Below are 56,576 nucleotides of genomic sequence, written 5' to 3'. Positions count from 1 at the left end.
TTTCGCCGATGCCCTTGAGCAGCGTCGAGCCGATCGCGTCGTAGTCGACGAGATACTTGAAGGCCTCGCGTACCTCGGGCTTGGCGAGGTTCGCGTTCTTCTGGTTGAGGCTGATGTAATAGACCGTGCCCTTCGGCGAGCTGGTCGTCGCAAGATCGGCGTTCTTGGAGACCGCGTCGAGATCGCCCGGCTCCAGGTTGCGCGCGACATCGACGTCACCGGCTTCCAGCATCAGACGTTGCGTGGCGCTTTCCTTGACGTGGCGGTAGATGACGCGGGCGAGCGCGGGCTTTTCGCCGTAATAATTGTCGTTGCGCTCAAGCACGAGGATTTCATTGGCGCGCCAGTCGCGGATCTTGAACGGGCCGGAGCCCGCATAGTTGGTCTTCAGCCAGCCATAGCCAAAATCGGTGTCGTACTTGTATTCGTCGCTCGGCGTCTTGGCCTCGGCATGCTCCATCACCAACTTCTTGTCGAGCACGGCGCCGACGGTGGCGGTGAGGCAGTTCAGCACGAAGCTCGGCGCATAGGCCTTGTCGACGGTGAAGACGAAGGTGTTCTCGTCGGCGGCCTTGGCCTTTTCCGTGACGTTGTCGCCCGTCAGGCCGAACTGGGTGAGAATGAAGGCGGGGCTCTTGTCGAGCTTGACGACGCGCTCGAAGGACCAGGCGACATCCTCGGCGGTGACCGGGTTGCCGGAGGCGAACTTGATGCCCGGCTTCAGCTTGAACGTATAGGTCAGGCCGTCGTCGGACACGGTCCAGCTGTCGGCAATACCGCCCTTTACCTTGGTCGTGTCGTTGATGTCGAGGCGCACCAGCATGTCATAGGCATTGCCGATGAATTCGGCCGGCGACAGCTCGAAGGATTCTGCCGGATCGAGCGTGATCGTATCGTCGATCGCCCAGGCCTGAACGAGCGTATCGGCCGGCGTTTCGGCGAAGGCCGGCGCCATGCCGCCCGAGACGAGCAGCAGCGAGAAGGCAGCACCTGCGAGCAGCGGACGCATTCGGCTCGAAATCGTTTCCCTGTTCATTTCCGTTCCCCGTTGTTTGACGATAACCTCGGCATCCGATGACCGGATGTCATTTTCGTAAGTCAATCATACAATTGGCGGAAAAGACAACCCCTCTTTCTGGCCGTCCCCATCCATGGAAAACAGCCGCCCGAGAACCATGGATTTCGAGGCAAAACGTCTTTACTCCTTCCATGGACCGGAGCGCAGCCCGCGACGGGCATGGAATGAGGGGAAACGCATGATTGTCGGAATAACGATCCTGCTGGTCTTTCAATTGATCGGCGAAGTAGCAGCCTATTTTCTCGGCGGCTTCGTGCCCGGCCCGGTCATCGGCATGGCGATGATCGCCGTGGTGCTGACGCTGACCGGCGGCGTGAAGACGCTTCAGCCGGCGCATCAGCAGACCCTGGAGACGTCGCGGTCCATCCTCGCCAATCTCGGCATTCTCTTCGTACCCGCCGGCGTCGGCATCATCCAGCATCTCGATCTCATCCGCGACCGGGGTTTTGCGCTGCTCGCCATCGTGCTTTTGTCGACGGTGATCACGCTGACGGTGACCGTCTGGGTGTTCATTCTGGTGAAGCGTCTCACCGGAGGTTATGCCGATGAATAGTGCGCTCTGGGTCTATCTCGCCACCTCTCCCCTGCTCTGGCTGACCGGAACGCTGGCCGTCTGGCTTGCCGCCACCGGTATTGCGGGCCTGCGCCCCGGCAATCCCTTGCTCAACCCGATCATGCTGACGATCGCCGTCATTGCCGTGGTGCTTTGCCTCGCCGGCATCGACTACAAAACCTATTTCGCGGGCGCACAGTTCATCCATTTCCTACTCGGGCCGGCGACCGTCGCGCTCGGCATCCCGCTTTACGAAAAGCTATCGCTGGTGAAGAGCAACCTCGTGCCGATGCTCGCCGCCCTCATTGCCGGCAGCCTCACCGCCGTCGGCGCGACGGTCTTCTTCGCCCATCTCTTCGGCTTCTCCTCGTCCGTCGTCGCGTCGCTTGCGCCGAAATCCACCACAGCGGCCGTCGCCATGGCGATTTCCTCCGGCCTCAATGGCGATCCTGCGCTGACCGCCGCGGTCGTCGTGCTCACCGGCATCTGCGGCGCCATCATCGTCACGCCGATGATGAACGCCATGCGCATCAAGGACTACAGCGCCCGCGGCTTTGCCGTCGGCCTTGCCTCGCACGGCATCGGCACCGCGCGCGCCTATTCCGTGGATCCGGTCGCGGGTCTGTTCTCCGGCATTGCCATGGGCCTCAACGCCGTCCTGACCTCGCTGATCGTCCATCTCTTCCTCTAGCCGCGGCGCTGGCGGCGCCCATGGACGTCTCCAACGAAGAGCCCGCTTGATCTTCGACCGCTTTGCTGACAGGAGCCGGGAGGTGCGGACGATCGGGTCGGCACTATCAGGAGGCCGATGATGCAGTCCACTCCCCAGAACCGTGCCCATCCGCTCGGCTTCCTCATAGCCTTCGGCACCGGCGGCCTGCTGGCGCTGATGGTGCAATTCAACGGTGCGCTCGCCCATTACGGCAATTCGCTGTTCTCCTCCTGGACCGCCCATGCGACAGGAACGGTCGCGGCACTGCTTTTCCTCTTCGTTTTGCCCCGCAGGCGCCCATCTTCGCAACCAAGGCCGCCCGCGCCGTTCTGGGCCTATCTCGGCGGCCTCTCAGGCGCGGCAACCGTCGTGCTCTCCTCCATGGCGGTCAATTCGCCCGCCGGCCTGCCCGGCACGCTGGCGCTGGGGCTCGCAGGACAATTGCTCTTTGGTCTCGTCGCCGATGGCTGGGGCCTGTTCGGCCTGCCGAAGCGGCCCATCACCTTCCGGGATTTCGCAGCCCTCGCCCTCGTTCTCGCCGGCAGCCTGCTGATCCTCCTGGCCGGGAGGGGCGCAGCATGAGCCCGTTCATCGTGATTGCCGGTGCGGCCGGCCTGCTCGTCGGCCTCAGCCGCCAGCTCAATGGCCGGCTCAGCCTCTCGACCTCGCCGTTGACCGCCTCCTTCTGGAACCATTTCGTCGGCTTCATCGCGCTGACGCTGCTCGGGCTCGCTCTCGGCGGCCTCTGGCCTGCCGGTGCCACGGAGGCGCCCTGGTACGCCTATCTTGGCGGCCCGATCGGCGTCGTCTTCGTGGCGCTCAGCAGCTGGCTCGTCGCTCGTATCGGTGCCGTCAATACGGCACTTCTCATCATCGGCGGGCAGATGGTGTGCGGCCTTGCGATCGATCTGCTGCAATCCGGTCGGCTCTCGCTCTGGCTCTCAAGCCTCGGCGTCGTGCTCATCATGGCCGGCATGGTGGTCGCTCAACGCCGGCCGCGCGAATAAATCCCCAGACGCGATCCCGTCATCGATATTCGCGACACCCCGACACCGCGTCTCGAAATGGGGCGCGGCGGTATCCGCGCATTGCCTGCGGTCCGCCGATCGCTGGCATTCGATTCAAATTTTCCGACCGGCCTTGAGGATTTACCCACCGCGACAAGCCCCGCAATCATGAGTCGCTTGGTTCGATCGGCGAGCCGGCTAGGGTCCACGCGGCGCCATGACGGCACCGATTCGAGGAAATGAACATGCCCCAGCCACGCTTCCGCTCGCCCCTGCCCGAACTGCCGCCCGCCGAACGCCTGGCCCGCGCCATCCGCAATATCGACACGCGCTTGGAGCAGGCGCGCGGCAACGGTCAGCCCATTCCGTTTTGTGCCTATCGCGCCCGCCGCATCCTGCAGGACGCGCTCCACCGCTGTCGGGAAACGGGGACTGCAGGCCAGACGGCTGAACATCGCCTCTGCCGGAGTTCGCATGCTCCGGAAGACCCTAAAGATTTCAGGGGTTGCCGTGATGCCCCATTGCCGCCAGATTTGCCCGCTCGCGAATGCAATCGCGACACGCATGCCTATGAGGGGAAGAGTATGACGTATGATTGGACCGGCGAATCCACCCGAAAGCGCAACCGTCTGAAACTGGTTTCCGCCCTGCTTCTGAGCCTCATGATCGTCGTAGGCCTGCCACTCGCCATCACGCCCTTCCTCTGAGATTTCCGCAGGCCGTAGCCATCCGCCGTACCCCCACGAGTATGCGGCGGCGACTGCACTCGCATTCGCGTGCTACTGCGCGTGCCCCGATGATGTGCAGCTATTCGATTTCAAAAGAAGGCATTTACACGAATTCAAACCCTCTATAATTGTTCAATTGTATTTTCACAACTATAAGTTTGGATGACGTGGATGAGCATTCTCGGCGCCCTCCCGGAAGGTCTCGTTTGCCGGCCCATCGACGGAGCGGATTTCGATGGTGTGATGAGCTGTCTGGAGCGGGGGTTTCCCGAGCGCCCGAGACAGCATTGGCAGGAGGCTCTTGCGCGCATGGGACGGCGGCCGGTTGTGGATGACCTGCCGCAATACGGCTATGTTCTGGACAATGCCGGGCAGATCGTCGGCGTCATGCTGACCCTGTTCTTTCGCCATGGCGCGGATGAAGGCATACGCTGCAATCTCTCCAGCTGGGCCGTCGACGAAGCGTTTCGGGCCTATGCCGGCAAGCTGATCATGACGGCGATGCGTCGCCGCGATGTGACCTATCTCAGCATCACCCCGGCGCCGGTAACCTTGAAGGTGACGGAGGCGCTGCGTTTCAAGCGTTTCGCCGAGGGGCAGCACGCATTCATGCCCTTGCTGCGCTTTTCAGGAGGCGGCCGAACGGTCGCCGCGCGGCCGGATACGCCGGAGCTCGATGCGTTGACGCAAAACGAGCGCCATATCCTGCTCGAACACGCCGCGCTTGGCTGCGACGCATTCGTCTGCGTCAGGAACGGCGTCACCTATCCCTTCGTTTTCAAGGCGCGGCGGGTGCTGCGCGGGCTCGTGCCGTGCAGTCAGGTCATCTACTGCCGCTCGCACGCCGATCTCAGCCTCTGTGCCGGTGCACTGGGCCGACACCTTCTGCGCAAGGGGAAGATCTTCGGCATCGTCGACGCCTGCGGGCCGGTGCAGGGATTGTTCGGCCGTTATTTCGCCGGCGTCGGGCCGAAATATGCCAAGGGGCCGAACCCACCCTGGCCCGGCGATCTCGCCTTTACGGAATTCGTCGTCTTCGGCTCGTGATGGCGCACACCCTGGCCATAGACATCATCGTGCCACGGGAAGAACCGCGCCGCTGGCAGCATGTGCTGATCGAGCGGCTGGTCGCGGAAGGGCATGACGTCGCCGTGCTGCACGACGGGACGGCAAAGCCCTGGCCGGCTGCGGTGCACATGCTTCTTTCACTGGAACGAACCCTGTTGCGCAAACCGGGAAAGGCACTCTCCGCTCGCCTTGACGCCATCGCGCAAATGCCCCGGCAACGCCCGCCCGCCCTGCGCCTCGATCTGACCGGCGATGCGGTCTCCGTTGATGTACCGACGCTGACGCTTCGTTTCGATGGCGCCGTCTTCGACCTCGCCGCCGCCGTCAGCATCGCCATGGGACGACTACCCGTCCTGGAAGCTATCCTCGATGGAAAAACCATGGTCGGACAGGCCTTACCCATGATCGACCGGCGCGAAACACCAGCACTCGGCCTCGACGACGTGCTCGCGCGAGCGGTGACGCTGCTCGTATCAATGGTGCGTGCCTTCGCCGAAGGGCGCCTCTTCTCTCTCGGCACACCCGTACCAGCGCACGCGGCGGCGGGTTTCACACGCGCCTATGTCCTGCGGTCCCTGCCGCGCCTTGGCCGGGAGGCATGGCGCCGCCTGCGCTTCCGGCATACCCATTGGCGGATCGGCTACCGGTTTCGCGACGGGGAAGGCGTCGCTGAAACCGAACAGCTTGGCACGGGCTGGCAGATACTGCCGGACGACGGCGATCGCTTCTATGCCGATCCCTTCCCCTTCCATTGGCATGGCCGTGCCTACCTCTTCGTCGAGGACTATGTCCATGCCATCGGCAAAGCCGTCATTTCCGTCGTGCCCTTCGACGGCACGGGAAAGCCACAGGCTCCACGAGTCGTTCTGGAAGAGCCGCACCACCTTTCCTATCCGCAGGTCTTCGCACGGGACGGCGCAGTCTGGATGCTGCCGGAGGCGAGCGCGAGCGGGCGGCTCGTCCTCTACCGCGCCGTGGACTTTCCGGATCGGTGGGCGGCAGAAGCCGTGCTGCTGGAAGGCGATATCTCCGACGCGACCCTGCTCGAACATGGCGGGAAACTCTGGCTGTTCGCCACGCATCGCGACGGCCACGGCAGCACGTCCGATACGCTCGTGGTGTTTTCCGCCCCTGTTCTCACCGGCCCCTGGAAGCCGCACGCGTTGAACCCTATCCTCATCGACCGGCGGCGGGCGCGACCGGGTGGCGCCTTCGTTCGGGACGGATCGGCACGCCTGTTCCTACCGGTGCAGGACGGAACGCTCGGCTATGGCGGCGGGCTTGGTCTTGCGGAACTGCTGGCGCTCGACGACACCATGGTCCGTTTTTCCGAACCGCGCACCATCCGGACGGATGGCGACTGGCCCTATCCGCGCATTCACACGCTCAACCGCTCCGGACCGCTCGAGGTGATCGACGGCATTGCCGTGGTGCGCAAACGGCCGGGCAGCAGCAGAGCCTCATAAGCCGCGCACATCCCGTCGGGCGCATATTGCTGACTGAGCCGGCGGCCGGCGGCGGAGAGACTGGCAGCCAGTTTCGGATCCGAGAAAAGAGCGGCCAGCCCAGCGGCGAGACCGTCCGCATCCGCCGGCACGAAAAGTGCGGCCGGCGCCCCTTCGGCTGTCGTCAGTACCTCCTTCAGCACATCCAGATCGGCCGCAACGACCGGCAGGCCGGCAACCGCGGCCTCGACGGCGGCAAGGCCAAACGTTTCCGTCATCGACGCGAAAGCATAGACGTCCCCCGCGGCGAGAAATTCGAAAATCCGGGCCGGCGGCACCTCGCCCACGAGATGCAGGCGACTGCGCACATGAAGGGTCTCGGCAAGGGCCACAAGGTTTGTTTCCTCCGGTCCCGCCCCCGCGATGGCGAGGTGCACGTCAGGGATCAGCGCCAGCGCGCGAACGAGGGCCGCCTGGTTCTTGGAGGGTGCGAGGCGGCCGGAGGACAGCACAATCGTGGACCTGTGCGGCAGGCCGAAGACTTTACGCGCAGCCGTGGGGTCGAAAGCCCGGGCGGGGGCGGCAACGCCGTGATCGATGCGATGCAGGCGTTTGCGATAGGCCGCCGGAAAGGCGTCGAACTGCGCCCGCGTCCACGCGGAATTGACGATATTGCGATGATAGAGGCCCATCATCCCCATCAGCCGATCGATCCGCGTCAGCAGCCCGCGCATGCCGTGCGCCTGCGGCGCGCCGCTCTGGTTGGCGACAATGGTGGTAACGCCGCAAAGCCGGGCGGCGAGCGTACCGGCAATGTTGCCGTAATGCTGGAACGAGAGGACCGCATCCGGCCGCGCCTTGCGTATATAGCCGACAAGACCAAGCACCGCGCGCATCTGGCCGGCCGGCCCCAGCGGCGGCCCGGCCAGTATGAAATCGGCGTAGGGATCGCCGTCGTAGACATCGGTCTTGCGGTAGAGGAAGACCGTTCGCACGTCGTGCCCACGCGCCCTCAGCCCCTCGCCCAGCATATCGGAAATGCGTTGCGCTCCGCCGGCTTCCGCCTGCGTCTGAACCTGGATGATCTTCATGAGCGGCCTTTCAGGAGAAGGCGGACAGCGGTTGCGTCCTGCCCGGTGAAGAAACCAAGGACGGACGGATCGATACCGATCTGCCGACGGGTGATCGTCGCGCCGAGCACACACCAGACCGCCATCGTGCCGGCCATGCCGAGTGCCGCGCCGACCGGACCGAGCGAAAGGGTCAGGCCGGCCGTGACGGCGAGGCCGAGCGTGTTGACGACGACCAGCGTGCGAAACAGCTCCCGCTGCAGGCCCGTCAGTTGCATGGTGAGCTCCGTCGGCCCGCAGGCCGTGCCGATGACGGCGCCGAGGCCGAGAAGGAGCAGCGCAGCGTGCAGCGTGCCGGTCGCATAGGCAGGGTCGAAGATGGCGAGGATGGGCCGGCCGAACAGCACGAACACGACAAGCAGGGCAAGCGCCAGCGCAAAGCCGCCGATCGCCGCAAGGCCGGTCAGGCGCTGCACATGCTCCCGCTCACCCCGGTGAAAGGCACCTGATATCTGTGGCGCAACCGCCTGGTTGATGCCGTTCAACGCCAGCACCGCAAGGCGCATGACGCGGTCGGCGACAAAAATCCCGCCCGCCGCCTCCGGCCCGAGGATCGCCGCCACCAGGAGCGTGCTTGCCTGCCCCAGCGCCGGCGGCAGCGCCGTGACACCCCAGAGACCGAGCGTCACCGTCTTGAATTCCGCCCTCTGTGCCGGCGTCAGCGGTCCGCGTGGCGTTTGATACGTGTCGCGCAGGAGAACGACCGTCTGCGGCAGGACACAGAGAAGGAGCAGGCCCGCCAGCAGCGTCGTCGCGGTGACCGCGCTCAGGCCAAGCGCAAAAAAGCCGGAGAGGGCGAAGGCCAGGATGGCCACCACGCGCCAGACGATGTCACGCGGCAACAGGCCGCCAAAAAGGTCGCTCCTGGCGCGCAGGGCGCAGGCGGTGAATTCGGACCAGCCGAGCGCAAGCGTCAATCCCGCGGTTGCCAGAATGAGCGACCGCCATTCCGGCACGCCGCCGACGGGCAGAAGGGCAGCCACCGCGACGAGCAGCGTGGACAGGGCAAGGCCGATCAGGGTCAGGCGGATCGCCCGGACCATCAGGCCGTTGGCCGATGCGATATCCCCGATGCCGGCATATTGCGGCCAGAAGCGCAGGACGGCGGCGTGCTGGCCGACGATCGAGAAAAAGGAAACGAGGCTCGCCCCCGCATAGGCCGTGCTGAACAGGCCGAATTGCCGCTGATCCGTCACCATGGCCGCGGCCATGAAGAGCAGGAACGTGAGGCCGGCGCTCGCAAGCTTGATGATGCCGGCGGCGGCACCGTGCCGGACGAGCGTGCGGATCGGAAGACGTTCGCCTTTGGACACGAAATACCCTATAAATGGAATTCTCTGCCACGATACGCTCAATGCGCGCATTTCCGAGATAGACTCAATCCCGCCGCCGCGCCACTGAAAACGCGCGCAATGGTTACTTTCGAAATCTTTAACCATACCTGTGGTAGCAATTCCTTTGACAACCTGACCGTTCGGGCAGGTGTAAAAGGCAGAGACGGCAGCATGGCAGCGCTGGATTCGACCGGGAATATGTTTCCGCCCCTGTTCGACGTGGGAGCCGTGGGCGCGCGGATGTGGCGTCACCGCGTGAGGATTCTTGCGCTGACCGCTGGTGCGCTGGCCCTCGCGCTTGTCTACCTCGCCGTGACCAAGCCGACCTATACGGCCACCGCCTCCCTGCTGATCGACCCCCGCGATGCGCGTTCCACCAATTTCGAAACCGTGCTGCCCGGCATCGGCGCCGACAGCGCGGCCGTGGCGAGCCAGGTCTTCGTCATCCAGTCGCGCGACCTTCTGATGGCCGTCTTCGAGAGCGAGCGGATCGCCGAGGATCCGGAGTTTGCCGGTCGCGGCCTGTTCTCCTTTCTGGGCGGCACGGACAAGCCGGAGAAGGATGCGGTCTTCCGGCGCTTCGAACGGCGTGTCACGGTGGAGCGGGCGGGGCTGACCTATGTCATCGACGTCAGCTTCAAGTCTTCCTCCGCGCAGAAGGCGGCCCGCATCGCCAATGCCATCGTCGAGCGCTACAGGGCTGGCCTTTCGGGCGAGCGCGAAAGCGCCAATGCGGATGTCAACACCAGGCTCGCCGAGCGAACGGCCGCCCTGCAGCAGAACGTCACGGAGGCGGACCGTGCGGTGGGTGCCTTCCGCGTCGCGCATGAAATCCTCGATCCTGCTGCCGGCGGCACGCTGAAGGACCAGATCGACCAGCTCACCACACAGCTGCTCGACGCCCGCACGGGCGCCAATCAGGCGACCGGGCGCTACGAACAGGCCGTTGCGGCAGGCGCATCTCCCGAGGCGCTCGAGAAACTGTCGGACATCGTCTCCTCCGCAGCAATCGACCGCCTGCGCGCCGACTACAACCAGCGCGCGGCCGAACTTGCCAATGCCGAAGCCATCTATCAGGCACGCCACCCGACGATCCGCCGCCTGCGCTCGGAGCTTTCCCGCACGCAGACGCTGATGGGGAAGGAAGCAGAACGCATCTCCCGCGAGTTGAAGGCCAAGCGCGACCTCGCCGACGAGGCGGTTGCGACGATCGAGGCAAAGCTTGCGACCTTGCGCAGCCAGACGCAGGCGGCCGATGCCGCGCAGGTGGAATTGCGGCGGCTGGAGGCGAAGGCCGAAGCTGCCCGCAGCGTGCTCGACGATGTGCTCAAACGGGCGGAGGAAACCGCACAGATGCGGGGTCTTCAGCGCTCGGAAGCGCGGGTGATCGGCATTGCCGCGCCACCCGTGCAGCCGACGTGGCCGACGCCGATGCTGCTCCTGCCCGTCAGCGCCGCCCTCGGCCTGCTCGCCGGCTGCGGCCTTGCCGTGGCGGGCGGGCCCGCTGACAGGCGCGCAACGACCGGCCCCTCCGCGTTGCAGCCTGACGCTTCCCCGACCCGTGAACACACTGATCAAGAGAGCGGAAAGAAACGGCAAGAGGCGCTTTCCTTGCCCTTGGCAGCGAACGAGGATGATGCCTCTCCCGCGGCCTACCTCGAAGATCTGGGCCGTTATGACCTACCGGGCATCCCCGGCATGGCGGTGCCCGCCCGCATCCGCGCCCTGCGGCGACGTTTTCTCCGGCAGGGCGGCGAGGCCTTTTCGAGAAGTCTGCTGGCGCTCGTCCGGCGCATTGCCGCGCGTCTGACAGACGATGCTGCGCCGCACATGCTGCTGGTCTCCTCCTTGCACGATCCGGCCGAGGCGCGGCTGGCAAGCGCGATGATCGGCATCGGCCTTCAGCAGGCAGGCCAGAACGTGCTCGTCGTGGAATTCGCCAGCCACCGACTTCAGGAGGGCGGCAGGAACGGCGGCGTTTTCATCAACGGCGCCAGCGGCCTGCCGACGATCGTATGCCCTCTCGGCGGCAACCAGCCTTTCGCACTCGATGAAACGCTCGCCGCGGATTTCGACTTCGTGCTGTTGCTCGCTCCATCGCTCGCCAACCGGGATTGGAATGCGGCCTTCTTCGCCACGGCCGATCTGATGCTCTTCGCCCTTCCCCCTGCCGAAACACTTGAAAAGGCGCAGAATCAGCTTCGCCGGCACCTCGGTGCACAGGATATCGGACGCAGCGCCACGCTGGTCATCGCCACCGGCGAGACAGCCGGCATGACTTTCGCTCTGCCCGGAGCGGCCCAATGACACTGGTACGCGGCGGCATCGGGCGCGGTGTCCTGACACGCCGCGGCCTGTTGTCTCTGGCAGGGGCCGGTGCGCTTGCCGTGGCCGACCCACACCTCCCCCACGCCAAAGCCGCAGTACCCTCGCGCGGCATCAACATAGCCGGCTGGTTCGACAGGAAGGACGGCATCGCCCCCACGGTTGCGGTGCTGGAAAAGCTTCGCCACTGCGGCTTCGAAACCGTGCGCCTTCCCATCGACGGCGATGTCGTCCTTGCCGGTGCACCCACCCTGCGGGCCATTCGGGAGGGTATCGAGACGCTTCTTGCCACCGGCTTTGCCGTCCTGGCGGACCTGCATCCCGCCGACCCGCTTTACACCGCGCTCCGCACCGATCCCCTCGCTGGCGGAGAGCAGGTGGTGCAAGCCTGGATGGTGCTCCGCGCCGTCATCGCCGATCTGCCCGCAAACCGGGTCTATCCGGAACTTCTTAACGAGCCGCCGATGGCGCCCGCCGACTGGCTTCCTCTCCGCAACCGGCTGGCCGCCATCCTGCACGCCGCCTGTCCGGAGCACACGATCGTCTGGGGGCCGGCACCGGACCAGGGTATCTGGCAGCTCACCGACACGCCGCCGCTCGACGACGCCAGACAGATCGCTGCGGTGCATTTCTATGCGCCGACCGCCTTCACCCATCAGGGCCAGACCTGGGGCACCTCGCCTCTCGCCCGCATGCATCGCCTGCCCTTCCCCGCGACACGCGACATGCTTGCCATCAGGGAGAGCATCGCGGCCCTGCGTGCCAAAGGCGACGCGGAAGCAGCCCAGCTGCTCGAAACACAGCTGGCAACGGACTGGACGGAAGCGGCCATCCGCGCGCAATTCCGCCAAGCCGCCTCTTGGTCTGCCGCCACCGGCTGTCCGGTCATGCTCAACGAATTCGGCGTGCTCGATTTTTGCGTCGATGCCGCCAGCCGTCAGGCCTGGACACGCGCGGTGCGGCGCGCGGCGGAGGCGCACGGCATCGGCTGGGCCTGGTGGGAGCTCGACCAGGGTTTTGGCCTGATCGCGGACCGCATGCGCATCGAAGGGTTTGACGAGGCGATGCTCGCAGCGCTTTTCGAGGATGGGACGTAAATGACAGCCCGTTCTCCCTCGTTCGAAAGCCGCCCCTCGACCTCCTTCCAGCGCGCTGGAGACAGCGCAACGCAAAGCGAAGCCGTGCTCGCGGCCGGTCAGGCGGCGGCAAGCATCGGCCAGCACTCCGCCGCCTTCCACCTTTTCATCGCCTTTTCGACCATCATCGCGGCGGTCGCGGCCTTTGCCGTCTGGACGCCCTTCGGCTTTGTCGCGACCGTCCTCATCACCGCCGTGCTTGCCGTCAGCCTGCCGGCCGGCATGCCCACCGTGATCGCCTGCGCCTTCCTGTTCCAGAACCTCGTCGTCGCGTGGTTCACGCCGTTCGTGCCCGACGACGCCACGTTCGATGCCCTGCGCGGCGCCAATTTCGTCATCCTGATGACGATCTTCGGCCTGTTCCTGCCCGCAGCATTTCAGGCACGTGTGCGCGCCCTGCCCGCGCTCCGGCCCTGGCTCCATCTCATCTTCGCGCTCTGCGCCGTCATCACGCTCTATCTGGCGCTCGGCGCGGTGCGCGGCGGACCGAAGGATGCGGTCATCTATTTCCGCAACACGATCACGCCGCTCGCCTGCTTCCACATCGCGCTTCTCGCCGCGAGCCTCTACCGGGTCGACATGCGTCTGCCCGTCGCCTGCCTCTGTGCCATCGCGGTCGGCTACGGTTATCTGGAGCAGATCTTCCGCATGGATTTCCTGGCGCTTTTCCACGGCGATCTCTATGTCCAGCGCGGCCTGAAAGAGCAGATCGAAGCGGGCGTCTGGGAAAAAGCACTGCGCGAAACCGGCTTCGTGCTGCGCGGGCTGGAAGACACGATGACCGCCACCTTCTTCAACACCGCCTTCTTCGGCGATGCGCTGCCGCGCATCTTCCGCAATGGCGGGCCGAATTTTCATCCGATCAGCTATGCCTATGTGCTGAGCCTGTCTTCCGCCTGGCTGCTGTTTCGCGGCCGCTGGCTTCTGCCGCTCGCCGCCTTCCCGCTGCTGCTGGTCATCGGCTCCAAGGGCGCGGCCTTCCTGCTCGCCGTCGCGCTCGCCGCCCGCATGACCTACCGTCCCACGCGACCCCGGCGGACGTTGATCGCCGTCGTGTTTCTCGCGGCCGTCTGGACGGCGGCGGCGACGGCCTACGGTGCGCGGCACGGCGACTACCACGTGCTCGGCCTCATTGCCGGCGTGCGCGACTTTCTCGGTAATCCCCTCGGCCAGGGGCTCGGCATCGGCGGCAACCTCTCCAGCGCCAGCGCCAATCTCGACTGGGACCGTGCACAGGGCGAAGGGGCCGCGGCAGTGCCGGTCGAAAGCGCCGTCGCCGTGATGCTCTACCAGATGGGCATCGGCAGCTTCGTGTTCTTCGGCTTCCTCGCCGCCCTTGCCGTCAGCGCCGGCCGGCGGCTTATCGAGACCGGCCGACCGGATTTCCTGTTCGCCTTCGTGGCGATCGTCACGATCTCGGCCAATGCCGTGCTGCAGGAGGAAGCGTTCTTCTCCCCGCTGGCGCTTGGCCTTGCCCTGCTCCTCACCGGCGTTTCCTTCGGCACGCATATCCGCGCGGCTGCGAGCCGTTGACGGCTCAGCGCGAGTAGCGCAGGAGCAGGTAGAGCGCACGCGGATTGGTGCTCAGATAGCGCCAGAGCAGCCGGCGCGGCTCCATCGATGCCCGCCAGAGCCATTCGAACCCCGTGCGCTGCATCCAGAGCGGCGCACGCGGCGTCTTGCCCGCCAGATGATCGAACAGCCCGCCCGCGGTTTTGATCACACCGACGCGGTCGAGGCGGCTCAGGAAATCGCGCACGAACAGCTGCTCGCGCGGCACGCCGAGACCCAACCACAGGATATCCGGCGCCAGCCGGTTGATCTCGTCGACCTTCTGCTCCAGCGCCCTGCCCGTCAGATACCCGTGGCAGCGCCCGATGACGAGAAGCGCCGGGTAGCGCCGCTGCACGGCGACGGCGGCGCGGCTGTTCTCCGCCTCGCTTGCCCCGAAGAAATAGAAGCTCACCCTCTCCCGCTCGGCGATCTTCGCCACGTCATGGAAAAGATCCGTCGTCGCGACCCGTTCGGGCAGTTTTCGCTGGCAGAGCCAGCGCGAGGCGAAGACCAGTGGCTGGCCGTCTGCAAGGATCTGGTCGGCGTCATGGAAGAGGCGGGCAATAGCCTCGTCGGCATGAGCCCTGGCAATGACCTCGCCATTGGCCGAGGTGGAATAAAAGGGCTTTCGACCCCGCCGGTGCGCCGCCGCGATCAACAGCGCTGCCGCCGCCTGCCGGTCGATGACGGCAATCGGCAATCCTCCCAATGTGGCTCGCGCAACCGTCATCCCCGATGCGTCGTCAGGCCGGGGATCACCTGGCCGAACTATTGCCATCCCTTCCGGATCCCATGCCGGGGAGAGAGAAGGAGGGCTCAATTTTATTCTATCTATACGTGTATTTTGCGACGGAGCTCCGCCTTTGACATCCTTGTCGATGTTGCCCATATCAACCACCTCCGATTGAAGTGATTTAAATCATGCCACCATAAGAGTTAAGCACATCCTGAATCATTAGTTAATTGGTAAAAATAGATTAAACTTATATAAATCCGGCAGTTGCACTCCTCTCGACAAAAGAGGCGCACGGAACTCAGGCAATCCATTGTTTCGCATACGGGATTCTGGGAATGAGAACGCTACACGCGGGAACACAACCTAATCGATCAGCGCACATCGAAAAGCGCCACAATCACGGAGAGAAGTTTCCGCTCCAAAACGGTACTTTATGAAAGTTGCAAAAGCGAGCATCATGACGACCGAAGGAATTTCACGCAGCACCCTCATAAAGTGCATCAATCAAAACGCACGATGGGCCGAGAACATGTCCCGATGCGAGGCGCAAAATCAGTTCAGCCCCAAGTCGAGACCAAGCGCCTCGGCGATGACGATGATCTGGTCGAGTGTGATAATCGCGCCTTGAGATCGACATCGCGGATTGATCCGTCCCTGCAGACGGTACCCGTGAGATCCGCCTCGCGCAGGCGGATGTCCTTGGAGACGGCACGGCTGATCCCCGCGCCGGGCAGGCCGGTGAAGGACCAGTCACCGCCGGAAGATGAAGAGGCTATGCTTAGACGCGCGCAGCGTGCAGATAGGTCTCGGCGATGTCGGCGACGACGGACAGCGCCAATGCGTTTGCATCCCGCGCCTTGTCGAAAATACCGATCGGCGCCTTGATGCGGGCGAGATCGTCCTCGCCGTGGCCGCGTTGGCGAAGTGCATCGCAACGCTTGGCATGGGTGCGGCGGCTACCGAGCGCACCGATATAGAAGGCAGGCGAGGCAAGTGCGGCGTCGAAAAGCGGCAGTTCGCGGTCGATGTCGTGGAACAGCAGTGCGACGGCCGTGTCGGCATCAAGCTGGTCGGGCGATGGCGTCTGGCCGCGCTCGATCGTCACGACCTCGTAGCCGGAAGCTGTCGCGATACGCGCCACCGCCCCCGCCTCCATCGGCGTGCCGGCCAGAACCAAACGCGGCTTCGGACGGTAGGCGCGCACGAACGTATCGCCTTCCCAGCCGCTGTCGCCCTCGCTCGGCGCGAAGGACAGGGCCTGGGTGCCGGGGTGGTAGCGCAGGCGCGCGGGATTGCGGCGCCGGAGCGCCGTCAGCGCGCGGCGCAGCACCGCACCGTTACGCAAGACATGGATGGCGAGCGTGATGCCGCCGCCGCAGGGCAGCACGATATCAAAGAAGGGCGAGCCTTCGCCGAGGCGGAGATTGCGGTCCATGCCCTTGCGAAGGGCGATCACCGCGTCGGCGGCGACGGCCGCCTCGGTGCAGCCGCCGGAGACGAAGCCGCAATAGAGACCGTCGTCCCGCACCGCCATCTGCGCGCCGATGGCGCGGGCGGCGCCACCGCGGATTTCGACCAATGTGACGAGCGCAGCAGCGTGGCCGCCGTCAAGTGATTTAGCGGCGAAGGCGAGGATGTCGATCGCATCGTCGGAGAGGAAGGCGGCGCGGGGTTCGGGTGCGATCCATTCCAGGTTCTCGGCGATGCGGGCGGCCATATCATTCCCCTCCTTGCGTTCCCTGCCAGCGATGCACGATGCCGGCTTCGAGATCGAACAGGTCAAGCACGCGGCCGACCGTATGGTCGACCATCTCTTCGAGGCTCTTCGGCCTGGCGTAGAAGGCCGGCACCGGCGGATAGATGATGCCGCCCATTTCCGTCACCTGCGCCATGTTCCTGATATGGCCGAGATGCAGCGGCGTTTCGCGCAGCATCAGGACGAGCCGGCGGCGTTCCTTCAGCACCACGTCGGCGGCGCGCGACAAGAGGTTGTCCGTCGTGCCGGTGGCGATTTCCGCCATGGTCTTCACCGAGCAGGGTGCCACGATCATGCCGAGCGTCTTGTAGGAGCCGGAGGAGCAGACCGCGCCGATATCCTTGTTGGAATGGGTGGTCGTCGCCAGCGCCTCCAGATCCTGCTTCGTGAAATCCGCCTCGGCCGCGAGCGTGATGCAGGCGGCGCGCGACATGATCAGGTGCGTCTCGATGTCGAGGTCGCGCAGCACTTCGAGGATTCGCTTGCCGTAGATAACCCCGGACGCCCCCGAGATGCCGACGATCATGCGTCTTGGCCGCGTCGTCATGACCTAGCCCACCGATTTGAGGAGTGCGGCGGCGCGGGCCGAAGCCTCGTCGCTGATGCGGGCACGTACGCCATGGAAGTTCGGACCACGCGTGGCGTCGAGGCCCATGCGGGACGTGGTGCCGATGCCGCTTGCCGACGGGTCGAGCGCGTTGCCCGGCAGGCCCTCGATGATGACGACATCCTTGTGCGGCTGGAAATGGGTGGCGAGCGCCCAGAGGACTTCCGAGTCCTTGGTGATGTCGACGTCCGCATCCACCACCACGACATTTTTCAGGTACTGGTCCCAGCCGAGCAAGCCGAGCATCACCTGCCGCGCCTCGCCCTCGCGGGTCTGGTTCATCGCGATATAGGCGTGGAAATGAGTGCCCGACGACGGGTAGTGAACGGCGGTGATCGAGGGGAAGCGGGCCTTCAGCTTCTCCACGACCTCGGCTTCGCGCGGCACGCGGCCGAGGTTGAGGTGTTCGGCCGAATTGCCGCCCGCGACGGAGACGAGCATGGCGTCACGCCGGCGCATAATGGTCTCAACAGTAAAGAGGTTGTTGGTCGAGCGGTCGGAGGAGTAGCCGGTGAACTCGCCGAACGGCCCCTCCTCGACATGCGCCTCGGGATCGATCACGCCTTCCAGCACGATCTCGGCATGGGCGGGAACGCGGATGCCGTATTTCGGCGTGCGCACGACCTGCAAGGGTTCGCCCATCAGCCCGCCGGCGACATCGCGCTCGTCCTCGCCGAAGGCAAGGCGGGCGGAAGCGGCGATCATGAACAGCGGATGCCCGCCGATCACCATGGCGACCGGCATCGGCTTGCCCTTCTCCTTCGACATGTTCATCAGCCGCCAGAGATGGCCGCGCGAATGCAGCGACGTCGCCAGCGAATTCTTCGAATGGATCATCGCGCGGTGATAGCTGAGGTTACCCGCACCGGTCTCCGGGTGCTCGCCGATGATGATGCCCGACGTGATGTATTTCGCGCGGTCGGTGTCGAAGTGCTTCAGCATCGGCAGCGTGTTGAGATCGACGTCGTCGCCCGAGATGATCTCTTCGGTGATCGGGCCGCTTTCCAGAACTTCCGGCGCGAACGGCCGATTGGAGCGGGCCTGATAGGCCTCGTGCAGCCTGTCGGCGGTCGAGCCGAGCAGGCGGGCGATACGGTCGCGCGAGGCGAAGATGTTGCAGACGACCTCAGCGCCGATGCCGCTGACATTCTTCAGGTACAGCATCGGGTGCTGGCCCTTGTCCGCAAGCGTCCAGATCAGCGCCGTGGCGTCCTGGTCGTCCGAGACCGGCCGGTCGATGGTGATGACGTCCTCGGGATGTTCGGCCTGGTAATCGGCCAGGAAACGGCGGACGTCTTGCTTGTGGTACTGGCTCATCTCTCGGCCTCGGTGTTCGGGGTTGGCGGCGCTTGCGGCCGCCCGATAGGTAAAAGCCCCCTCATCCGCCTGCCGGCACCTTCTCCCCGCGGGGGAGAAGGGGGAAACCGTGAGGTTTGCGATCCTGTCTTCTCCTCCCCGGAAAGGAGAGGAAAACCGAGGGCGCCGCATCTCCCTTCTCCCCCACGGGGAGAAGGTGGCCGAAGGCCGGATGAGGGGGTCTTTCGCCCGCCGCCTTTCGACAGCGGGCGTCGTTCATCAGGCCGGCTGCAGCAGGTGCTTGCCGGTGGCGCGGTCGACGCCGGCATAGCTGTCCGTCAGGCGCGCCTGGGCGTCCTTCAGGTCGCGCGGCGGCGGTGACGGATCGATGCCGACGAGCTTGGCGATGTTGTTGCCGAGATAGCCTTCCAGATCATCCTCAGAGAGGTTGATGCCGTGCGGCGGGTCCTTGCATAGCACCTCCAGCTCGCGCAGCCACATGCCCGGATCGTTCGGCGGGCTGTCCGTGCCGAAGACGATCTTGTTCTTCGGCAGCTGCTGGGCGAACTCCACGATGCGCGACTGGAAGCACCAGCCGGATTCGCAGTAGACGTTCGGCGTATCCATCGCCATCCAGAACGACTCGAACGAGTAGTTGCCGCCCGTCTGGATGCCGAAGTGACCGATGATGAAGTTGACCATCGGGAACTCGCGGATGATCGGGTAGAACATCGTCGGGATCGTGTACGGGCCGTCGCCGGTGTGGATGAGGACGACGACGCCGAGTTCGGCGCACTTCTTCATCGCCGGACGCAGCCATTCCAGCGCGCGGTCGGGACGGTAGCCGTGCATGTTGGCATGCAGCTTCAGCATCTTGAAGCCGTATTCCTTCACGTGGAATTCCAGCTCCGCCGCGCCGTTTTCAGGCCCCCAGCGCGGGTTGTAGTTGAAGTTGCCGATGAAGCGGTCCGGATACTTCTCGCACAGCTCGGCGATATAGGCCATGTAGTCGCGAATGCCTTCGCGGCCCTTGCGGTTGCCGTCACGGTAGCCGGTGTTTCCCGGCGGCGGCTGGATGAAGCCCATGTCGATCCGGCGCGGCTTGCCGTTGATCATGTAGGGGCCGTCCATCAGCTTGAGCATGCGCTCGCCCGTGAAGGGCGTTCCCGTATGGCGCCACGCCTCGTCGACGAGGTTGGTCGGGTGAAGATGGGTATCGATGATCATTGTTCACTCCGTTCGTTTACGCGGCGATCTGGACGCCGTGCTGGCGCAGATACGCCTCGGCTTCCTCGACGGTTGCCGGCGGCTTGGTCGGCTCGAGGCCGATCATGCGGGCGAGGTTGTTGCCCAGGTAGTCTTCCAGATCGTCCTCGGAGAGGTTCAGGCCCTGCGGCGGCTCGTGGCACAGGACTTCCAGAAGGTTGATCCACATGCCCGGCTCGTTCGGCGGCGTATCGGAGCCAAAGAGGATCTTGTGCTTGGGCAGGACCTTGGCGAATTCGACGATACGCGACTGGAGGCACCAGCCGGATTCGACGTAGACGCTCGGCGTGTCCAAGGCCATCTGCATCGGCTCGAACACATAGACGCCGCCCGTCTGGACGCCGAAGTGGGCGAGGATGAAGTTGATCTCCGGGAACTCGCGGATGATCGGGTAGAACTCGGTCGGGATCGAGTACGGACCGTCGCCGGTATGCACCTTCACCATCAGGCCGAGCTCGGCGCATTTCTTCATGGCCGGGCGCAGCCAGTCGAGCGCGCGGTCCGGGCGGTAGGCGTGCATGTTCGCCTGCAGCTGGACCATCTTGAAATCGAATTCCTTGGAGTAGCGTTCGATTTCGTCGACGCCGTTCTGCACGCCGTAACGCGGATTGTAGACGAAGCAGCCGAGGAAACGGTCGGGATGCTCGGTCACCATCTTTTCCGTGTAGCCCATGTACTGGCGGATGGCGGCCTTGCCTTCCAGGTCCATGATCTCATGGGTGTAGATGGTGTTGCCCTGCGGCGGCTGGATGAAGGCCTTGTCCACACGGCGCGGCTTGCCGTTCACATAATACGGGCCGTCCATCATCTTCAAAAGCTTGTCGCCGGTGAAGGGCGGTCCATCGTGGCGCCAAGCCAGGTCCACCAGGTCGGTGGGGTAGCAGCTTAGGTCGATTATCATTCCTGTTCTCCTGTCGTAGAGGGTCCGGTCGATGCGGGGCCGCGCGATGAACGCCATGCCGGGACAAGCCGGGCGTGGATCCGCGAACTCAGGAAACGCCGATGACGGAGAAGAACGGCCGGGGCCCCAAACGGGGCGCAAACGGCGGGTGTCCCTTTCGTAGTCAGCATCGACATCGCAGCCTCATCTTCCAACAGACGGTGAGCAATTTTCGGTGCTTCTACTCAAGGCTAAAAAGACCATGACGACGGCTTTATGTCAATAAAAATATCAATCTAAGTCATTATTTTTAAAAGATATTTCTAGAAAAACGCCAGCGACCGCCCGCGCGCTGGAGGGTGCGCGGGCGGTTCAGACAGAAGGTCTTGAGCAGGCAGGCAGCGGCAGGAGAAGCGCCGCTAGGCCGCCAAGCAGGCGCGCAAGTTTCTGTCGATGCCGTCACGGTCGAGATTGCGGCCGATGAAGACGAATTTCGACTTCGGCGTATCCTCGCCCCAAGCGTGATCCGGGCGGAAATCGACCAGCTTGTGCACCGCCTGGAGCACGAAGAACCGGTCGTCGTTCGCCACCGAGACGATGCCCTTGGTCCGGAAGATGTCGTCGCCGTGCTCGCCGAGGTAATTCTTCAGGAAGCCCGCGAGCTTCTCGCCGTCGAAGGACTGCGGGTAGACGAAGGAGTGCGACTTCACCGTCGCATCGTGGCGGTGCGGGCGTAGCGCCGTTACCGGTGCATGATCATGGTGATGGTCCGGATCATCGCAGGCCGCATCGTGGCATTCGATGCGATGATCGTGGTCCGCATGGGCGCAGGCCGCGTCATGGCAATCGTGGCTGTGATGGCCGTGCGCATCGCCGTCGTCGTCCATGTCGATATCGAGGATTTCCGCCCGCTCGCGCACGTAGGATGGGCGAAAGCCTTTGACGCCGAGGATGTTGGACAGGTCCACCTGGCCATAGGTCGAACGCAGGATCGGCGCCGTCTGGTTGAGCTTGCGCAGCGAACCCTCCAGCTCGCCAAGCCCCTCTTCAGAAGCAAGATCGACCTTGTTGACGAGGATGCGGTCGGCCGCGACGATCTGGTTGACCGCCTGGTTGTCGCTGCCGTCGAGCACCGGGTCGTAAAGGTGCTGGTCGATATGCATGGCGTCCACCAGCGTCACGATGGCATCGAGCTCCACCTCGTCGGCGACGCTGCGATCGACGAAGAAGGCGGTGGCAACGGGGGTCGGATCGGCAAGGCCCGAAGTCTCGACGATGATGTGGTCAAACTTGTCCTTGTGGCTGAGCAGCTTCTTCATCACGTCGATGAGGTCGTTGCGCACGTCGACGAAGCAGCAGATGCAGCCGTTCTGCATCTGGAAGATTTCCTCGTCGGAGGCGAGCACGAGATCGCTGTCGACGTCCACTTCACCGAACTCGTTTTCGATCACCGCGATGCGATGGCCGTGGCGTTCGGTGAGGATGTAGTTGAGCAGCGTCGTCTTTCCCGATCCGAGGAAGCCGGTGAGGATCGTGATCGGGAGTTTCTTGCTGGCTGGTTCGATATGCATGTTCATGCGCCCTTCTCCCTCAAGGCTTTCAGAATGTCTTCCGGGGTGATCGGATAGTGGTGGAAGCGGACGCCGATGGCGTCGTGGATGGCGTTGGCGATCGATGGGCCGATGGCGATGATCGGGTCTTCGCCGACGCCCTTGGCGCCCCAGGGACCGCCCGGATCGGGTGCGGCTTCGAGGATGATCGTCTCGATGTCGGGCATGTCCATGGACAGCGGCATCTTGTAGTCGACGAGGCCGGCATTGAGCGACCGGCCGGTCTTCTTGTCGATGATATAGTCTTCGGTCAGCGTGTGGCCGATGCCCTGCTGGATGCCGCCCTCGATCTGGCCCTGCGCGGCGATCGGGTGGATGACCCGGCCGATATCGTGCACTGGCACGACGCGCTTGACCTCGACGATGCCGGTCTCCGTGTCGACATCCACTTCGGTAAAGTGGGCGGCGAAGGAATAGGACTTCGTCGGCTCGTAGGTGCCGTTCGCCACGATATTGGCGGCGGGGATGCCACGGGACGGCCCCATGGCTTCGGCGACCGACATGAAGCGGCCCGGCTCGGCCTTGACGAAGATTTTCCCCTCAGAAAGATCGAGTTCGTCGGCCTTGACCTGAAGCTTCATCGCAGCGCGTTCGAGAACGGACGCGCGCACCTTGGTGGCCGCCATCTTGGCGGCGGTGCCGACGAGATAGGTCGTGTGGCTGGCGAAAGCGCCAATATCCCACGGCACGACGTCCGTATCGCCGTGGATGACGCCGACATCCTCGAAGCGCACGCCGAGTTCTTCGGCGACGATCTGCGCCAGCGCGGTATGCGCGCCGGTGCCGAGGCCGGCGGCGCCCGTCAGCAGCGTCACCGTCCCGTCCTCGTTGACCTTCACCGTGGCGTTACCCTGCTCCTTGATGCCGGGATAGGCCGAGGAGCCGTGCATTTCGCAGCCGATGCCCCAGCCCTTGCGGATATGGGGCCGCTTCGGGTCCGGCGTGCGGTCGCGGTTGCGCAAGCTCTTCCAGTCGAGCACGTCCATGCCGTGCTGGAGGCAAATTTCCAGGCCATGGCCGAGGATCGGGTGCCCGGAGGGCGCGATATCGCCCGCCCGCACTACGTTCTTCAGCTTCAGCTCCGCCGGGTCCATGCCGAGCCGTTCGGCCGCCTCGTCCATCTGGATATCGAGCGCGTAATAGCTCTGCACCACGCCGTAGCCACGGAAGGCGCCGTTGATCGGCGTGTTGGTGTAGACGCAACGGCCTTCCAGCCGGATGTTCTCGCAGCGATAGAGCGAGGTCGCGGCGGTCGTGCCGACGATGGTAACGCCCGGGCCGTGCGAACCGTAAGCGCCGGAGTCGTAGACGAGCTTCATGTCTCGGGCGACGAGCGTGCCGTCATTCTTGAAGCCCTGTTTCAGCCAGACCTTGCAGGGATGGCGGGCGCGGCCGGCGACGAAGGTCTCGTGGCGGGTGAACTCCATCTTCACCGGCCGGCGCGTTTCTTTCGCCAGCAGCGCGCACAAAAATTCGTGCTGGAAGCAATCCTGCTTGGCGCCGAAGCCGCCGCCCATGTGATCGACCAGCACGCGCACCTTGGTGAGCGGCAGGCCGAGCACTTCGGCGAGGATGCCGCGCACCATGAAGGAGGACTGCGTCGAGGTCCAGAAGGTCAGCTTGTTGGAGCCGTCCCAATCGGCGATGCAGACATTCGGCTCCATATAGGCCGGATGCGGCCGCCCGCCGGAGAAGGTGCCTTCAAGCACGAAATCTGCCTGGGCAAAGCCAGCTTCGATATCGCCGCGATTGACGCGCACCGGATCGAGCACGAGGTTGCCGCCGGGGCCGACATCGTGGATGAGCGGCGCGCCCGGCAGGGCCGCGTCTTCCGGCTCGATGACGGCGGGCAAGGGCTCGTATTCGACCTCGATCAGGTCGAGCGCCTCATCGGCGATCTCTTCCGAGATAGCAGCGACGGCGGCGACGCCCTCGCCCCAGAAGCGCACCTTGTTGTCGAGGATATACTGGTCCTTGGTGCAGGAGGCCGAGCGCGGGTGCGGCGAGCCGTAGTGCAGCACGCGCGGCACGTTCTCATGGGTCAGCACGGCCTTGACGCCGGGATAGGCGAGCGCCTTGCTGACATCGATGCTCTTGATGCGGGCATGCGCGATGGCGGCGCGCTTGATCTTGCCGTGCAGCATGCCGGCCAGCTTAACGTCGCCGGTGTATTCGGCCTCGCCCGTCACCTTTTCCAGCACGTCGTCGCGGCGAACGCTCTTGCCTACGATCTTGAATTCACGCTCTTCGATAGGGGTGTTGATGTTCATGATCTTGCAGCCTCCATCTCGAGCGCGGCGGATTTGATCGCGTCGAAAATCTTGGTGTAACCGGTGCAGCGGCAGATATTGCCGCTCAGGCCGAAGCGGATGTCCTCGTCCGTCGGGCGCGGATTATCGTCGAGCAGCTTCTTGGCCATCATCAGGATGCCCGGCGTGCAGAAGCCGCATTGCGAAGCGCCGTGCCGCATGAAGGCATCTTGCAACGGATGCAGCGTATCGACGCCCGGCTGAAGCCCCTCGACGGTCTCGACCGTGCAGCCTTCGGCTTCCACGGCGAGCATGAGGCAGGCGTTGACCGGCTGGCCATCGACGATGACCGTGCAGGCGCCGCAGTCGCCGACGTCGCAGCCCTTTTTGGTGCCGGTGAGGCCGACATCGTCGCGCAGCGCGTCGAGCAGCGAGCAGCAGGTCTCGACTGTCATGTCGCGCGGTTCGCCATTGATGGTGAGTTCGACGATCCGTTTCATGCGGAGGCCTCCAATGCCTGTTTGATCGCGCGGCCGGTCAGCACGCCGACCATGTCGCGGCGGTAATCGGCGCTGGCGCGCACGTTGCTGATCGGCGTGCACTCTTCCATCGCCTTGTCGGCGGCGTTCTTGACGGTGGCGGCGTCGAGGCGAGTGCCGCGCAGCATGGCTTCCGCCGCCGGCGCGCGCAGGACGGTGGCGCCGACCGCGCCGAGCGCGATGCGGATATCGCTGCACACGCCGTCATCCATGGACAAGCTGACGGCAACGCCGACGGTGGAAAGCTCCATCGCCTTGCGGCGGCCGTGCTTGATATACGCCTTGCCGGCATTGTCGGCGGCCGGCGGCACGGTGATGCCGGTGACGATCTCGCCCTTGGCGAGCACGGTCTTGCCGGGGCCGGTGAAGAATTCGGCGAGCGGCACGACGCGCATATTGGTCGGGCTGTAGATGTGGATGAAGGCGCCGTCCGCGATGAGCGGCGGGATCGTATCGGCGGACGGCGAGGCGCGACAGACATTGCCGACGACGGTGGCGCGGTTGCGCACCTGGATCGAGCCGAGCGAGGCGAGAGCGTCGCGCAGGTTCGGATAGCGCTCGCGTACCAGTGCAAGGCGCTCCAGCCGCCCGACAGTCACCAGCGCGCCAAAAGTCAGGCCGCGGGTTTCGTCATAGGTGATATCGGAGAGGCCGGGAATGCCCTTGATATCGACAACGTTGCGCACGCGGCGCAGCCGCTCGCGGATCTCGACCAGCAGGTCCGTTCCGCCGTTGAACAGAAAGGTGTCGTCGCCGAGATCGGTGAGAAGGCGGGACGCCTGCTCCAGCGTGTCTGCCCGGTGATAGTCAAAGCGCCTCATGGCGTTCCTCTTGAATTCTGGCGTCCGACGCTCGGCCGGAGGCTCTGGCTCCGGCGGCGCATCGCCGCCGGACTAATAGGTGTTGCGTTCAGGCGAGATCGGCGGCGGCAGGCACGCCCTGCCCTTCCTCTGCCTCTTCAGGCTCTTTCGCAGGCACGCCATTGAAGAGGATGTTGAGGAGTGCCGCCGCGAAGGTGCCGACCAGCACGCCGCTGTGCAGGAACTTGCTGACGGCTGCCGGCAGCTGGTCGAAGATGTTGTCGGCGACAACCGGCACCATGGCGAGGCCAACGCTGACCGCGACGATGTAGAGGTTGCGGCGGTTTGCGGCGAAATCGACCTTCGACAGGATTTTCACGCCGGTTGCCGAGACCATGCCGAACATCACGATGGCGGCACCGCCGACGACGTAGCTCGGGATCGACGCGCTGATGAAGGCCACCTTCGGCAGCACGCCAAGCAGGATCAGAATGGCGCCGCCGGCTGCGACCACGAAACGGCTGAGCACGCCGGTGATCTGAAGCAGGCCGACATTCTGCGCATAGGTCGTATAGGTGAAGGTGTTGAGCAGGCCGCCGATGATGTTGCCGACGCCATCGGTGCGCAGGCCGCGGGTAAGATCACGCTGGGTGATCTTTCGGCCCGCCATGTCGCCGACCGCCAGGAACTGCCCGGTCGATTCGATCATCATGACGACCATGACCGCACAGAGCGACAGGATGGACCAGAATTCGAAGACCGGCCAGCCGAAGGCGAGCGGGTGGATGACACGCAGCCAGTCGGCATCCGCCACGCCATGGAAATCCACCTTGCCGGCGGCAATCGCGATGGCAAAACCGATGCCGATGCCCATCAGCACCGCGAGATTGGAGAGAAAGCCCTTAAGAACGCGGGTGAGCAGCAGGATCGACAGGAGCACGATGGCCGCAACGGCAAGCCCGAAGGGCGCGCCATAGGCCGGGTTCGGGATCATGCCGTCAGGCCCCTTGATCATCGGCTGGCCGCCCGCCGCCCAGTTGACACCGACGCGCATCAGGGAAAGGCCGATGATCAGCATGACGGTGCCCGTGACGATCGGCGGGAAAAAGCGGACCCATCGTCCGAAGAACGGCGCGACGAGAAGGACGAAAATGCCGGACCCGATAACCGCGCCGATGACGCCGGGCATGCCGAGGTCCGGATTGGTGCCGGTCGCGATGATCGAGGGCACGGCGGTGAAGGAGACGCCCATCATGATCGGCAGGCGAATGCCAATTTTCCAGATGCCGAGCGCCTGGATGATGGTGACGATGCCGCAGGCGAACAGGTCGGCGCTGACGAGCAGCGCGATCTGTTCCTTGGGCAGATGAAGCGCCGTGCCGACGATGAGCGGCACCGCGACCGCGCCGGCATACATGACGAGAACGTGTTGCAGGCCGAGAGCAAAAAGGCTCGGGACAGGGTACTTCTTCTCGACGGGATCCGTCGTATCGGAATTGCACATTCGCTTTCCTCCCAGCGAATAGTGTTCCGGCGCGGTGGGGGGCATCGTGGCCTCATGTTTTGTCACCGCACGCCGTACAAGGTGGATCATGCTGTTGACCAAATCAGCAAACAATCGGCATAATTATATTTATTCATCTGGTAATTGAATGAATTGATGACATGGACATCACGCTCAAACAGCTTCGCGCCTTCGTCACCGTAGCCAATCTCGGGCAGTTCACGCTTGCTGCCGACAAGCTCGGCTCCTCGCAATCGGCGGTCAGCACGCTGGTACGCCAGCTGGAGACAAACCTGAACCTGCGCCTGTTCGACCGGCACACGCGGCTCCTGCGTCTCACCCAGGCGGGCATGGACATCCTGCCGATCGCGGCGCGTGCCGTCGCCGATATTGAGGGCATGGTGGAAAGTTCGCAGGAGTTGACGGCGCTGCGCCGCGGCAAGGTCACCATGGCGGCCGGCACGGTACAGGCGGCGCTGATGCTGCCGCAGCTGGTGCACGGCTTCACCAAGCTCTATCCGGAAATCGCCGTCGCGCTGCATGACGTGGCGGAGAAGACCGTGCTGGAGCAGGTCGCCAACGGTTCGGTCGATCTCGGCCTCGGCACGGTGCCGGAAGACGATCCCGAACTCGTCGGCACACGGCTCACCACCGATGAATTCCTCGTCGTGCTCCATGCCGACGATCCACTGGTCAAACGCTCCGAGCTGCGCTGGACGGATCTTGCCGATTGCAAGCTGATCGGCCCGCAGCGCGGCAACCCGATCCGCGACCGGTTGGAGAACGAACTGGCGCGCAACGGCATCATCCTGCCGCTCGACAAGTCGATGCAGGAGGTGGCGCTGCCACTGACGATCATCGGCATGGTCGAGGGCGGCCTCGGCGTCGCGATCATGACCTCGGCCGTCACGCGGCTTGCCACCTCGATGGGCCTCGTCGTGCGCACGCCGAAGGAACCGCATATCAAGCGCGAGGTCAGCCTGATCCAGAAACGCGGCCGCTCGCTATCGCCGGCCGCGCGGCGCTTTCGCGATTTCCTGCTGAAATCGGTCCATTGACCCGGTCAAAATTCCGGCGTTATCTGATGGCGCTGCTGGACCGCGCCAGATGCGGGCAGGCAGGGCGCAGCGGCTCGACGCTGTGCGCGGAGGCCGGCGCATGACGCGCCTTGCGGCCAGCCGCCGCTCCCAGCCACGCCAGACCAGGAGCATCCATGGCTCATTCCCTGAACGACCGCGCAGTCAATTCCAGCGAGACCACAAGGCCGAACCGCCCCGACCTTTCCACCGATGCCATCCGCACGGCGAAGGAAGATCTCGCCGCCTGTTTCCGCATGGCGGCCCGCAATGGCTTCGAGGAAGGCATCTGCAACCATTTCTCCGCCGTCGTGCCCGGCCATGACGATCTCTTCCTCGTCAACCCCTACGGCTATGCCTTCCGGGAGTTGACCGCCTCCAAGCTGCTGATCTGCGATTTCAACGGCAGCGTCATCGAGGGCGACGGCGCGCCGGAGGCCACTGCCTTTTACATCCATGCCGAAATCCACCGTCGCCTGCCGCGCGCCAAGGTCGCTTTCCACACGCATATGCCCTATGCGACGGCGCTCTCCATGACGGACGGGCCGCCGATGATCTGGGCCGGTCAGACCGCGCTCAAATTTTACGGCCGCACCGCCGTCGACGAGAATTACAACGGCCTGGCGCTCGACTATGCCGAGGGCGCGCGCATTGCCGGTACGGTCGGCGATGCCGACATCGTGTTCCTGAAGCACCATGGCGTGCTAGTGCTCGCCTCCACCATCGCGGAGGCCTGGGACGACCTCTACTATCTCGAGCGCGCCGCCGAGGTGCAGGTGCTCGCCATGTCGACCGGCCGTACGGTCTCGCCGGTCGATCCCGCCATTGCGGAAGCCGCCTACCGGCAGATGCGCGAAGGCGACCCAGAGTCCGCCAAGGCCCATCTCGCGGCCATTCGCCGGCAATTGGATGCGGAAGAACCACAATATCGGCACTGAATTTTTGAAGAATGGCCGCCATTGCATCGAGCAATGGCGGCTGCCCTTCGTGCATTCAATGCATTGATTTTATGAAATCTTCTTCGAAAGATATTGCAAATGCGAGAGAACTTAGCACCTGCGATTATTGCTGATATTTTATCAAACAATTGAAATAATGAATTTGTTTGAACTAATCGCCCATGCTTAGTTTTCCGCCATAACGAGAAGGTGGGAACGAATGGTACGAGACACTGCAACAGCGTCGCTCGCAAATCTGGCCGCCGGTCAGTCCTTTGCGCTTACGGGCGGAACCGTCATTCTTGACGACGGCTCGCAAACGGTCAGCGACATCCTTGTGGGCGCCGATGGGCGCATCATCGCCGTCGAACCCTATCTCGATACCTCGGCCTGCGGCGCCCGCGTCGATATCACGGGCATGCTGGTGACCGCCGGCTTCCTCGATGCCCACCAGCATCTCGACAAGACCGGCGTTCTGCGCTTCACGCCCAATCCGTCCGGCACGCTGCAGGGCGCCCGCGACGCCTTCGCCAAATATGCCCGCACCGCCGGCCCCGACGACATTTACAAGCGTGCCACGCGCACCGTCGAGCGCTGCCTCTCCCGCGGCACCACGGGCATCCGCAGCCATATCAACGTCGACAAGGATGCCGGCTTCCACGGCATCGAAACCCTGGCCGGCATCCGCGATGCCGAAAAGGACCGCATCACCCTCCAGCTCGTCGCCTTCATGACGCCGCATCCGGGCCAGGATTTCGACTGGCTCGGCAAGAACATCGACGGCGCGGTAGCGCTGGCCGATGCCGTCGGTGGCACGCCCGCGGTCTCCGAAGACCCGCCACGGTATCTCGACCTCATCTTTTCCGCCGCCGTGAAGGCCGGCAAGCCGGTCGACCTGCATCTCGACGAGCACCTCAAGGCCGACGTGCATCTGCTCGATGCGGCCCTCGAACGGGTCGAGCGTTTCGGCATGCAGGGTCGCACCGTGTTCAGCCATGTCTCCGTGCTGAGCGCGCTCCCCCGCTCGGACTTCCAGCGCATCGCCGAACGCCTGCTCGCACTCGATGTCGGCGTCGTGACGCTGCCGGCGGCCAACCTCTATTTGCAGGGCCGCGACGCCGAGATGCTGCCGCCGCGCGGCCTGACGCGCGTCGCCGAGCTCTACCGCGCCGGCGTCACCATCGCGACGGCCTCCGACAACATCCAGGACCCGTTCGTGCCGACCGGCTCCGGCGACATGCTGGAAATCGCGCGCTGGACGCTGCTCGCCGGCCATCTGCGCGGCGACGAGCTGGCCGCCGCCCACCGCATGATCACGACGGACCCTGCCCGCCTGATGGGGCTTGGCAAGGAACACGGTCTGAAGGTCGGCGCACGCGCCGATTTCGTCGTCACCGATTGCATCGACACGGACACGCTGGTTGCCGGCGGACCGGACCGCGCCTTCGTCTTCTCGAAGGGCCGTCTCGTCTCGCAGAGCGCGACCGAAAGCGTCCGTATCAAGGAGGACGCATAACCGAGCGGCAATTCCGGGGGGATTGAACGTCAATCTAAGGGGGGAATGAAATGAACAAGACTGCATTTTCACGTCGTTCGCTGCTCGCATCCACTATCGCACTTACGCTTTTCGGCTCGACCTGGCAGACGCCTGCCCGTGCCGACGACTTCAAGATGGGCCTTCTCATCCCCGGCAGCGTCGGGGAGGAAGGCTGGAACCGAATCGCCTTCGACGCGCTGAAACGGGTCGAAAAGGAACTCGGCGCCAAGATCAGCTATGTCGAGCTGCCGGAGAACCCGGCCGCCTTCGAGAAGGCGTTCCGCGACTATGCCGGCCAGGGCTATCAGGTCGTGCTTGGCCACGGCTTCCAATTCCAGGACGCGGCGCTGACGGCGGCGGAGGACTTTCCCGATACGGTCTTCCTCATCTCCTCAAGCCGTATTCATGAGGGCAAGGTCATCGGTCTCAACACCGATGCCAGCCAGCCCTTCTATCTCATGGGCGTGATCGCCGCGAAGCTGGGTAAGGGAGCCGGCCTCATCGGCGGCATGGAGATCCCGCCGATCACACAGGCCTTCGAAGGCTTTGTGAACGGCGCCAAGAGCGTCAACCCGGATTTTCCGGTCTCGACCGTCTATCTCGGCAGCTTCACCGATGCGAGCGCCGCCAAGGAAGCGGCCTTCAGCGTGATCTCGCAGGGCGCCGATTTCGTCATTCCCAACGCCAATTCGGCCGGCATGGGCGTCATCCAGGCCGCGCGGGAAGGATCGGGTGGCAAAGCCAGCACGTTCAGCGTCTACAGCGACTATACCCACGCTGCCCCCCAGAACGTGCTCGGCATGTTCCTGGCGGATTACGGCCAGGGCATCGTGCGCATCGTCGCCGGCATCAAGGACGGCAAGGTGCCGGACAGTAATGTCGACTTCGGCCTGAAGGACACCGACGTCATCAAGTTCACCTACAACGACGCGGCCACCCGACCGGTGCCCGCGGACCTGCGCACATTCGTCGACGACGTGAGCGCAAAGATCGTCGCAGGCGACATCCAGACCCGCGCGAAGTGACGTGAAGATCCGGCGCGGATCCCGGAAAATCAACCAATGGGAGGAAATGCAATGAAATTTTCAAGAAGACTGTTCCTGGAAGGCGTAGCCGCCTTGTCGATCGCCGTGTCCATTCCGGCATTCGCACAGGCGGACGATTTCAAGATGGGCCTTCTCGTGCCCGGCAGCGTCTCGGAGGAGGGCTGGAACCGCATCGGCTTCAATGCGCTGAAGGGCGTGGAAAGCCAGCTCGGCGCCAAGATCAGCTATGTCGAGCTGCAGCAGAACCCGGCCTCGTTCGAAAAGGCGTTCCGCGACTATGCCAGCCAGGGCTACAAGGTCATTCTCGGCCATGGCTTCGAATTCCAGGACGCGGCGCTCGAAGTCGCGCTCGACTATCCCGACACCTACTTCCTCATCTCGTCGAGCAGCATCCATGAAGGCAATGTCATCGGCCTCAACACCGATACCAGCCAGCCCTTCTACCTGATGGGCGTGATCGCCGCGAAGATGGGCAAGAAGGCCGGCCTCGTCGGCGGCATGGAAATCCCGCCGATCCAGCAGGCCTTCGCCGGCTTCAAGAACGGCGCCAAGAGCGTCAACCCGGATTTCCCGATCAGCGAGGCCTATATCGGCAACTTCACCGATACGACCGCCGCCAAGGAAGCGGCGCTGAGCATGATCTCGCAGGGAGCCGATTTCGTCGTGCCGAACGCCTCGGGCGCCACCGTCGGCGGTTACCAGGCAATCGCCGAATCCGGCAAGGACGTGCGCTCCTTCTCGATCTTCAGCGATTTCACGCCGGTCGCGCCCGACAACATTCTCGGCCTCTATGTCGCCGATTATGCGCAGGGCGTGGTGGAAGTCGTGAAATCGATCAAGGACGGCACCCCGCCGACGGAAAACGTCGTCTTCGGCCTGAAGGACCCGAAGGTCATCTCCTTCACCTTCCGCGATGACGGCCCGGTCTCCGTTCCGGCGGAGATCCGCGCGGAAGTGAAGGCGATCAGCGACAAGATCGCAGCCGGCGAAATCAAGACGGACGGCCAATAAAGCGGCGTTGCGCTGCGGCCGATCCTTCGGCCGCAACCTCCTCCGGCGAATGCCACACAAACATCCGGACCGATCCTATGGCACAGGTAAACCAGGGAGTGCGCGAGACCGTGTATCCTCAAGCAGCCCAGACCCTCTACCGGACGCTCTCGCAGATCGCGATCAGCGCCGTGACTCCGATCGCGGCAGTCCTCGTCGCCCTTGCCTTCGGCGCCCTTCTGTTGTGGCTCAACGGCTTCAATGGCAGCGACGTCGTCACCGTCATGATCTTCGGCTCGTTCCAGGACATGCGCTCGGTGGGCGAGATCCTGCTCAAGGCGACGCCGCTGATCCTCATCGGCGCCGGCCTCTGCGTCGCTTTCCGCTGTTCGATCTGGAACATCGGCGCCGAGGGCCAGCTCTATGCCGGCGCGATTGCTGCGACCCTGGTCGGGACCAGCTTCGACGGGCTCTCCGTCTGGGTGCATGCGCCCCTCGTCATGCTGGCCGGCGCGCTGGCGGGTGCGGCCTGGGCCGGCATTGCCGGCTATCTCAAGGTGCGCTTCCAGGCGAGCGAGATCGTCACCACGATCATGCTAAACTATATCGCGCTGATCCTGACGAGCTATCTCGTCACCGGTCCGATGCGCGACGCGAGTGCGGCCTATCCACAGTCCGCCCGCCTGATCCGGGAAGCCTGGACGCCGCGCATCGTCTCCGACATGCGCCTGCATATCGGCATCCTCGTCGCCATCGTGCTGGCTGTCGCGCTCTACATCTTCCTGCAAAGGAGCAGCCGCGGCTTTGCGCTGCGCGTCGTCGGCCTCAATCCGCATGCCGCCCGTTATGCCGGTATGCAGGTCGCCCGCAACGTCATGATCGCCATGTGCATTTCCGGCGCGATGGCCGGCCTTGCCGGGGCGTTCGAAGTGGCTGGCGTCACGCACCGGCTCTATCAGAACATCTCGCCCGGCTACGGCTTCGAGGGCATCGCGGTCGCGCTGCTGGCCGCCAACAATCCCCTGGCGGCCATCGTCTCGGGCGGGCTCTTCGCGACGCTGCGCTCCGGCTCGGAAGTGCTCCAGATCACCTCGCAGGTCCCGCAGGTCCTCGTGCTGGTCATCCAGGGCATGGTCATCCTCTCGGTCGTCGCCTTTGCCAAACTGCGCGACATCCTCAGGATCGTGGCCTGAAAGAATGGAAACTCCCGCGGGCGCTTGAGCCCCGCGGGAAAACAAAACCTTAGGCGACAATCCCGAAGGGGTTCCCCATGGACGACATGATGTTTCTCACCTTCCTCGCGACGCTAGCCGGCGCCGCCTGGAGACTTGCGACGCCGCTGATCTTCGCCTCGATCGGCGAGGTGTTTTCCGAGCGGGCCGGCGTGCTCAATATCGGCCTGGAAGGCACCATGCTGGTCGGCGCCTTCTGCGGCTTTGCGGCGGCCTTCGCGAGCGGCAGCATTCTTCTCGGCCTGCTGGCCGGCATCGCCGGCGGCATGCTGTTCGGGCTGATCTTCGCCTTCTTCACGATCACCATCAAGGCGGACCAGATCGTGGTGGGCGCGGCGCTCAACCTGCTCGGCATGGGCCTCACCGCCTTCCTGTTCCGCACCTATTACGTCTCGACCGGCAAGGGCATCGAGATCGCCCAGCCGGTGCATATCCCCTTTCTCAGCGATATTCCCTTCCTCGGCGAAGCGTTCTTCCGGCAGAACCTCATCGTCTACTCGACCATCCTCGTCGCGATCCTGGCGAGCCTCGTGCTGTTCCGCACTTCCTTCGGCCTGACGCTGCGGGCTGTCGGCGAACATCCGAAGGCCGTCGACGTCGCCGGCCGCAATGTCGCGGGTTATCGCTATGCCGCCGTCCTTGTCGGCACCGGCCTTGCCGGCCTCGGCGGCGCGTTCCTGACACTCGGCCATTCCAACCAGTTCGTCGAGGGCATCACCTCGGGCCGCGGCTTCATCGCGCTCGCCGTCGTGGTCTTCGCCCGCTGGTCGCCGACCGGGGCCTTCTTCGTCTCGCTGCTCTTCGGCCTGTTCTATGCGCTTCAGCTGATGCTTCAGGCGCAGGCGTCCATCGTCGTGCCCTACCAAGTGCTGCAGGCGCTTCCCTACATCATGACGATCGTCACGCTCGTCGTGGTCCGCGGCAAGGGGGCCGCTCCCAGCAAGCTCGGCCAGCCCTACGAGATGAGGTAACGGACATGTCCCAGAAACCCTTCCTGCGCATCGATAACATCCGCAAGCGGTTCGGCCCGATCATTGCCAGCGACGGCGTATCGCTCGAAATCGAAGAGGGCGAGATCCACTCGCTGCTCGGCGAAAACGGGGCGGGCAAGAGCGTGCTGATGAGCATGATCTGCGGCATGGTGCGGCCCGACGAGGGCGAGATCGTCTTCAAGGGCGAGACCGTGCGCTTCAACAGCCCGCGCGAGGCTATCCGCCAACGCATCGGCATGGTGCACCAGCATTTCATGCTCGTGCCGAACCTGACGGTGGCGGAGAACTACATTCTCGGCCAGGGCTCGGCGCTGCGCGTCATCAACGACATGGACAAGGTCCATGCGAAGATCCGTGAACTCTCGGACCGCTACGCGCTGGACGTGCGCCCCGACGCGATCATCGAGGACCTTTCGGTCGGCGAGCAGCAGCGCGTCGAAATCCTGAAGGTCCTGTTCCACGGCATCGACCTGCTCATCCTCGACGAGCCGACCGCCGTCCTGACCCCGCAGGAGACCGACCGCCTGCTCTCGCTGATGGGCGATCTCGTCAAGGACGGCAAGACCGTCGTCTTCATATCGCACAAGCTCGACGAGGTGATGCGTGTCAGCAACCGCATCAGCGTCATGCGGGACGGCCGCGTGGTGCACACGGTCAATGTCGGCGAGACCAATGCGCGCGCACTCGCTCATATGATGGTCGGCCGCGACGTGCGCATGGAACTGCCGCGCAGCCCCGAGTCGCCCGGCCGCACCGTGCTGTCGGTGGAAAACCTCACCTGCCGCGCCGAGACCGGCCTTACCGCCGTGCGCGGCGTGAGCCTCAACGTGCGCGCCGGCGAGATCGTCGGCATCGCCGGCGTTTCCGGCAACGGCCAGACGGAACTGTCGCTTGCCCTTTCCGGCCTGCTGCCTGTCGATAGCGGCCGCGTCATGCTGAACGGCAAGGACATTACCGGCCTCGACCCCGCCACCATCAATGCCAGCAGCTTTTCCCACATTCCGGAGGACCGCCACAAACACGGCATCGTCGTCTCGATGTCGCTCAGCGAAAACACCATCCTCCAGCGCTACGACCAGAAACCCTTCGCCAGCGGCGGCATGCTGAACCGCGGCGTGATTAGCGAGCACACCCGCGAGCTGATCAAGCGTTTCCGCGTCAAGAGCCGCGACGAGAACCAGGCGATTGGGTCTCTCTCGGGCGGCAACCAGCAGAAACTCGTCGTGGCGCGTGAACTCGCCCGCAACCCGGATTTCATCCTCGTCAACCAGCTCGCCCGCGGCATCGATATCGGCGCCATGGAATTCGTGATGGAGGAGATGCTGAAGCAGCGCGACAACGGCCGCGCCATCCTACTTATTTCCACCGAACTGGAGGAGCTTTTCGCCATCTGTGATCGCATCCTCGTGATGTTCCACGGCGAAATCCTCGGCGAACTGCCGCCGGACCGCACCCGCCTCGACGAACTCGGCCTGCTGATGGCGGGCCAGACGGAACAACCGGCGCTGGCGAGCTAGACAGGAGGGGAGCAGCAAGGTTTGATGGGAACAGCATAACAGGAGGGCCGCGCGTCCATGAACATCACGCTGCGGCAACTCCGGGCTTTCATCGCGGTGGCCGAACTCGGCCAGTTCAATCTCGCCGCCCGAAACCTGCATCTCACCCAGTCGGCGGTCAGCATCCTCATCCGCGATCTGGAGTCCGAAATCGGCGTGCGTCTGTTCGACCGGCACACGCGCATGGTCTCGCTCACCCTGGTCGGCCAGGAATTCTGCCGCAGGCACGAAAAATCCTGAAGGATCTCGAGCTTGCCGTCGGCGACGTGCGCGACAATGCCTCGCTGAAACGCGGCCAGGTGACGATCGCGGCGGCCATCGTGCTGGCCGCTACGATCGTACCGCCGATTATCGCGCGGTTCCTGCGCATGTATCCGGAAATCTCCGTGAATATCAGGGACATGCCGGAAGAGCAGATCACCCCGGCGCTGAAGCGCAACGAGGTGGATGTCGCCGTCGGCACCCTGTCGGAGGACGACCCGGAAATCACCGCGACGCCGCTCCTGCGCGACAAGCTGATGTTCATGTGCCGGGAGGACCATCGTTTTGCGCGGCGCAAGTCCGTGCACTGGGCGGAGCTGAAGGACGAAACCCTCATCACGCTTGCCGCCGCCAATCCGCTGCGCAGCATCGTCGAACACAATCTCATCCGCGTCGTGCCGAACTACAAGCCGAAATACGAGGTGCGCTTCTCGACAACCGCCATCAGCATGATCGCCGCCGGCATGGGTGTCGCCGTGCTGCCGGAGAATTCGAGCCAGCTCGCCTCCGCCGTGCGCGTGACCGCAGTCGATCTCGTCGACCCCCATGTCATGCGCGACGTCTCGCTTCTGCAGCGCCGCCATCACAGCCTTTCGCCTGCCGCAGAGCATCTGAAAGCCGTGTTCATCGCAAGCGCCGCCGAACGCACGGGCTTTATGGACCGCGACGGCAAGGAATAGAAAGGCTGTTGATCCCTCGGAATGCGGCTGGACGACATGCCCGTGATCACGCTTTAACGGCGCGTGCGGAACACGATTTCCGTCCTTCAGTCTGCCGATCGGACGACAATGCCAATTCATGAACTTGCAGCCCTCGGGGCCGCGACCTGCTGGGCCCTGACGGGGCTGATTTCCGCCGGACCTGCCGGTCATCTCGGCGCGCCGACCTTCAATCGTGTGCGCCAGATTTTCGTCACGGGGCTGCTGACGCTCTACGTTCTCGTGACCGGCGCGTGGCGCGAGCTGGACGCGGCGACGATCACGCCGCTGCTGCTCTCCGGTTTCATCGGCATCTTCATCGGCGACACCCTGCTTTTCTCGACGCTCAACCGCGTCGGCCCGCGCCGCTCCGGCATCCTTTTCGCACTGAATGCACCGATCGCCGCCCTGCTCGGCTGGCTGGTGCTGGGCGAGGCACTATCCGTCTCGGCTGTCGCCGGCATCGCGGTGACGGCCATGGGCGTCTTCCTCGCCATCATCTTCGGCAAGCGCAAGGCGCAGATGCATGAGTGGGAGACGATCAAGGGGCCGCTGTGGATCGGCGTGCTCCTCGGGCTGGGTGCCGCGACCGGCCAAGCCATCGGCTCGATTATCGCGCGGCCCGTGATGGAGACCGGCCTCGACCCGTTCGTCGCCTCGCTGCTGCGCGTCGGCGTCGCGGCTGCCTGTCTCAGCGTCATGGCGCAGCTGCCGATCGCCTCCGTCAAGCCGAAGGGACCGCTGACCCCGAAAGTGCTGGCCATGACCGCGCTGACCGGCTTTACCGCCCTTGCCATCGGCATGACATTGCTGCTTTTCGCGCTTTCTGGCGGCAAGGTCGGCATCGTCTCGACGCTCTCGGCCACCTCCCCTGCCATCATCTTGCCGATGCTGTGGCTGCGGACCGGCGAACGCCCGGCGGCGGGCGCCTGGGCGGGAGCGGCTCTCGTCATTCTCGGTATGGGGCTGATCTTCATTCGCTAATGCTTATTCATGCCCGTTGCGAATAACTGCTGTGCCGAATGGTGGATAAAACTTTAAGCGAAATCTAACGGTCGAGGCCTACGACTGGAACAGTTTCTCCAGCTTAGGCAACAGCCATGCGCAATATCCCCATCATCGGCAAATTCCTCGTCATCCTCTGCGCTTTCGGCCTGTTCGTCGCCGGCGTGACCGCCTACAGTACCTCGCGTATCGCCTTCATCGATACGTCCTATTCCACGCTGCTGAACGAAGAATCCACCGCGACCCTAATGCTGGCGCGCGCAAGCCGCAGCCTCGTCTCCGTCCGCTCGGCCATTGCCGACGTTTTGATCGCGCGCACGCCCGAGGCAAAGGAAGCCGCCGTTGCGGATATAAAGCTGAGCGAGGGCTTCTTCTCCAAACAGATGGATACGGCCAGCGCCGCCGCGCCTGCCAATGAGCGGATCAAGGCCATCAAGACGGCAGCGCTCGATGCCTTGAACAGTCAGTGCGGTGCGCTGATCGCCGACGCCGGCGCGGCATTGGATGACGCCGCGGTCACCCGCACCCAGGCCGATTTCAACGCAACCTGCAAACCCGCCTTCGCCACTGTGATCAACGACATCACCGACGAGATCGGCAAGATCACCGCTGTCGGCGAAGCGCGCCATCAAGCCCTTGTCGATGCCACGCGGACCACCATTCTGACGACGATTTTCGCCGTCGTCATCGGCCTCGCGGCCATCCTCGTCGCCGGCTTCTTCGCCATCCGCGCCTGGATCGCCCGCCCGTTGAACATTCTCTCCGGCACCATGACCACGCTCGCCAACGGCGATCTCGAAGTGGCGATCGCAGAGACCGAGCGCCGCGACGAAGTGGGCGGCATGGCCCGCGCTGTGCAGGTCTTCAAGGATAATGGCCTGCGCACCCGCGCGCTCGAAGCCTCCTCCGAAGCCCAGCGCACCGCAACAGAAGCCGAGCGCCAGCGCAGTGCCGAGGTTGATCGCGTGCGCGCCGCCGCCATGGCCGAGGCGACCGAAGGTCTCGCCGGCGGCCTCAAGCGCATGGCACATGGCGATCTCGCCTGCGAGCTGACGCAGTCCTTTGCCCCGGAATTCGAAGCGCTTCGCCAGGATTTCAACGCCGCCGTGGGCCAGTTGCGCACCACGCTGCAATCCGTCTCCGAAGCCACCGGCGCCATCGACAGCGGCTCGCGCGAACTGAGCCAGGCCGCTAACGACCTGTCGCGCCGCACCGAGCAGCAGGCCGCGGCCCTCGAAGAGACCGCTGCCGCTCTCGACGAGATCACTGCCAATGTCTCCAATTCCTCCAAGCGCGCCGAGGAGGCCCGCGCCAAGGCATCGGAAGCCACCGGATCGGCCGATCTTTCAACCAAGGTCGTCTCGGATGCCGTCTCGGCCATGCAGCGCATCGAGGACTCCTCGCGTCAGATCTCCAACATCATCGGCGTCATCGACGAGATCGCCTTCCAGACCAACCTGCTCGCTCTGAATGCCGGTGTCGAAGCAGCACGCGCCGGTGAAGCCGGCAAGGGCTTCGCGGTCGTCGCGCAGGAAGTGCGTGAACTCGCCCAGCGCTCGGCGCAGGCGGCCAAGGAGATCAAGGAACTGATCCGCCATTCGGCCAGGGAAGTCGAAGGCGGCGTTCGTCTGGTGACGGAGACTGGCGAGGCGCTGAAGATCATCGGCCAGCATGTCAACGACATCAACGGCCAGCTGAACGCCATCGCGACCTCCGCCCGCGAACAGTCGATCGGCCTTGCCGAGGTCAACTCCGCCGTCAACCAGATGGACCAGACGACACAGCAGAATGCCGCGATGGTGGAGCAATCCACCGCCGCCAGCGCCTCGCTTGCCACCGAGGCGGAACGTCTGCGCCAGCTTGTTGGGCAGTTCCAGGTCGGCGCAGCATCGAGCCGCGCTGCGGCACCGGCAAGGGCGCCGGTCGTCGCGGCCAATACCACCGCGCGCCCCACCGCCTCACCGGCCCGCCGTATGGTCGGCAAGATTGCCAGCGCCTTTGACGGCGGTGCGGTCGCGCCTGCGGCGGAAGCCGGCTGGGACGAATTCTAAGCGGAAATAGTCGTCTCGCCGGGGCCTGTTACCCCGGCGGGAGCGCCAGTGCCTACAGCCAGCCGTTCTTGCGGAACCGCCAGTACAGGAAGCTGCAAGTCGCCACGATGGCGGTCAGCACCATCGGATAGCCATATTCCATCCGAAGCTCCGGCATATCGGAAAAATTCATGCCATAAATGCCGGCGAGCGCCGTCGGCACGGCAAGAATCGCCGCCCAGGACGCGAGCTTCTTGGAAATCGCCGTTTCCTGGCTCTGGCCGACCAGCAGGCTCGCCTCGAAGGCGAAGGCCAGCACTTCGCGCAGGCTGTCGATCTTTTCCTGCACCGTGCGGATGTGGTCGGTCACATCGCGAAACAGCGGATGCATGGCTGCCTGAATTTGCGGCAGATCGGAACTGGTCAGCCGCCGGCAGACCTCCACCAGCGGCAGCGCGGCGTTGCGCAGGCGCAAGAGATCGCGCCGCATCATGTAGAGCCGCTCGATTTCCGGCCCCGTCATCGGCTTGAGCAGCACCTTGTCCTCGATCTCCTCGACCTCGTATTCGAGCTGCTCCAGCACCGGCATGTAGTTGTCGACGATGAAATCGAGAATGGCGTAAAGCACGAAATCCTCGCCCTTCGCCAAGGAATGTGGGCAGGTCTCCCAGTGCTGGCGCACGGTCGCGTAGGAGGTCGAGGGGCCATGCCGCACGCTGACGATATAGCCATTGCCGACGAAGAGATGGGTTTCGCCGAAGATGACGCGGCGATCGATCAGCTGCGCGGTGCGCGCCACGATGAACAGCGCATCGCCATATTGCTCGAGCTTGGGGCGCTGATGCGGATGCTCGGCGTCCTCGATGGCGAGATCGTGCAGATGAAACTGTGCCTGTACGCGCAGGAGAAGCTCGCGGCTCGGCTCCAGAAGCCCGATCCAGACGACATGGCCTTCCTTCGCCGCCCAGGCGCCCGCCTCCTCGACAGGAATATCGGCGATGCGCCGCCCAGCCATGTAAACACTGGAGGCAACGATGCCTTCTTCAGGGGAGACGGATGTGAATGTGCGCGTGTGATCCATCATCCCCTCCGTCTGGCCGGGCACTAATTTAGCGCAGATTCGCAAATGCTTCGAGGAAAAGCTTGCTCTTTGTCAAGGTAAGAGACGGCCTGCCTCCTGCTTCACACCATTGAGCCTATTTTTTGTGCAGTCCGCCTCTTCCTTGCGCGATACCAATGCCTTCCGGGCGGGCGCGGTCGCTGCGAGGCAGAAAATTCCGCCGATTTCCGCGGCAATCTCAATCTGGCACGGCGCATGCATATGAAAGTTCAATGACTGCCGACAGGATGTCCGGTGGTCTTGGAACCAAGCGTCACGTGAGAGAACGAAATGACCAAGTTTAAGCTCGAATACATCTGGCTCGACGGCTGCAAGCCCACCCCGAACCTGCGCGGCAAGACCCTCATTAAGGAATTCGACGCTTTCCCGACGCTCGATCAGCTCCCGAACTGGGGCTTCGACGGCTCCTCGACCCAGCAGGCCGAAGGCTCCAGCTCCGACTGCGTGCTGAAGCCGGTCGCTTCCTATCCGGATCCCGAGCGCAAGAACGGCGTTCTCGTACTTTGCGAAGTCATGATGCCCGACGCCAAGACGCCGCATCCGTCCAACACCCGCGCGTCGATCCTCGACGACGATGGCGCCTGGTTCGGTTTCGAGCAGGAATATTTCTTCTACCAGAACGGCCGCCCGCTCGGCTTCCCGGATGCCGGCTTCCCCGCTCCGCAGGGTCCGTATTATTGCGGCGTCGGCTTCAGCAATGTCGGCGCCGTCGCCCGCAAGATCGTCGAAGAACATCTCGACATCTGCCTGGCTGCCGGCATCAACCATGAAGGCATCAATGCCGAAGTCGCCAAGGGCCAGTGGGAATTCCAGGTCTTCGGCAAGGGCTCGCGCAAGGCCGCCGACGAAATCTGGCTCGCCCGCTACCTGTTGCAGCGCCTGACGGAAAAGTACGGCATCGACGTCGAATACCACTGCAAGCCGCTCGGCGACACCGACTGGAACGGCTCGGGCATGCATGCCAACTTCTCGACCGAATATATGCGCGAAGTCGGCGGCAAGGCCTATTTCGAAGATCTGATGGATGCGTTTGCCGAAGCCCGCGCCGACCACATCGCCGTCTACGGCCCCGACAACCACATGCGCCTGACCGGCAAGCACGAGACCGCCTCGATCCACCAGTTCAGCTACGGCGTGGCTGACCGCGGCGCCTCGATCCGCGTGCCGCACAGCTTCGTCAACAACGACTACAAGGGCTACCTCGAAGACCGCCGCCCGAACTCGCAGGGAGACCCCTACCAGATCGCTTCGCAGATCCTCAAGACCATTGCTACGGTCCCGACCGACGTCGAAAACCGTCAGGCCGCCTGATCTCTCCCAAGGCACATCCGCAACGAACGCCCCGCATCTTGCGGGGCGTTTTCGTTTGTCGAAGCGGATATGAAAAAACATCTCTTGAAAGCAGACGCGGGAAGGGTGAGTAAAAGCCGATAGGGTTCCTATATGGAAACGTGCCGATTCCGGCAGATCGATTTCCTCCCGCGAAACAAGGTTGAATTTCATGACCGAAAAATCACCCAGCGACAATTTTCCCGCCGGCTACCAGCCGCCCAAGGTCTGGGAATGGGAACAGGGCAATGGCGGCGCCTTCGCCAATATCAACCGCCCTACCGCCGGCGCGATCGAAGACAAGGACGTGCCGGTCGGAAAACACCCGCTGCAGCTCTATTCGCTGGCGACGCCGAATGGCGTGAAGGTTGGCATCATGCTGGAGGAGCTTCTCGCCGCCGGCCACACCGACGCGGAATATGACGCCTGGCCGATCCGCATCGGCAATGGCGACCAGTTCGGCTCCGGCTTCGTCGAGGTCAATCCGAACTCCAAGATCCCGGCGCTGATGGACCACGCGCCAAAGGGCGGCGGCGCGCCGGTGCGCGTCTTCGAATCCGCCTCGATCCTGCTCTACCTCGCCGAAAAATACGGCGCCTTCCTGCCGAGCGACCTGCGCGCCCGCACGGAAACCCTCAATTGGCTGTTCTGGCAGATGGGCTCCGCACCCTTTCTCGGCGGCGGTTTCGGGCATTTCTATGCCTACGCGCCGATCCACATCAAATACGCCATCGACCGCTACGCCATGGAAGTGAAGCGCCAGCTCGACGTGCTCGATCGGCATCTCGCCGACAACCAATATATGGCCGGTGCCGACTATACGATCGCCGACATGGCGATCTGGCCGTGGTATGGTGGCCTCGCACTCGGGCAGGCTTACGGCGACGCCGGCACCTTCCTCGACGTGCAGAGCTACAAGAACGTCCAGCGCTGGACGGCCGAAATCGCCGCACGCCCTGCGGTCAAGCGCGGCCGCATGGTCAACAGACTGACCGGCGATCCGTCCGAGCAGCTGCATGAACGCCACGACGCCTCCGACTTCGACACGAAGACTGAGGACAAGATCGGCCAGAACGGGACCTGAGGACATGGGAAAAGCAACTCTGCCCGACATGATCAAACACCGCGGCTTTCCCTCGGGCATGCCGGGCACAGGTGTGCAATTCACCATCCGCCGCGCCAATCCGCGCGGGGTGACACCCATCAAGGCGCTGCCCCGCAAGGCACGCGCGGGAACGGCCGAGTACCGTATCGACGCCGCTTTCGTGCATGCGCTCTGGCATCATTTCGGGGCCGAGCCTTTCGAGCGCGGCAATCTCGATGCCGCACGCCTAAGCCTGCTCTTCGGCCGTGAAGTCGTGGCGGCGGACAAGGAATTCGATCCGCTGTCCTACGAGGCGATGCTGCAGATCAACGAACGCGTCGCCCGCCAGAGTTTTCCGGAAGCCTTCGACGACGTCTTCGAAGTCTGAACGGCACTACTTCAGTGCGAGGACCACCGACCCGGCAACCGGGTCGGTCACGCCGAGCCCACCGCCGAGATCCTCGAGGGTCGCGCGAAAACTGTCGAGCGTGGCAATCATCTGCGGCCGGCTCGCCGCCATCGCGTCCATGCTGTCCCATTCTGCGACAATGCAGTACCGCCCCTCGCCCGACTGGATGATATTGGCGTGACGCAGGCCCGCCCAATTGCCGGCGACGCCGCGATGGGCATCGAGGAAGGTCGCCTCCATGCCCGGTTTGACTTTAAAACGCACGACATTGAATGCGGTCATGGCAGCCTCCGGTGCGGTTGAAAACAGGGTTGTCCCCAAGCCACCAGATTACCACGCACAAAGAATAAGAAAAAGCTAAAATGCCTTGCGCCGGAGCACGAGGTAGACGGCGCCCGCGCTCATGACGGCCAATGCATACCAGGTCAGCGCATAGACCAAATGACTGTTGCGGAAGGTCACGACCGTCAGGCCGCCAATGGGAAGACCGCCCATATTGGGTGTCGCATCCGCATCGATGAAATAGGGCTCCACATCGGTCAGTCCCTTCGCCGCCGCGATGGCCGCCACGTCGCGGGAGAACCAGCGGTCGCCGGCCGGGTCATTGGCGCGCAGGAAGGCCCCGCCGGGCTCGCTCAGGCGCAGGAGCCCTGTCACGGAGACCGGTCCGGCGGCCAATTCACTGGCAAGGCGCGCCTCGGGAGAGCGCTTGTCCGCCGGTACGAACCCGCGATTGACAAGAACCGTCGAGCCATCGGCCTGCCGCAGCGGCGTCACCACCCAGAAACCGGCACCGCGTTCCGTGACGGCCTGCACCAGCACCGATTTTGCGTGATCGAAGAGGCCCGTGGCGGTGACGCGGCGATATTCGTCCTCCGCCGGATCGATAGCACCCGAAGGCGCCGGCACCGGATCGGCATGGATGCGCGTTTCCACGCGGGCGATGAGGTCGAGCTTCCAGGAAAGGCGCTGCACCTGCCAGCTGCCGAGCGCGAGGAAGACGGCGACGAGGCAAAGCAGGAAGACCGTCAGGGCCAGACGGTTGCGGGAGGGCGGCTTGTCCTCTCCGCCCGGTCCATTATCTGCGCACACAGCCACGTCAGGGCATATTCTTCATCATCTCGTGGGTCATCGGCATCATGTTGGCATTGAGATGATGCATGACCCAGAGCGAGCCGGCGAGCGCGATGCCGACGATGATCAGCGTGAAGATCAGCGCCATCATGGTCCAGCCGCCTTCCGAGCGGGTGTTCATGTGCAGGAAATAGACCATGTGCACGACGATCTGCACCACGCCGATGCCCATGACGAGAACGGCGGTGAGGAGCTTGCTGTCGAGCACGCCGCCCATGACCAGCCAGAACGGAATGGCCGTCAGGATAATCGAGAGCACGAAGCCGATCATATAGCCCCGGAACGATCCGTGGCCTGCGCCATGCCCGTCGCTGTGGGCATGATGGGCGTCATGCGCGCTTTCGTGAGTGGGGTTCGCGCTCATCCGAGGACTCCGAGCAGATAGACGAAGGAGAAGACGCCGATCCAGATGACGTCGAGGAAGTGCCAGAACATCGAGAGGCACATCAGCCGGCGGCGGTTTTCAGGCGTCAGGCCGCGCTTCTTGACCTGTACCATCAGCGTGATCAGCCAGATCGTGCCGAAGGTGACGTGCAGGCCGTGCGTGCCGACCAGCGTGAAGAAGGACGACAGGAAGGCCGACCGCGTCGGTCCCGCCCCTTCGAGGATCAGGTGGTAGAACTCGTAGAGTTCCAACCCGAGGAAGGCCGCGCCGAAGACGCCTGTTATGCCGAGCCAGACCAGCGTTTCCATCTTGGCGTTGCGCTCCATCTGGAGCATCGCAAAGCCGTAGGTGATGGAGGACAGGAGCAGCATCGCCGTGTTGATGGCGACGAGGTTGAGGTCGAAGAGATCGGCCGGCGACGGACCGGCGGCATAGTTGCGGCCGAGCACGCCATGCGTCGCGAAGAGCACGGCGAAGATCAGGCAGTCGCTCATCAGGTAGAGCCAGAAACCCAGCATGGTGCTGTTTTCCGGGTGATGGTCTTCCTTGAGGTAGAAGACGGGCTTTCCGTCAGGATTTTGGACTTGGGTCGCGCTCATGGGCTCAGGTCCGTTCTGCAAGCAGCGTCGTGCGCGCATCTTCCGTCGCCGTCACGGTCTCGGCGGGGATGAAGAAGTCACGATCGTAGTTGAAGGTATGGGCGATCGACACCGCGATGATGGCGATGAAGGAAACCGCCGCCAGCCACCAGATGTACCAGATCAGCGCGAAGGCAAGAACGATGCTGATGCCGGCGAGAATGACGCCCGTGCCGGTGTTCTTCGGCATGTGGATCGGCCTGAAGCCTTCGGTCGGACGCTCGTAGCCGCGGTTCTTCATATCGTACCAGCTGTCATGGTCGTGCACGACGGGCGTGAAAGCGAAATTGTAGTCCGGCGGCGGCGAGGAGGTCGACCATTCGAGCGTGCGGCCGTTCCACGGATCGCCGCTGTCGCAGCGCAGCTGGTCACGCTTGAGATAGCTGACGACGAGCTGGATGACGAAGGAGGCGATGCCGATGGCGATCAGGCCCGCACCGAAGGCCGCGATGATGAACCAGATCTGCAGCGACGGATCCTCGAACTGGCTGACGCGGCGGGTGACGCCCATAAGGCCGAGCACATAGAGCGGCATAAAGGCGAAGAAGAAGCCGATCTGCCAGAACCAGAAGCTCATCTTGCCCCAGAAGGGATCGAGCTTGTAGCCGAAGGCCTTCGGGAACCAGTAGACGACGCCCGCCATCAGGCCGAACAGCACGCCGCCGATGATGACATTGTGGAAGTGGGCGATCAGGAAAAGCGAGTTGTGCAGCACGAAGTCGGCCGGCGGGATCGCGAGCATGACGCCCGTCATGCCGCCGATGACGAAGGTCACCATGAAGCCAATCGTCCACAGCATCGGCACCTCGTAGCGGATGCGGCCGCGATACATGGTGAAGAGCCAGTTGAACATCTTCGCGCCCGTCGGGATCGAGATGATCATGGTCGTGATGCCGAAGAAGGCGTTCACCGAGGCGCCCGAGCCCATCGTGAAGAAGTGGTGCAGCCACACGAGATAGGACAGGATCATGATGACGCAGGTCGCATAGACCATTGAGGCATAGCCGAAGAGGCGCTTGCCGCTAAAGGTGGCGACCACCTCAGAGAAGATGCCGAAGGCCGGCAGGACGAGGATATAGACCTCCGGATGGCCCCAGATCCAGATGAGGTTGATGTACATCATCGGATTGCCACCAAGGTCATTGGTGAAGAAGTTCGTGCCGACATAGCGGTCGAGCGACAGGAGCGCGAGCGTTGCCGTCAAGATCGGGAAGGTCGCGACGATCAGGATGTTCGTGCAGAGCGACGTCCAGGTGAAGATCGGCATCTTCATGAAGGTCATGCCGGGCGCGCGCATCTTCACGATGGTCGCGATGAGGTTGATGCCTGACAGCGTGGTGCCCACGCCCGCCACCTGAAGGCCCCATATGTAATAATCGACACCCACGCCCGGACTGTAATCGGCGCCCGACAGCGGCGGATAGGCCAGCCAGCCGGTGCGCGCGAATTCGCCGACGAACAACGACATCATGATGATGATGGCGCCGGCCGTGGTCATCCAGAAGGAGAAGTTGTTGAGGAAAGGGAACGAGACGTCACGCGCGCCGATCTGCAGCGGCACGACATAGTTCATGAAGCCGGTGACGAAGGGCATCGCCACGAAGAAGATCATGATCACGCCATGGGCGGTGAAGATCTGGTCATAGTGATGCGGGTTGAGGTAACCCTCGTTGCCGTTGAAGGCGATCGCCTGCTGGATGCGCATCATGATCGCATCGGCAAAGCCGCGCAGCAGCATGATGATGGCGAGGATGATGTACATGATGCCGATCTTCTTGTGATCGACGCTCGTGAACCATTCGTTCCAGAGATAGCCCCAGAGCCTGAACTTCGTGATGAGCGCCAGGACGGCGAGGCCGCCGATGGCCACAGCCGCGAAGGTCACGACGAGGATGGGCTCGTGGTAGGGGATCGCTTCAAGGGAAAGCCGACCGAAGAGGAATTTCGTGAGGCTGATGTCACCGAACATGGGATCGTCCAATTGCTTGTCGAGTGCGCATCCGCGTCAGGCGCGGGTGCCATGAAATCCTGGTTTTGACTGCATTATCCGACGCCGAAGCGATACCGCTCCGGCCGGAAATGCGCTAGTGCGACTGGTGCGCGTCGTGGTTCATCGTGGCCGGCTCTTCCTGCCGCTCTTCGATGCCTTCGGCGGGCTCTTCGCTGCGTGCAGGGTTGCCGGTTTCCGGGAAGGTGGCGGCGGGCGCCTCTTCCGCGGCATGCCGGTTGTCGTGCTCCAGCTTGGCCTTGTTGTCGTGGCTCTCCTTGCCCGCACCGCCCATCATGTCGATATGCATCATGTCCTTCATGCACATCTGGCCCTCGCGGGCGCACAAGTTCAGCACGGCTTCATAAAGCCCGTTCTCGACGGTCGCGTAGTAGCGCACCGGCTCCTTGGTGCTCGGCTTTTCGAGTTTCAGATAGGCATCGCGGTTGAGCGCGGTCCCGTTCTGCTTCACGCGGGCGACCCAGGCATCGAAGCCGGCCTGATCCACGCCGTGGAACTTGAAGCGCATATGGGAGAAGCCGTCGCCGCTGTAGTTGGACGACAGGCCCTCATACTCGCCGGCCTTGTTGATGACGGCGTGCAGCTTCGTCTCCATGCCCGGCATGGTGTAGATCATGCCGGCAAGGGCCGGAACGTAGAAGGCGTTCATCACCGAGGAGGCGGTGAGCTTGAAATTGATCGGCACATCGACGGGAGCCGCCATCTCGTTGACGGTGGCGATGCCGTAATCCGGATAGAAGAACAGCCACTTCCAGTCGAGCGCCACGACCTCGACCGTGATGGGCTTCACCGCGTCGGTGACCGGCCGGGCCACATCGATCCGGTCGAGCGGGCGATAGGGATCGAGCTTGTGCGTGCTCACCCAGGTGATCGCGCCGAGCGCGATGATGATGGCGAGCGGCGCCGACCAGATGATCACTTCGAGGCCCGTCGAGTGATGCCATTCGGGATCATATTTCGCCGCCGTGTTCGACTGGCGGTAGCGCCAGGCGAAAAACAGCGTCAGGAAAATCACGGGCACGATGATGACGAGCATCAGGATCGTCGAGATGACGATGAGGTCTCTTTGCTGCGCCGCAATATCACCCGAGGGCGACATGACGACCAGATTGCACCCCGAAAGGGTGGCCATCATCAGGGCAAAAAGGGTGAATCTTCGGGCTAAACTGAATTGCTTCGGCATTTCGGCCTCAACTTGCGTTCTGTCTAGTCGGCAATAATCGGGCACAGCCACAGTTGGAAATGAGGTCCATCGTCGCAGCGCAGCATTCTGTCGCAGGAGGTTAGTCAATCAGGGACTATCTGTCGATGCGCGTTTGTACTAGCGCATTAGAAATGCCCGCTATCAATTCCGGCACCCGAAGGACAATGTGCTCCGGTTCGTGATCTGTCCTTGATATCGGACGCCGTTTGATCAACATTCTAACCACATGACGCAAATCCGCGCGGAGGAGTTCATGAGTTCGGCCACCCAACATCCCACATCGTCAGGCCTGGAACGGGATGCCCGTCGCATGCATCACGACGACAAGCCCTTGTCGCCGGGCAGTGTCGCCATCGGCGTGGTCATCGGCCGCACCTCCGAATTCTTCGATTTCTTCGTCTACGGCCTCGGCTCCATCCTCGTCTTCCCGAAGCTGATCTTCCCCTTTGCGTCGAGCGCGGTCGCGGCGACCCTGATGTCGTTTGCGCTGTTTCCGCTGGCTTTCCTGGCCCGGCCGGTCGGCTCCTTCGTCTTCATGTGGATCGACCGCAACTATGGACGTGGCACGAAGCTGACCGCGGCCCTCGTCATCCTCGGCGGCTCCACCGCTTCGATCGCCTTCCTGCCTGGCTATGACACGATCGGCTACTGGGCTGTGGCGCTGCTGGCGCTGTTCCGGCTCGGGCAGGGCTTTGCCCTCGGCGGCGCTTGGGACGGGCTGGCATCGCTGCTCAATCTCAGCGCGCCGGAAAACCGCCGTGGTTGGTATGCAATGATCCCGCAGCTCGGCGCGCCGTTCGGCTTTGCGCTCGCCAGCATTCTTTTCGCCTATTTCGTAACGAACCTTTCGGAATCCGACTTCCTCGCCTGGGGCTGGCGCTATCCGTTCTTCGTCGCCTTCGCGATCAACGTCGTGGCGCTTTTTGCCCGCCTGCGCATCGTCGCCAGCAAGGAATTCGGCGCGGCCATGGAAGCGCAGGAGCTTCAGGCGCGGCCGATCTTCGAAATGCTGAGCAAACACGCGATGGACGTCGTGCTCGGCGCCTTCGTGCCGCTCGCCAGCTTCGCCATGTTCCATCTCGTCACGATCTTCCCGCTGTCCTGGGTCACGCTGACGGGCGGCCAGTCGGCGGCGCAGTTCCTCTGGGTGCAGGTGGCGGGTGCGGCGGTCGGCGCGGTCGGCATCGTGCTATCAGGCGTCATGGCGGACCGGATCGGCCGACGCAACCAGCTGATGGTCGGCGCGATCCTGATCGCGATCTTCTCCTTCTCCGCACCCTTCCTGCTCGATGCCGGCGGCAAGGGACAGGATGCCTATATCCTGATCGGCTTCTTCATCCTCGGCCTGACCTTCGGCCAGTCCTCGGGTGCGGTCTCCTCGCGCTTCACGCAGCAATACCGCTATACGGGCGCGGCGTTGACCTCCGACCTTGCCTGGCTGCTCGGCGCCGGCTTCGCGCCGCTCGTGGCGCTCGGCCTTGCCAGCACCTTCGGCATCGTCTTCATCGGCGGGTACCTCATCTCGGGCGCGATCTGCACCATCGCGGCGCTGACGCTGACCCGCGCGATTCAGACGTAAGGACACGAAGGCCGGTCCGTGGCGGGCTGTTTAAGCCCGCCTTGCGGCGGCTGACCCGGCTCAAAAAACAACCTGGAAACAGAAAGGCGTGGCTCGGCTTCATTTGGCCGAGCCCAAGTCACCGCTCCGTGTTATCAACGGCGCACCGATTCTCAGCCTGTCGATGCCATGAGCCCCAAAACCCGCGGTTACCTTTTCACCTTCCTGGCCATCTGCATTTTTGCCGGGCAGGACGCGATCACCAAATATCTTGGCGATCGCTATCCCGCGCTGTTCATCACGATGATCCGGTTTTGGGCCTTCGCGCTGTTTGTCACCGGTTTTGCCGCATCCTCGCCGGGCGGCCTGCGCCAAGCAATCCGCACGCGCCGCCCATGGCTGCAGATATCGCGCGGCCTGCTGCTGGTCGCGGAAATCGTCCTCATCGTCTTCGCCTATGTGCATGCCGGCCTTGCCATGAGCCAGTCGATCTTCCAGGCGACACCGCTCATCATCACGATCCTCTCGATCCCGCTGCTGGGCGAAGCGGTCGGCTGGCGGCGCGGGACGGCCGTGCTGGTCGGCCTTGTCGGCGTGCTCGTGATCATCAATCCCGTCAACGTGCATTTCGACCTGTCGCTGCTTCTGCCGCTCGGCGCCTCCGTGCTTTTTGCGCTATACAGCATTGCGACACGCGCCGTCAGCCGCGAGGATTCCGCCGTCACGAGCCTGTTTTATGCCGGCACCGCAGGCGCGGTGGCGATCTCGCTGATCGGCCCATTCTACTGGACGCAGGTTGTTCCATCCGACTGGTTCGCGCTGGCAGCACTCTGCATCTGCGGCACCCTCAGCCACTATTTCCTGATCCGCGCCTATGGCCTCCTGCCGGCGGCGGAAATCCAGCCGATCACCTATTTCCAGCTGGTTCTCAACGTCATCCTCGCCGTCACGCTGTTTAACGAGATCATCACGCCCAACATGGTGATCGGCGCGGCCATCGTCGTCGGCGCAGGCCTTTTCACCATCTGGCGCGAGCACCAGCTGGCGAAACGCACGTCGGCTGCGACACCCTCGGCCTGAAGCCGATTGGACGTCCATTGCTGCAGCGATAGCCATAAACAGAGCCACCCGCTGCATGGTCCCTCAAGTCGAAGAAGGGCTGCATGCGGCTTGAAATCCACTATTTTGATCCGGCTGATTCGGACATGGCAGGAGACAAACAATGCGCGCAACACTGAACGAACTTGCGGCGGACTTGGCGACAGGCAAGGTCACCGCGTCGCAACTGGTCGAGGCATCGCTCGCGCGCATTGCCGATCCATCGGGCGAAGGCGCGCGCGCCTTCGTCAAGGTCCATACGGACAAAGCACGCGCCGCGGCCAAGGCTGCCGACGATCTGCGCAAGGCCGGCCTCGCCCCCTCGCGTTTCGCCGGCATTCCGATTGCGGTGAAGGACCTGTTCGACCTCGAGGGCGAGCCGACGCCGGCCGGTTCCAAGGTGCTGGCCCATGCCGCACCGGCCAAGGCGGATGCGCCCGCCATCGCACGCCTCAAGGCGGCCGGCTTCATCGTCATCGGCCGCAACAACATGACCGAATTCGCCTTCTCCGGCGTCGGCATCAATCCGCACTACGGCACGCCCGCCAACCCCTACGACCGTGCGACCGGCCGCATTCCCGGCGGCTCCTCCTCGGGTGCGGCCGTTTCCGTGGCGGACGGCATGGCGGCGGCCGCGATCGGTTCCGATACCGGCGGCTCCTGCCGCATCCCCGCCGCGCTCTGCGGCATCGTCGGCTACAAGCCGACCGCCAGCACCGTGCCGACCGAGGGCGCGCTTCCCCTCTCCTTCACGCTCGATTCCATCGGCCCGCTCGCCAATAGCGTTGATTGCTGCGCCAGCCTGCACGAAATTCTGAGCGGCGCGACGCTTGCCAGCGAAGGCGAGCGTTCCGTTGCGGGTCTGCGCATCGCCGTGCCGCAATCCGTCGTCTTCGACGGTATCGAGCCGCAGGTGGCAAAGACTTTCGAAGCCGCCATCAAGCGCCTCGCCGATGCCGGTGCGATCGTGACGGAGATCGCACTCAAGCAGTTCGAGATGGTCCTTCAAATCAACGCCAAGGGTGGCTTTCCGGCGCCCGAAGCGCTCTCCTGGCACCGCGACCTGCTGGAAGAACATGGCGATGACTACGATCAGCGGGTCCGCGCCCGCATCCTGCGCGCCAAGGAGCAGACGGCAGCCGACTATATCGACATGCTGCACCTGCGCCGCGCCTATATCGAGGAAACGAACCGCGCCATCTCGCCCTACGACGTGCTCGCCATGCCGACCGTCCCAATGATCGCCCTGTCCATCGCATCGCTCGAAGCCGACAACGATCTTTTCGTGAAGACCAACCTGACGCTGCTGCGCAACCCGACGCTCATCAACATGCTCGACGGCTGCGCCATCTCGCTGCCGGCGCATGGCGAGGGCGAAGCCCCGGTCGGCCTGATGCTGGCCGCCGCGGGCGGACGCGATGCAGCACTAGTTGCCAACGCAAGGGCGGTCGAAAGAGCTCTGCGGCGCTAAAGCCCGATATCTCCCATCAAGAAGATTGCGGCCCTGCCGGACGCCGTGCGGCCGTTTACGGCGAGGCAGCGACCGTCCGTTGCGGCGCGAGCGCATGGGCGACCGCGATCCGCGCCATTTCGAGCGCTGCTTCCCGCGTCGTCGCCGCGGCGATAAACCGGCCGTTGTGGCAGAATGTAGCGCCCGCGACGCCGCAGACCGCCGCCAGGGTCTCCCCGGTCAATCCCGCCCAGGCCGCCGGCAGATCGGCGCGCAGCTCGAACCCGTCGCTCGCCCGCCGGATGCCGGTCAGGCACCAGTCGGTGTCTCGCGGATGAACCACGAACAGCAGGTGATCGGCACCCGCCTTGACGATCGCAGGCCGGAACGGCATGCCCATCGGAAGCTCCAGCACGCGTCCGTCGCCGGCCGCCGCAATCGCCCGAAGCACGATCGACTCGGCGCGGAGTTTTGCCGCCGCCTGTCTTATCGACGCTTCCACGAAACCGCGGGCGATCGCGAGCGCCTCGTGAAACGCCCGGTCGTCGGCACCCGGCTCCTTGTCGTCGAAGACGGGCTTGAGCGTTTCCAGCAGGACGGGCAGCGTCAGCTTGGCCAGCGCGCCGGCCGCCGAAGGACTCAGGGCGCCATTGTCCATCAGATCCACCGGCAGCACGAAATCGAGATCGAAGCTCGCATGCAGGGCGTCGATATCGTCGGCGGGGATGCCCGCGGCATTCAGATAATCCCGGCCGAACTGGCGCCAGACCAGCCCGAAGGAGCTGAACGGCTGGCCGTCATCGCGCAAGGGTGCGCCGCGCTGATGATGATCGAAAATCCCGGCAGCCGGATCGAAGGCGCCGCCGACGTCATAGATGATCCTGTCGTCCGCCGGCGTGATCCAGTCCGGCGCGCGGCTGCGCACGATGCGGGCCGCCGGAAACAGGCGCGTCAGGATCACGCTCGACAGCAGCTCATCCGCATGGAAGCCGCCGGAATGCGTTACGAGGAAATCGGGGGCCATGCTGGTCAACCTATCGAGAGTTCGTCTTGAGACGCCCGGATATCGATTGGACGCCCGCGTTTCAAGGGCCGACGGCCTGCTCTCAGGATTCATAACGTGCAATGCGCGAAGCGCGCATCGCCTTATAGCGCCATCCCGTCAGCCTTGCGGACCGGTGCTCGCCTCCCAGAGGTCGCGCACCAGATCGCGAAGGAGGAGAGCTTCCGCCCAGCGGTCCGTCGTGTCGTTGCCGTCCCGGCCGGTGATCGCATAGGGTTTCGGGCCGAGCTCGCAGGTGAAGGCGAGCGTCGCATCCTCGGCCGATCGGGCACGCCATCGGCGGAAACCGTAATCCCACCAGCCGAGGAAGAGATCGAGCCAGGGGCGATGATGCGGGAAGGAAATTTCGATCTGCACCTGCTCGCGCGAGGCAACGCGACCGTGGAAGGCCTGCGCGTTGTCAAGAATACGCCGGATCATGGCGTGGTTCTCTTCCGCAACCGGGAAAGCGAACTCCCGGCCGACCAGGAAATGCGAGAGATCGGCAAGCAGCGGCAGGTCCGGACGCCGGTCGAGAAGGTCGAGCGTGAAGAAGAGGTCCGTCGTCATGCGGTCGCGGTGCGTTTCGATGAAGACGGAGATGCCGGCCTCCTCGGCCAGGCGCATCCAGCCGTCGAGCAAGGGCAGGCAATCCTCCACTCGGCGCAACCGGACGTCGGGTTGCAGGTTGATGTGGCTGACCGGGAATTCCGCCGCCAGTTCCAGCGGCAGGCGCAGGTCATCGACGGTGCGCGGGAAGCAGACACCCTCGATCCTGAGGCCGGTGCCCTGAATGGCGTCGTCGAGCGCAACGACATCCGCACGGTTCGTATAATGCGCGCTGATGCCGTCGAAGCTTGCCTTCGCGATCATGGCGATGTTTTCCGCCAGGCTTCGCTCGTGGCCGTCCGTATGCCGGCGCTCCATGGCCCAGAGCGACTGGAAAATATCAAGCCTCTGCATCACGCCGCCCGTGCGCTTTTGAGGAGCGCCTTGAGGTTCACTGCGGGATCGGCAAGGGCCGCGGGGTCGGGGCTGATGCCAGCCGCGATCAGCATTTCCGCGAGCTTGATATCCTTGGCGAGGCTATTGCCGGCACCAAGGGCGGCGGCCGCGACGAGCCTGCCATCTTCGAGGTAGAATTCCAGTTCACCCTGTGCGAGCGATCTAAGGATGCTCTGATGCTCGGGCCGCGGCAGGCCGGCGACTTGCAAGCCGAGATCGTACTGATCGGACCAGAACCAGGGGATGGCGGCAAAGGTTTCGGATGCGCCCGCCATATTGCGAGCCGCGGTTTCGGCCTGGCTGCGCGCATTGCGCCAGCTTTCGAGACGCACATGCCCACCACCCGGCTGCGCCACGGCCGCGCAATCGCCGGCCGCGAAGATATGCGGGTCGCTGGTGCGCAGAAATGCATCCGTAAGGATACCGTTGCCGATCGCC

General features: G+C 63.9%; 52 protein-coding genes (1 of these 52 running past the window's edge). 28 read left to right on the top strand and 24 right to left on the bottom strand.

Annotation, left to right across the window (positions count from 1 at the left end):
* Positions 1–1,036, bottom strand: partial view of an ABC transporter substrate-binding protein gene (locus tag ACOZKU_RS25390; RefSeq protein WP_421581237.1) — the 5' portion only. It extends 614 nt beyond the left edge of the window; the window shows 1,036 of its 1,650 coding nt (coding positions 1–1,036); the start codon lies at positions 1,034–1,036; its stop codon lies off the left edge, out of view.
* A gap of 220 nt (positions 1,037–1,256) precedes the next feature.
* On the opposite strand from ACOZKU_RS25390, the gene ACOZKU_RS25385 reads away from it, so the two are divergent.
* From ACOZKU_RS25385 to ACOZKU_RS25355, 7 genes are all read left to right on the top strand, one after another.
* A complete protein-coding gene (locus ACOZKU_RS25385; protein WP_314091372.1) occupies positions 1,257–1,631 on the top strand; it encodes a CidA/LrgA family protein in 375 nt (124 codons plus the stop codon).
* Positions 1,624–2,322 carry an LrgB family protein gene (locus ACOZKU_RS25380; RefSeq protein WP_421581236.1) on the top strand — a complete coding sequence of 233 codons (699 nt, stop codon included), beginning with the start codon at positions 1,624–1,626 and terminating at the stop codon, positions 2,320–2,322. The genes ACOZKU_RS25385 and ACOZKU_RS25380 overlap by 8 nt, the downstream gene beginning before the upstream one ends.
* Before the next feature lie 120 nt (positions 2,323–2,442).
* Positions 2,443–2,925, top strand: a complete 483-nt coding sequence (locus ACOZKU_RS25375; RefSeq protein ID WP_421581235.1) for a DMT family transporter — start codon at positions 2,443–2,445, stop codon at positions 2,923–2,925.
* A complete protein-coding gene (locus ACOZKU_RS25370; protein ID WP_314091363.1) occupies positions 2,922–3,350 on the top strand; it encodes a DMT family transporter in 429 nt (142 codons plus the stop codon). The genes ACOZKU_RS25375 and ACOZKU_RS25370 overlap by 4 nt, the downstream gene beginning before the upstream one ends.
* A gap of 245 nt (positions 3,351–3,595) precedes the next feature.
* Positions 3,596–4,057, top strand: coding sequence for a hypothetical protein (locus tag ACOZKU_RS25365; protein WP_421581234.1), 462 nt, complete (start codon positions 3,596–3,598; stop codon positions 4,055–4,057).
* A gap of 192 nt (positions 4,058–4,249) precedes the next feature.
* Complete coding sequence (locus ACOZKU_RS25360) at positions 4,250–5,125, top strand: hypothetical protein (RefSeq protein WP_421581233.1); 876 nt, start codon at positions 4,250–4,252, stop codon at positions 5,123–5,125.
* Complete coding sequence (locus tag ACOZKU_RS25355) at positions 5,125–6,612, top strand: glucosamine inositolphosphorylceramide transferase family protein (protein ID WP_421581232.1); 1,488 nt, start codon at positions 5,125–5,127, stop codon at positions 6,610–6,612. The genes ACOZKU_RS25360 and ACOZKU_RS25355 overlap by 1 nt, the downstream gene beginning before the upstream one ends.
* Here ACOZKU_RS25355 and ACOZKU_RS25350 read toward each other — a convergent pair.
* Complete coding sequence (locus ACOZKU_RS25350) at positions 6,525–7,682, bottom strand: glycosyltransferase family 4 protein (protein WP_421581231.1); 1,158 nt, start codon at positions 7,680–7,682, stop codon at positions 6,525–6,527. The two genes, ACOZKU_RS25355 and ACOZKU_RS25350, sit on opposite strands and share 88 nt — an antisense overlap.
* Positions 7,679–9,034 carry a lipopolysaccharide biosynthesis protein gene (locus tag ACOZKU_RS25345; protein ID WP_421581230.1) on the bottom strand — a complete coding sequence of 452 codons (1,356 nt, stop codon included), beginning with the start codon at positions 9,032–9,034 and terminating at the stop codon, positions 7,679–7,681. The genes ACOZKU_RS25350 and ACOZKU_RS25345 overlap by 4 nt, the downstream gene beginning before the upstream one ends.
* Positions 9,035–9,133: 99 nt before the next feature.
* Here ACOZKU_RS25345 and ACOZKU_RS25340 point away from each other — a divergent pair, with 99 nt between their 5' ends.
* The 3 genes from ACOZKU_RS25340 to ACOZKU_RS25330 are packed head-to-tail and all read left to right on the top strand — an operon-like array spanning position 9,134 to position 14,049.
* Positions 9,134–11,362 carry a GumC family protein gene (locus tag ACOZKU_RS25340; RefSeq protein ID WP_421581229.1) on the top strand — a complete coding sequence of 743 codons (2,229 nt, stop codon included), beginning with the start codon at positions 9,134–9,136 and terminating at the stop codon, positions 11,360–11,362.
* Positions 11,359–12,477 carry a glycoside hydrolase family 5 protein gene (locus ACOZKU_RS25335; protein WP_421581228.1) on the top strand — a complete coding sequence of 373 codons (1,119 nt, stop codon included), beginning with the start codon at positions 11,359–11,361 and terminating at the stop codon, positions 12,475–12,477. Before ACOZKU_RS25340 ends, ACOZKU_RS25335 begins: the two co-directional genes overlap by 4 nt.
* Positions 12,478–14,049: a hypothetical protein gene (locus ACOZKU_RS25330; RefSeq protein WP_421581227.1), complete on the top strand. Its 1,572-nt coding sequence runs from the start codon at positions 12,478–12,480 to the stop codon at positions 14,047–14,049.
* A gap of 4 nt (positions 14,050–14,053) precedes the next feature.
* On the opposite strand, the gene ACOZKU_RS25325 is transcribed toward ACOZKU_RS25330, so the two are convergent.
* The 11 genes from ACOZKU_RS25325 to ACOZKU_RS25275 form a co-directional block, all read right to left on the bottom strand.
* The gene (locus ACOZKU_RS25325; RefSeq protein WP_421581226.1) at positions 14,054–14,800 is read right to left on the bottom strand and encodes a WecB/TagA/CpsF family glycosyltransferase; all 747 of its coding nucleotides are present in this window, start codon (positions 14,798–14,800) and stop codon (positions 14,054–14,056) included.
* A 784-nt stretch (positions 14,801–15,584) separates the two neighbouring features.
* The gene (locus tag ACOZKU_RS25320) at positions 15,585–16,523 is read right to left on the bottom strand and encodes an XdhC family protein (protein ID WP_421581225.1); all 939 of its coding nucleotides are present in this window, start codon (positions 16,521–16,523) and stop codon (positions 15,585–15,587) included.
* A 1-nt stretch (position 16,524) separates the two neighbouring features.
* The gene (locus ACOZKU_RS25315; RefSeq protein ID WP_314091337.1) at positions 16,525–17,109 is read right to left on the bottom strand and encodes a UbiX family flavin prenyltransferase; all 585 of its coding nucleotides are present in this window, start codon (positions 17,107–17,109) and stop codon (positions 16,525–16,527) included.
* Positions 17,110–17,112: 3 nt separating this feature from the next.
* The gene (locus ACOZKU_RS25310) at positions 17,113–18,486 is read right to left on the bottom strand and encodes a UbiD family decarboxylase (RefSeq protein ID WP_314091334.1); all 1,374 of its coding nucleotides are present in this window, start codon (positions 18,484–18,486) and stop codon (positions 17,113–17,115) included.
* Between the two features lie 258 nt (positions 18,487–18,744).
* The gene (locus ACOZKU_RS25305; protein ID WP_160786443.1) at positions 18,745–19,692 is read right to left on the bottom strand and encodes an amidohydrolase family protein; all 948 of its coding nucleotides are present in this window, start codon (positions 19,690–19,692) and stop codon (positions 18,745–18,747) included.
* A 16-nt stretch (positions 19,693–19,708) separates the two neighbouring features.
* On the bottom strand, positions 19,709–20,632 hold the full coding sequence (locus ACOZKU_RS25300) for an amidohydrolase family protein (protein ID WP_421581224.1): 924 nt from the start codon (positions 20,630–20,632) through the stop codon (positions 19,709–19,711).
* A 398-nt stretch (positions 20,633–21,030) separates the two neighbouring features.
* On the bottom strand, positions 21,031–22,188 hold the full coding sequence (locus ACOZKU_RS25295; RefSeq protein WP_421581223.1) for a CobW family GTP-binding protein: 1,158 nt from the start codon (positions 22,186–22,188) through the stop codon (positions 21,031–21,033).
* Complete coding sequence (locus ACOZKU_RS25290; RefSeq protein WP_421581222.1) at positions 22,185–24,491, bottom strand: xanthine dehydrogenase family protein molybdopterin-binding subunit; 2,307 nt, start codon at positions 24,489–24,491, stop codon at positions 22,185–22,187. The genes ACOZKU_RS25295 and ACOZKU_RS25290 overlap by 4 nt, the downstream gene beginning before the upstream one ends.
* Positions 24,488–24,970 carry a (2Fe-2S)-binding protein gene (locus tag ACOZKU_RS25285; protein ID WP_117370105.1) on the bottom strand — a complete coding sequence of 161 codons (483 nt, stop codon included), beginning with the start codon at positions 24,968–24,970 and terminating at the stop codon, positions 24,488–24,490. The genes ACOZKU_RS25290 and ACOZKU_RS25285 overlap by 4 nt, the downstream gene beginning before the upstream one ends.
* Positions 24,967–25,830 carry a xanthine dehydrogenase family protein subunit M gene (locus ACOZKU_RS25280; protein ID WP_314091318.1) on the bottom strand — a complete coding sequence of 288 codons (864 nt, stop codon included), beginning with the start codon at positions 25,828–25,830 and terminating at the stop codon, positions 24,967–24,969. Before ACOZKU_RS25280 ends, ACOZKU_RS25285 begins: the two co-directional genes overlap by 4 nt.
* A gap of 88 nt (positions 25,831–25,918) precedes the next feature.
* The gene (locus ACOZKU_RS25275) at positions 25,919–27,313 is read right to left on the bottom strand and encodes a nucleobase:cation symporter-2 family protein (RefSeq protein ID WP_421581221.1); all 1,395 of its coding nucleotides are present in this window, start codon (positions 27,311–27,313) and stop codon (positions 25,919–25,921) included.
* A gap of 161 nt (positions 27,314–27,474) precedes the next feature.
* Between ACOZKU_RS25275 and ACOZKU_RS25270 the strand changes: the two genes are divergently transcribed.
* From ACOZKU_RS25270 to ACOZKU_RS25215, 12 genes are all read left to right on the top strand, one after another.
* Positions 27,475–28,371 carry a LysR family transcriptional regulator gene (locus tag ACOZKU_RS25270; protein WP_117370111.1) on the top strand — a complete coding sequence of 299 codons (897 nt, stop codon included), beginning with the start codon at positions 27,475–27,477 and terminating at the stop codon, positions 28,369–28,371.
* A 155-nt stretch (positions 28,372–28,526) separates the two neighbouring features.
* On the top strand, positions 28,527–29,327 hold the full coding sequence (locus ACOZKU_RS25265; RefSeq protein ID WP_421581220.1) for an aldolase: 801 nt from the start codon (positions 28,527–28,529) through the stop codon (positions 29,325–29,327).
* Between the two features lie 220 nt (positions 29,328–29,547).
* Positions 29,548–30,843 carry an amidohydrolase family protein gene (locus ACOZKU_RS25260; protein ID WP_421581219.1) on the top strand — a complete coding sequence of 432 codons (1,296 nt, stop codon included), beginning with the start codon at positions 29,548–29,550 and terminating at the stop codon, positions 30,841–30,843.
* Between the two features lie 50 nt (positions 30,844–30,893).
* The gene (locus tag ACOZKU_RS25255; RefSeq protein WP_421581218.1) at positions 30,894–31,889 is read left to right on the top strand and encodes a BMP family protein; all 996 of its coding nucleotides are present in this window, start codon (positions 30,894–30,896) and stop codon (positions 31,887–31,889) included.
* Between the two features lie 51 nt (positions 31,890–31,940).
* Positions 31,941–32,921 (top strand): BMP family protein, encoded by a 981-nt coding sequence (locus ACOZKU_RS25250; protein WP_421581217.1) that lies wholly within the window; start codon positions 31,941–31,943, stop codon positions 32,919–32,921.
* 77 nt (positions 32,922–32,998) lie between these two features.
* Positions 32,999–34,093, top strand: a complete 1,095-nt coding sequence (locus ACOZKU_RS25245) for an ABC transporter permease (RefSeq protein WP_421581216.1) — start codon at positions 32,999–33,001, stop codon at positions 34,091–34,093.
* Positions 34,094–34,170: 77 nt separating this feature from the next.
* Positions 34,171–35,103 (top strand): ABC transporter permease, encoded by a 933-nt coding sequence (locus ACOZKU_RS25240; protein ID WP_314091271.1) that lies wholly within the window; start codon positions 34,171–34,173, stop codon positions 35,101–35,103.
* Between the two features lie 5 nt (positions 35,104–35,108).
* Positions 35,109–36,641, top strand: a complete 1,533-nt coding sequence (locus ACOZKU_RS25235; protein WP_421581215.1) for an ABC transporter ATP-binding protein — start codon at positions 35,109–35,111, stop codon at positions 36,639–36,641.
* Positions 36,642–36,698: 57 nt separating this feature from the next.
* Positions 36,699–36,920 carry a LysR family transcriptional regulator gene (locus tag ACOZKU_RS25230; RefSeq protein ID WP_421581214.1) on the top strand — a complete coding sequence of 74 codons (222 nt, stop codon included), beginning with the start codon at positions 36,699–36,701 and terminating at the stop codon, positions 36,918–36,920.
* 26 nt (positions 36,921–36,946) lie between these two features.
* Complete coding sequence (locus tag ACOZKU_RS25225; protein ID WP_421581213.1) at positions 36,947–37,621, top strand: LysR substrate-binding domain-containing protein; 675 nt, start codon at positions 36,947–36,949, stop codon at positions 37,619–37,621.
* A gap of 108 nt (positions 37,622–37,729) precedes the next feature.
* Positions 37,730–38,623, top strand: coding sequence for a DMT family transporter (locus ACOZKU_RS25220; protein ID WP_421581212.1), 894 nt, complete (start codon positions 37,730–37,732; stop codon positions 38,621–38,623).
* Positions 38,624–38,739: 116 nt separating this feature from the next.
* Positions 38,740–40,695, top strand: a complete 1,956-nt coding sequence (locus ACOZKU_RS25215; protein ID WP_421581211.1) for a methyl-accepting chemotaxis protein — start codon at positions 38,740–38,742, stop codon at positions 40,693–40,695.
* A 52-nt stretch (positions 40,696–40,747) separates the two neighbouring features.
* Here the strand turns inward: ACOZKU_RS25215 and ACOZKU_RS25210 are convergent, their stop codons facing one another.
* Entirely contained in the window at positions 40,748–41,755 is a 1,008-nt protein-coding gene (locus ACOZKU_RS25210; RefSeq protein WP_421581210.1) for a magnesium and cobalt transport protein CorA, read from the bottom strand.
* 309 nt (positions 41,756–42,064) lie between these two features.
* On the opposite strand from ACOZKU_RS25210, the gene ACOZKU_RS25205 reads away from it, so the two are divergent.
* The 3 genes from ACOZKU_RS25205 (at position 42,065) to ACOZKU_RS25195 (ending at position 44,595) form a co-directional block, all read left to right on the top strand.
* Positions 42,065–43,105 carry a glutamine synthetase beta-grasp domain-containing protein gene (locus ACOZKU_RS25205; protein ID WP_314091254.1) on the top strand — a complete coding sequence of 347 codons (1,041 nt, stop codon included), beginning with the start codon at positions 42,065–42,067 and terminating at the stop codon, positions 43,103–43,105.
* 190 nt (positions 43,106–43,295) lie between these two features.
* Positions 43,296–44,207 (top strand): glutathione-dependent disulfide-bond oxidoreductase, encoded by a 912-nt coding sequence (gene yghU / locus ACOZKU_RS25200; protein ID WP_421581209.1) that lies wholly within the window; start codon positions 43,296–43,298, stop codon positions 44,205–44,207.
* Between the two features lie 4 nt (positions 44,208–44,211).
* Complete coding sequence (locus ACOZKU_RS25195; protein WP_117370138.1) at positions 44,212–44,595, top strand: hypothetical protein; 384 nt, start codon at positions 44,212–44,214, stop codon at positions 44,593–44,595.
* 6 nt (positions 44,596–44,601) lie between these two features.
* On the opposite strand, the gene ACOZKU_RS25190 is transcribed toward ACOZKU_RS25195, so the two are convergent.
* The 6 genes from ACOZKU_RS25190 to cyoA form a co-directional block, all read right to left on the bottom strand.
* The gene (locus tag ACOZKU_RS25190; RefSeq protein ID WP_421581208.1) at positions 44,602–44,898 is read right to left on the bottom strand and encodes an antibiotic biosynthesis monooxygenase; all 297 of its coding nucleotides are present in this window, start codon (positions 44,896–44,898) and stop codon (positions 44,602–44,604) included.
* 75 nt (positions 44,899–44,973) lie between these two features.
* Complete coding sequence (locus tag ACOZKU_RS25185) at positions 44,974–45,714, bottom strand: SURF1 family protein (RefSeq protein ID WP_421581207.1); 741 nt, start codon at positions 45,712–45,714, stop codon at positions 44,974–44,976.
* Position 45,715: 1 nt separating this feature from the next.
* Positions 45,716–46,114 carry a cytochrome o ubiquinol oxidase subunit IV gene (cyoD, locus tag ACOZKU_RS25180; protein ID WP_421581206.1) on the bottom strand — a complete coding sequence of 133 codons (399 nt, stop codon included), beginning with the start codon at positions 46,112–46,114 and terminating at the stop codon, positions 45,716–45,718.
* Positions 46,111–46,734, bottom strand: a complete 624-nt coding sequence (cyoC, locus tag ACOZKU_RS25175) for a cytochrome o ubiquinol oxidase subunit III (RefSeq protein ID WP_421581205.1) — start codon at positions 46,732–46,734, stop codon at positions 46,111–46,113. The genes cyoD and cyoC overlap by 4 nt, the downstream gene beginning before the upstream one ends.
* Positions 46,735–46,738: 4 nt before the next feature.
* Positions 46,739–48,742 (bottom strand): cytochrome o ubiquinol oxidase subunit I, encoded by a 2,004-nt coding sequence (gene cyoB, locus ACOZKU_RS25170; protein WP_421581204.1) that lies wholly within the window; start codon positions 48,740–48,742, stop codon positions 46,739–46,741.
* Positions 48,743–48,857: 115 nt separating this feature from the next.
* Positions 48,858–49,916, bottom strand: coding sequence for a ubiquinol oxidase subunit II (gene cyoA / locus ACOZKU_RS25165; RefSeq protein WP_421581203.1), 1,059 nt, complete (start codon positions 49,914–49,916; stop codon positions 48,858–48,860).
* Positions 49,917–50,238: 322 nt separating this feature from the next.
* Here cyoA and ACOZKU_RS25160 point away from each other — a divergent pair, with 322 nt between their 5' ends.
* From ACOZKU_RS25160 to ACOZKU_RS25150, 3 genes are all read left to right on the top strand, one after another.
* The gene (locus ACOZKU_RS25160; protein ID WP_421581202.1) at positions 50,239–51,564 is read left to right on the top strand and encodes an MFS transporter; all 1,326 of its coding nucleotides are present in this window, start codon (positions 50,239–50,241) and stop codon (positions 51,562–51,564) included.
* A gap of 168 nt (positions 51,565–51,732) precedes the next feature.
* On the top strand, positions 51,733–52,623 hold the full coding sequence (locus ACOZKU_RS25155; RefSeq protein WP_421581201.1) for a DMT family transporter: 891 nt from the start codon (positions 51,733–51,735) through the stop codon (positions 52,621–52,623).
* Positions 52,624–52,765: 142 nt separating this feature from the next.
* Positions 52,766–54,112 carry an amidase gene (locus ACOZKU_RS25150; RefSeq protein WP_421581200.1) on the top strand — a complete coding sequence of 449 codons (1,347 nt, stop codon included), beginning with the start codon at positions 52,766–52,768 and terminating at the stop codon, positions 54,110–54,112.
* A 55-nt stretch (positions 54,113–54,167) separates the two neighbouring features.
* Here the strand turns inward: ACOZKU_RS25150 and ACOZKU_RS25145 are convergent, their stop codons facing one another.
* From ACOZKU_RS25145 to ACOZKU_RS25135, 3 genes are all read right to left on the bottom strand, one after another.
* Entirely contained in the window at positions 54,168–55,115 is a 948-nt protein-coding gene (locus ACOZKU_RS25145) for an MYG1 family protein (protein WP_421581199.1), read from the bottom strand.
* 138 nt (positions 55,116–55,253) lie between these two features.
* Positions 55,254–56,099, bottom strand: a complete 846-nt coding sequence (locus ACOZKU_RS25140; RefSeq protein ID WP_421581198.1) for a sugar phosphate isomerase/epimerase family protein — start codon at positions 56,097–56,099, stop codon at positions 55,254–55,256.
* The coding region (locus tag ACOZKU_RS25135) for an oxidoreductase C-terminal domain-containing protein (protein ID WP_421581197.1) at positions 56,096–56,576 on the bottom strand (481 nt) is incomplete at its 5' end. The genes ACOZKU_RS25135 and ACOZKU_RS25140, both read right to left, overlap by 4 nt.

It is taken from the genome of Shinella sp. M31, assembly GCF_049199205.1.
Classification (GTDB): Bacteria; Pseudomonadota; Alphaproteobacteria; order Rhizobiales; family Rhizobiaceae; genus Shinella.
This window is presented reverse-complemented; position numbering and strand designations above follow the sequence as displayed.

What these genes read in the sequence shown, in the direction of transcription:
- ACOZKU_RS25385 (WP_314091372.1), top strand. Translation starts at nt 1,257, where the DNA reads ATGATTGTCGGAATAACGATCCTGCTGGTCTTTCAATTGATCGGCGAA.
- ACOZKU_RS25380 (WP_421581236.1), top strand. Translation starts at nt 1,624, where the DNA reads ATGAATAGTGCGCTCTGGGTCTATCTCGCCACCTCTCCCCTGCTCTGG.
- ACOZKU_RS25375 (WP_421581235.1), top strand. Translation starts at nt 2,443, where the DNA reads ATGCAGTCCACTCCCCAGAACCGTGCCCATCCGCTCGGCTTCCTCATA.
- ACOZKU_RS25370 (WP_314091363.1), top strand. Translation starts at nt 2,922, where the DNA reads ATGAGCCCGTTCATCGTGATTGCCGGTGCGGCCGGCCTGCTCGTCGGC.
- ACOZKU_RS25365 (WP_421581234.1), top strand. Translation starts at nt 3,596, where the DNA reads ATGCCCCAGCCACGCTTCCGCTCGCCCCTGCCCGAACTGCCGCCCGCC.
- ACOZKU_RS25360 (WP_421581233.1), top strand. Translation starts at nt 4,250, where the DNA reads ATGAGCATTCTCGGCGCCCTCCCGGAAGGTCTCGTTTGCCGGCCCATC.
- ACOZKU_RS25355 (WP_421581232.1), top strand. Translation starts at nt 5,125, where the DNA reads ATGGCGCACACCCTGGCCATAGACATCATCGTGCCACGGGAAGAACCG.
- ACOZKU_RS25350 (WP_421581231.1), bottom strand. Translation starts at nt 7,682, where the DNA reads ATGAAGATCATCCAGGTTCAGACGCAGGCGGAAGCCGGCGGAGCGCAA.
- ACOZKU_RS25340 (WP_421581229.1), top strand. Translation starts at nt 9,134, where the DNA reads ATGGTTACTTTCGAAATCTTTAACCATACCTGTGGTAGCAATTCCTTT.
- ACOZKU_RS25335 (WP_421581228.1), top strand. Translation starts at nt 11,359, where the DNA reads ATGACACTGGTACGCGGCGGCATCGGGCGCGGTGTCCTGACACGCCGC.
- ACOZKU_RS25330 (WP_421581227.1), top strand. Translation starts at nt 12,478, where the DNA reads ATGACAGCCCGTTCTCCCTCGTTCGAAAGCCGCCCCTCGACCTCCTTC.
- ACOZKU_RS25325 (WP_421581226.1), bottom strand. Translation starts at nt 14,800, where the DNA reads ATGACGGTTGCGCGAGCCACATTGGGAGGATTGCCGATTGCCGTCATC.
- ACOZKU_RS25320 (WP_421581225.1), bottom strand. Translation starts at nt 16,523, where the DNA reads ATGGCCGCCCGCATCGCCGAGAACCTGGAATGGATCGCACCCGAACCC.
- ACOZKU_RS25315 (WP_314091337.1), bottom strand. Translation starts at nt 17,109, where the DNA reads ATGACGACGCGGCCAAGACGCATGATCGTCGGCATCTCGGGGGCGTCC.
- ACOZKU_RS25310 (WP_314091334.1), bottom strand. Translation starts at nt 18,486, where the DNA reads ATGAGCCAGTACCACAAGCAAGACGTCCGCCGTTTCCTGGCCGATTAC.
- ACOZKU_RS25305 (WP_160786443.1), bottom strand. Translation starts at nt 19,692, where the DNA reads ATGATCATCGATACCCATCTTCACCCGACCAACCTCGTCGACGAGGCG.
- ACOZKU_RS25300 (WP_421581224.1), bottom strand. Translation starts at nt 20,632, where the DNA reads ATGATAATCGACCTAAGCTGCTACCCCACCGACCTGGTGGACCTGGCT.
- ACOZKU_RS25295 (WP_421581223.1), bottom strand. Translation starts at nt 22,188, where the DNA reads ATGAACATGCATATCGAACCAGCCAGCAAGAAACTCCCGATCACGATC.
- ACOZKU_RS25290 (WP_421581222.1), bottom strand. Translation starts at nt 24,491, where the DNA reads ATGAACATCAACACCCCTATCGAAGAGCGTGAATTCAAGATCGTAGGC.
- ACOZKU_RS25285 (WP_117370105.1), bottom strand. Translation starts at nt 24,970, where the DNA reads ATGAAACGGATCGTCGAACTCACCATCAATGGCGAACCGCGCGACATG.
- ACOZKU_RS25280 (WP_314091318.1), bottom strand. Translation starts at nt 25,830, where the DNA reads ATGAGGCGCTTTGACTATCACCGGGCAGACACGCTGGAGCAGGCGTCC.
- ACOZKU_RS25275 (WP_421581221.1), bottom strand. Translation starts at nt 27,313, where the DNA reads ATGTGCAATTCCGATACGACGGATCCCGTCGAGAAGAAGTACCCTGTC.
- ACOZKU_RS25270 (WP_117370111.1), top strand. Translation starts at nt 27,475, where the DNA reads ATGGACATCACGCTCAAACAGCTTCGCGCCTTCGTCACCGTAGCCAAT.
- ACOZKU_RS25265 (WP_421581220.1), top strand. Translation starts at nt 28,527, where the DNA reads ATGGCTCATTCCCTGAACGACCGCGCAGTCAATTCCAGCGAGACCACA.
- ACOZKU_RS25260 (WP_421581219.1), top strand. Translation starts at nt 29,548, where the DNA reads ATGGTACGAGACACTGCAACAGCGTCGCTCGCAAATCTGGCCGCCGGT.
- ACOZKU_RS25255 (WP_421581218.1), top strand. Translation starts at nt 30,894, where the DNA reads ATGAACAAGACTGCATTTTCACGTCGTTCGCTGCTCGCATCCACTATC.
- ACOZKU_RS25250 (WP_421581217.1), top strand. Translation starts at nt 31,941, where the DNA reads ATGAAATTTTCAAGAAGACTGTTCCTGGAAGGCGTAGCCGCCTTGTCG.
- ACOZKU_RS25245 (WP_421581216.1), top strand. Translation starts at nt 32,999, where the DNA reads ATGGCACAGGTAAACCAGGGAGTGCGCGAGACCGTGTATCCTCAAGCA.
- ACOZKU_RS25240 (WP_314091271.1), top strand. Translation starts at nt 34,171, where the DNA reads ATGGACGACATGATGTTTCTCACCTTCCTCGCGACGCTAGCCGGCGCC.
- ACOZKU_RS25235 (WP_421581215.1), top strand. Translation starts at nt 35,109, where the DNA reads ATGTCCCAGAAACCCTTCCTGCGCATCGATAACATCCGCAAGCGGTTC.
- ACOZKU_RS25230 (WP_421581214.1), top strand. Translation starts at nt 36,699, where the DNA reads ATGAACATCACGCTGCGGCAACTCCGGGCTTTCATCGCGGTGGCCGAA.
- ACOZKU_RS25220 (WP_421581212.1), top strand. Translation starts at nt 37,730, where the DNA reads ATGCCAATTCATGAACTTGCAGCCCTCGGGGCCGCGACCTGCTGGGCC.
- ACOZKU_RS25215 (WP_421581211.1), top strand. Translation starts at nt 38,740, where the DNA reads ATGCGCAATATCCCCATCATCGGCAAATTCCTCGTCATCCTCTGCGCT.
- ACOZKU_RS25210 (WP_421581210.1), bottom strand. Translation starts at nt 41,755, where the DNA reads ATGGATCACACGCGCACATTCACATCCGTCTCCCCTGAAGAAGGCATC.
- ACOZKU_RS25205 (WP_314091254.1), top strand. Translation starts at nt 42,065, where the DNA reads ATGACCAAGTTTAAGCTCGAATACATCTGGCTCGACGGCTGCAAGCCC.
- yghU (WP_421581209.1), top strand. Translation starts at nt 43,296, where the DNA reads ATGACCGAAAAATCACCCAGCGACAATTTTCCCGCCGGCTACCAGCCG.
- ACOZKU_RS25195 (WP_117370138.1), top strand. Translation starts at nt 44,212, where the DNA reads ATGGGAAAAGCAACTCTGCCCGACATGATCAAACACCGCGGCTTTCCC.
- ACOZKU_RS25190 (WP_421581208.1), bottom strand. Translation starts at nt 44,898, where the DNA reads ATGACCGCATTCAATGTCGTGCGTTTTAAAGTCAAACCGGGCATGGAG.
- cyoD (WP_421581206.1), bottom strand. Translation starts at nt 46,114, where the DNA reads ATGAGCGCGAACCCCACTCACGAAAGCGCGCATGACGCCCATCATGCC.
- cyoC (WP_421581205.1), bottom strand. Translation starts at nt 46,734, where the DNA reads ATGAGCGCGACCCAAGTCCAAAATCCTGACGGAAAGCCCGTCTTCTAC.
- cyoB (WP_421581204.1), bottom strand. Translation starts at nt 48,742, where the DNA reads ATGTTCGGTGACATCAGCCTCACGAAATTCCTCTTCGGTCGGCTTTCC.
- cyoA (WP_421581203.1), bottom strand. Translation starts at nt 49,916, where the DNA reads ATGATGGCCACCCTTTCGGGGTGCAATCTGGTCGTCATGTCGCCCTCG.
- ACOZKU_RS25160 (WP_421581202.1), top strand. Translation starts at nt 50,239, where the DNA reads ATGAGTTCGGCCACCCAACATCCCACATCGTCAGGCCTGGAACGGGAT.
- ACOZKU_RS25155 (WP_421581201.1), top strand. Translation starts at nt 51,733, where the DNA reads ATGAGCCCCAAAACCCGCGGTTACCTTTTCACCTTCCTGGCCATCTGC.
- ACOZKU_RS25150 (WP_421581200.1), top strand. Translation starts at nt 52,766, where the DNA reads ATGCGCGCAACACTGAACGAACTTGCGGCGGACTTGGCGACAGGCAAG.
- ACOZKU_RS25145 (WP_421581199.1), bottom strand. Translation starts at nt 55,115, where the DNA reads ATGGCCCCCGATTTCCTCGTAACGCATTCCGGCGGCTTCCATGCGGAT.